We start from the raw sequence: 57,671 nt of genomic DNA, 5'->3' as shown, positions 1-57,671 counted from the left end.
TGCACGACTGGAACCTCGGTCGCACCACCAACGTCTGGACCAGCCGCGCTGGCGAAACCAAATACAACCCGATGAACAATCAGGGCTATAACCCGTCGATCACCGTGACCCCGTGGTCGGTGGTCAGCGGTCTGTTCCTACTGACTCCCGACCGCCGCACCACCACCGGCTACCATGTGCCGCGGGTGGACGACCTGTTCAACTACTTCAAGCAGCATGGCCTGAAGACGCCGATCGTGTTTGACATCAAGACCGCCGACTCGGTCCGCGCGGTGTCGCGCGCGGCCGACGCCGCGTTCTCTGCGGCCTCGCCCAGCTTCGTCGCCGCCAAGGTCAATGCCACCTTGTACCCAACCCGTGCGGCGTTCCGCGCAGACGGCAGCAGCATGGTGGGCATCCCGGTGTTCACCACCAACATGCTTACCCAGATCAACGTTAGTAACGCGGTCTCGGACTGGCTTGGGGACAACAACGAGGCGATGGAAGTCAACGTCAAGCAGCTCGGCGGCCTGCTGCAGGACGAGGCCGATCGGGTGCGCGAGCGCGGTGCACGCGTCGGCGTGTTCCAGGCGATCCCGGACAGCCCGCTGGCCGGGCAGTTCTACCAGAATAGCGGAGCCTGTTGCTATCGCCTGTCGGACTTGTACTTCTCCTACTCCGGTGGTCGCGACACCGCCGACAACCGTGGTGATCTCAACTTCGTCGTCGACCAGGAGAACTTCACCCTGATCACTACCGACGATCCGAAGGGAGCGATCGCCTATCTAAAGGCGCGTGGCAAGCACGACTGATTGCTTCGCATGACGAGCTGGGCGGTCGGCCATCCGGTCGACCGTCTCACCCCGACCGCGGCGCTCCGGCGCCGCGCGTGGACCATTTTCAGGAGAAGCGCATGTCCGTTTTTTTTGCCAAGTCCGCCGCGCTGACCATCTGTGCGCTGACCGCATTCGCCACCCTCGCCGCGCCTGTCGCCGAGCACGCAGCCGCTGATCCGGTGGTGCTGCGGGTGGGCGCACAGCAGTTCACCGCCAGTGAATACCGTGCCCTGGCAGGCCAAGGCGCGCGCAGCACCGCCGGTATCGACGATCCATCCGTCGTCCGCCGTTTCGCCGACCGCGCCATCCTGCTGGACCAGGCCAAGCAGCAGCATCTGCAGGATGATCCGGTTGTGGCCGCGCGCCTGCGCCAGGCTGCCGACGCGATCCTGGCTGAGGCCGCGCAGGCGCGGCTCGTCGCCAACGCGAAGATCGACGAAGCGATGTTGCGCAAGCAGTTCGCGGCGCATCCGGATGACTACACCGAATACCATCTGCGCCACCTGTTCGTCGCATTGCATCCACAGAATGGTGCGCGAGCCGGACATGCCTTGACCGACGCGCAGGCGCTGCAGCGTGCCGAAGCGCTTAAACGCCAGCTCGATGGCGGCGCCGATTTCGCCACCCTGGCGATGCGCGAGTCAGACGACGCTACCACCGCTGGCGATGGCGGGCAGTTGTCGCCGACCTTTGGTCGTTACCTGGCCGATGCGTTCGTCGCGCCGATCCACCAGCTTGCGGTGAATCAGGTATCCGCGCCGGTACGTGGACCCGATGGTTACCATCTGATCTACCTCGATATGAAGACCGCTGCGCGTTTCGAGGCGGTGCGCGGGCAGATCGAACTGCAGCTGCGCGAGCAGGCTGCCGCCGATGCCATGCAGCGGTTGCGCCAGGCGCAGCCGATGGCGTTTGACCGCGCCGCCTACACCGCCGCCACGCGCTGAGCAGAGCGATGTTGCCGCGTCCAGCGCTGTTATGGCTCGGTGTCGGTGTCGCGACGGTGATCTCCGCAGTGCTCGCGGCTGTCCTGTTGTTGCCGACGACTGCGGCGGTGGTGCGACCACCGTTGGAGCCTGCAGCCGGCTCTGTGCCCGCCGCTACGTCCACCACGCTGGGGTTATCGGCGGATGCGAGCCAAACGCAACGTCTGTACGTCACCGCGCTGCTGGCCCTGGACTGCCGGCAGCGCGCGCAAGAGCCTGCCCCCAGCGCGATGCTGCCGCCAGGGAGCGATGAGGCCACCAACGAGGACGCCAAGGCGGACCGTCTGGCGGAACAGCGGCGGCGCGTGGCCTGTCGCGGTGTCGCCCAGATCGATGACGCGCAGGCCGAGGCGATGCTGCGCACCGCCGCCGTGCACGGCGACGCCGATGCGCAGCGTTACCTGCTGAAGCGGCGGGTGGAGCAACTGGCCGCGCGGGCTGTCGCCGCGGACGGACAACTCAAGCCGCTGTCCGCCGCCGACCAGCACGATGCCGAGGATGTGGTCAGGCAGCTGGAAGACCGCGCATTGAACGGTGATCGCCAGTCGATCGATGCGTTGGCGCAGTTGCTGGCCTCGCCTTGGCTGACAGTGGCCGACCCACCGTATGCTGCGGCTTGGGAACTGGCCGCGCGGCAGGCGCCGGAGCGGCCATTCCCGCCGCCGGAGCAGTTGGTCGATGCCGAGGAACTGCTCGATGGGTTGAACGAGGCGCAGCGCCAGCAGGCGCTAAGCCTGGCGTCTGGGCTGTTCGCACAGTGCTGCGCGCGGCACTGAACGGCCCGGCGCTTGCGCGTTTGGCCGTTGCGGCGGCTGCGGTCAGAATAGTGGCCGGCTCCTCGTCTTGGATTTCCTTTGAAAATCGCCTCCTGGAATGTCAACTCGCTCAACGTGCGCCTGCCGCACTTGCAACAGTGGCTGGATGCGTTCGCGCCGGATGTGGTGGGGATCCAGGAGACCAAGTTGGAGGACCACAAGTTTCCCGATGCGGCGCTGGCTGAAGTCGGCTATCGCAGCGTATTTGCCGGGCAGAAGACCTACAACGGCGTGGCAATCTTGTCGCGCGCGCCGCTCAGCGATGTGCAGATCGGTGTGCCGGGTCTGGAAGACGAGCAGAAACGTGCCATCGCCGCGACCGTGGGTGATCTGCGCATCGTCAACCTGTACGTGGTCAATGGTCAGGACGTGGGGAGTGACAAGTACAGCTACAAGTTGCGCTGGCTGCAGGCCGTGCATGCCTGGCTCGCCGTCGAGCTGCAACGCTATCCGCGTTTGCTGGTGCTGGGCGATTTCAACATCGCGCCAGACTCGCGCGACGTACACGATCCGCTGGTGTGGAGCGATGACCACATTCTCACCTCCACCGCCGAACGTCGCGCGCTGCGCACGTTGTTCGAGCTGGGCTTGCATGATGGCTTTCGCCTGCACCATGACGATGGCGGCATTTTCAGTTGGTGGGATTATCGTCAGGCGGGCTTCCGCCGCGATCTCGGCCTACGTATCGATTTGACTCTGGTGTCCGATGCGCTGAAGGCATGCACATGTGCTGCTGGTATCGATCGCACACCACGGACCTGGGAGCGTCCCAGCGATCATGCGCCCGCCTGGATCGCGCTGGAGTCGACGCAGGCATGATCGCCTCCGGTCATGGCGACGACCGACACGCAGATTGGCAATCTCATCGGTTCGCTTGCCATGCGATGTGCATGTTGCCGCAAAACGTAAAACGCCCGGCGAACCGGGCGTTGGCGCGTAGTGTCGCGGCGATGCGTCAGCGTGCGCGGCCGCGGGTGACCAGGTTGACGACCGCAAGCAAAATGACCGCGCCGATCAACGAATACAGGAACGTCCACAGATTGATCGCTTGGTTGATCCCGCCTCCGAATAGCCAGCCGGCGATCAACGCGCCGACGATGCCGACCACGATGTTCATGATGATCCCCTGTTGTGCATCGCGACGCATGATGATGCTGGCCAGCCAGCCCACGATGCCGCCAACGATCAACCAGATGATGATGCCCATGCGTGACACTCCTCGGTTCTGCCCGCACCAGGAGCGGTGGAGCATGACGCATTTAAGGGGCCTCGCCGTGAAGCGACCGTATAACGTCAGGGCTGGCGCACAGGGGCGCTGGTGTCCTGTGGGTGCCAGGTGAGCGTACCGATTCCATTGCCGACCTCGGCAGCGTGGCAGGACTGCCGTATCGGTCCGGTGGCGCTATGGCTGCGGCCACACCCACCACGTACCTCTGGTGAGGCGACCGCGCGGTGCCTGCTGGCCGATGAATTGGGAGTGCCGGCGGCGCAGTTGCCGCTGCACCGCGATGCGCGCGGACGACCCGTCCTGCATGCGCCGCTGGCGCATGTGGATACCGGCTGGAGTCATAGCGGCGATTACCTGCTGGTGGCGGTCGCGGCAGATGTGCGGCTGGGCGTGGACATCGAGCGCCAGCGTCCGCGTCCGCGTCTGCTCGAAGTGGCGCAACGGTTCTTTCATCCGGACGAGACGGCGGCGCTGCTGGCGTTGGCGGCGCCAGCGCGCGAGGCGCTGTTCTTTCGTCTGTGGTGCGCCAAGGAAGCGCTGCTGAAGGCGCACGGCCATGGCCTGGCGTTCGGCCTGCATCGGTTGTGTTTTGCCGAAGATGCGACCGGCGGACTGTATTTGGCGTGGTGTGACCCTGCCCTGGGCAGTGCTGCTTGCTGGCAGTTACACGAATGGCAGGCGGCACCGGGCTACCGCGCCGCACTGGCCTGGCGCCGGCTCGATGCATCAAGCCGGTGATGTAGGATCGATCACTGGGTGAGGCGCGTCGGGATCACGCCTCCAGCGCACCGGCGCGGCCATCCTCGACCACGAAACGCTTGAGTGTGGAGACCGTGGCTTCGCGGTCGCTGCGGTCGGAGATCGTCTGCAGCCGCGTTTCCATCTGCGTCGCACTCAGCGAGACCGACACGTAGCCGCGGTAACGGCTCTCGGCATAGCGGACTTCCGGGTTGTCCTTCAGCATTTGCGCGATCGATGCGGGTGACGGGCCATCGGAGGTGATGGAGGTGCCGACGAATTCGGTCGCCAGCGTTGGCGAGTGCGGGTCGCTGGCGTCGGCTTTGAGGTCGGTGACCCAGTAGGAATGGATGTCCCCGCCCCAGAACACCGGATTGCGCATGCCGCTGCGCGCGACCGCCTGCAGCATGCGCGTGCGCGTGGCTGGGTAGCCATCCCAGCCATCGGTCCAGTAGCCGGGCTGGCTGTTGTCGCGGTCGCGTTGCAGGATCGGGGCGACCAGCAGGTCCTGCGCAATCACGTTCCAGCGTGCCTGCGAACGGGCGAAGCCGGCATACAGCCAGCGCTCCTGCGCCGCGCCGAGCATGCTGCGGGCCGGGTCGTCGATGTCCTTGCAGTCGCTTGCGGCGATGTGTCCGCCGCGCCAGCCGTTGGGCAGCGGGCAGGGTTGTTTGCTGCGGTATTGACGACCGTCGAGGACGAAGAAGCGCGCCAACGCGCCATAGTCCAACGCACGGTACAGCGGCATGTCCGGCCCATGTGGGCGATGCCGGGCGCGCAGCGGGAAGTGTTCGTACATGGCCTGGTAGGCGGCGGCGCGGCGGCGCAGGAAGCTGGCTGTGGAAATGGAGGGATCCTGCGACCAGCGGTTGGCGTAATCGTTCTGTACCTCGTGGTCGTCCCAGGTCGCCACGCAGGCGGAGCCAGCGTGCAGGGCTTGCAGGTCGGGGTCGGTGCGGTACAGCGCGTAGCGGTTGCGGTAACCGGCCAGATCCATGCAGTCGCCGCTGCCATGCGCGCGCACCACGTTGGCCGCTGCCGCACCCTTGTGGCTGTACTCGTAGATGTAATCGCCGAGGAAGAACACCAGATCCGGCTGCTCGGCGGCCAGATGGCGGTAGGCGCTGAAGTAGCCCTGTTCCCAGTGCGCGCAGGACACGAAGCCCAAGCGTGCGCTGTCCAGGCGGCCGGGTGCCGGTGCCGTGCGCGCGCAGCCGAGCGGGCTCTGCGCGCCCAGCGCTTGGAACCGATACCAATAGGGCCGCCCCGGTTGCAGCCCGTTCACTTCCACATGCACGGAGTGGCCCCAGCGCGGATGCGCCGTCGCCACGCCACGTTGGACCACCTGCGTCATGCCCGCATCGGTGGCGATGCTCCAGCGCACGGGTACCGGTGCGTGCAAGCCGCCTTGGCCGTCCGGGGCCAGCGGCTGCGGTGCCAGCCGCGTCCATAGCACCAGGCCATCGGGCAGCGGATCGCCGGCTGCCACGCCCAGGGTGAATGGATCCTCGCCGCCACTGGCACGGGCAAACGGGCTGAGCAGTGGCGTTGCCGCCAGCAGTCCCAGTCCCGTCAGCACACGGCGGCGGCCAGGATCGGTGGCCGTGTCGCTGGCGGGGGTGTTTCCGGAGTTCGACATGTCGATTGTCGCGATTACAGGAGCCAGCTTTGTATTGTCGCTCACGATGATGGTGGTTGCTTGCCAGCATGTCTGGCGGCAACTGCGATAATCCGGCGATGACCGACGCCCCCCTTCCCGAATCCGTTCGCGTTGCACTCGAACAGGGCCTGCGCGCGCAGGCCCTGGACGCCGCCGCGCTGGTGCCGCCATTGCTGGCCTACCTGACGCTGCTGGCGCGCTGGAACCGCACCTACAATCTCACCGCCATCCGCGATCCGCATGACATGGTGACCCGTCATCTGCTCGATTCCCTGGCGATGCTGCCCTTCGTTGGCGAGGGTGCGCTCGCCGACCTGGGCACCGGTCCGGGTCTACCGGGTCTGCCGCTGGCGATCGCCTTGCCACGTTTGCGCGTAACCCTGGTCGAGAGCAACGGCAAGAAGGCGCGCTTTCTGCGTGAAGCGGTGCGCCAGTTGCGTCTGGACAATGCACGGGTAGCCGAGTCGCGCGCCGAGGCGCTGGACGAGCCGGGTGGCTACGACCTGTTGACCGCGCGTGCGCTGGATACCCTGGCCGGCATCGTCGCCATTGGTGGACATCTGCTGCGCCCTGGCGGGCGCCTGCTGGCGATGAAGGGGGTGCGTCCGGACGCGGAAATCGCCGCCCTGCCGTCAGGCTGGACGGCGCCGACGGTGCACCGGCTACAGGTTCCGGGTCTGGGCGAGGACCGCCATCTGGTGGTGGTCGAGCGCGGCTGAGCGGTGTTGGTGTCCGGCCCGGATTTCCGCCCTGGGGGATGTGACCGCATAATGCCCGGTCATATCCCATCGCCGACGAGGCTCCCGCATGGCCCGCATCATCGCCATCGCCAACCAGAAGGGCGGCGTCGGCAAGACCACGACTGCGGTCAATCTGGCCGCCGCGCTCGCGCGCCAGACCCAACGCGTGCTGCTGGTGGACTTGGACGCGCAGGGCAACGCGACGATGGGCAGCGGCATCGATAAGCGCGAGCTGGAAGCCTCCACCTGCGACGTCCTGCTCGGCGAGCACACCGCTGCGCAGATCCGAGTGACCGCGCCAGAAGGCTTCGACCTGCTGCCGGGCAACATCGATCTCACCGCTGCCGAGATTCAACTGATGGACCAGACGGCGCGCGAGCAGCGGCTGAAGACGGCGCTGACCCCGCTGCGCGCGGAGTACGATTTCATCCTCATCGATTGCCCGCCGGCGTTGTCGCTACTGACCCTGAACGCGTTGACCGCAGCCGATTCGGTGATCGTGCCGATGCAATGCGAGTACTACGCGCTGGAGGGGCTGACCGCGTTGCTGGAAACCATCGAGGCGCTGCGCGCCGAACTCAATCCCGGGTTGGAGATCGAAGGCGTGTTGCGCACCATGTTCGACGTGCGCAACAACCTCGCCAACGCGGTGTCGGCGGAGCTGACCAATCACTTCGGCGACAAGGTGTTTCGCACCATCGTGCCGCGCAACGTCCGCCTGGCCGAGGCGCCCAGCCACGGCCAGAGCATCGTCGGCTACGACCGCACCTCGCGCGGCGGAGTTGCTTACCTGGGGCTGGCCGGTGAGGTCGTGCGCCGCCGCAATCAACGTAATCGGCCGGTGCCGGTGATGGAGACGTTTTGATGAGCGCCAAGACTCCTGCTCTCGGAGCCAAGAAGCGCGGTCTTGGCCGTGGCCTGGAGGCGCTGCTGGGGCCGACCGCCGCGTCGGCGCCCACGGCCGACACTCTGCAACCCGGCGATAGTCTGCGCCGGTTGCCGGTGGGGCAATTGCAGCCGGGTAAATACCAACCACGCCAAGAGATGGACCAGGCCAAGTTGCAGGAACTGGCCGAATCGATCAAGGCGCAGGGCGTGATCCAGCCGATCGTGGCGCGCGAGCTGGTGCCGGGAACCTTCGAGATCGTCGCCGGCGAACGCCGCTGGCGCGCCTCGCAGTTGGTCGGCCTGAGCGAAGTGCCGGTGGTGGTGCGCGAACTCGACGACCGCACCGTCATCGCCATGGCGCTGATCGAGAACATCCAGCGCGAGGACCTCAACCCGCTGGAAGAGGCGCAAGCGCTGCATCGATTGATCGACGAATTTTCCCTGACCCATGCCGAGGCTGCCGAAGCGGTGGGTCGCTCGCGTGCCTCGGTGTCCAATCTGCTGCGACTGTTGGAATTGCCGCCGGCCATTCGCGTGCTGCTGGAGGCGCGGCGGCTGGAAATGGGCCACGCACGCGCGCTGTTGACGCTGTCGCCGGAACTGGCCAGCCGTCTGGCGGCCGACGCCGCCGACCAAGGTTGGTCGGTGCGCGAGGTCGAGCATCGTGCGCAGCAGTTCGCCGCCGGCAAGGTGCCGAGCAACCGCAAGCCTAAACCGGGCCGCACCGCGCCGCAGGCCGACATCGCCTCGTTGGAGACCGAGTTGTCCGAATCACTCGGGACCAAGGTCGCCATTGCGCATGGCGCTGGCGGCAAGGGCAAGCTGGTCATTCACTACACCGATCTGGACACCCTCGATGGTGTGCTGGAACGGCTGCGCGGCAAAGTGTCCTGATTCCGGCGCCGATTCGGCCCATGCCTTGCGCCGCTGCCATCGCCACGGGTGATGCGCCGCCTTCATGCGGCTGCTTGGCCTGCGCGGATTGCTGGAGACCGCAATGACGGTCCTGGTGACAGGCGCGGCTGGCTTCGTCGGCGCATACACCTGCCGCGCGCTGGCGGAGCGTGGCGAGACGGTCATTGGTCTGGACAACTACAACGATTACTACGATCCGCAGCTCAAGCGCGATCGCGTCGCCGCGCTGTGCCCGCAGGTCGACATCCGCACGCTCGACCTGACCGATCGCGAGGGCTTATCGGCGCTGTTCGAGCAGACGCGGCCCGAGCGCGTGGTGCATTTGGCCGCGCAGGCCGGTGTGCGTTATTCGCTGCAAAACCCGCACGTTTACGTCGACAGTAATCTGGTCGGTTTCGTCAACATGCTGGAACTGTGTCGGCATCGCGGTGTACAGCACTTGGTCTATGCCTCCAGTAGTTCGGTGTACGGCGATTCGGCCACTGCGCCGTTCTCCGAGGACCAGCGCATCGATCGACCACGTTCGCTGTACGCGGCGACCAAGGCCGCCAACGAACTGATGGCGCACACCTACGCGCAGTTGTATGGGCTGCGCGCGACCGGATTGCGCTTCTTCACCGTCTATGGCCCGTGGGGGCGACCGGATATGGCGCCGCTGTTGTTCAGCCGCGCGGTACTGGCCGGGCGCCCGATCGAAGTGTTCAACCATGGCCGCATGCGTCGCGATTTCACTTTCATCGCTGACATTATCGCCGGCGTGCTCGGTGCGCTCGATCATCCTTGCGGCGAGGCGGTACCGCATCGCGTGTTCAACCTCGGCAACCATACGCCGGTCGAACTGGAGCACTTCATCGGCGTGATCGAAGCCGCCGCTGGCCGCCATGTCGAAAAACTGTATCGACCGATGCAGCCTGGCGACATGATCGAGACGATGGCCGATACTGCGCGTGCGCAGACGGCTTTCGGCTTCGATCCCACTACCCCGATCGAAACCGGTTTGCCGCAGGTGGTGCAGTGGTGCCGGGACTATTTCGGCGCATTCGCTTGAGCCGCGCCCACGGCCCGGCCCGCACGTCGGATCATGATGGGCGGCGTCTGCATTTCACGCTTCGCACTCCTTGCCGAACTCTGCCGTCCTCATGAATCAGCTTTCCCTTTCCGTTGTCGTCCCGGTGTTCAACGAGCGCGACAATGTGCCGCCGCTGGTCGCCGAGATCCTCGCCGCGCTGCGCGGCATGATCGATTTCGAGATCGTTTACGTGGATGATCATTCGCGCGACGACACCCTGGCGGTGCTGGAAGGGTTGAAGGCCACGACCCCGGAACTGCGCGTACTGCACCATGTCAGCCAGAGCGGGCAGAGCACCGCGGTCCGCAATGGGGCCAAGGCCGCACGCGGGCGGTGGATCGCCACCCTCGATGGCGACGGCCAGAACGACCCGGCCGATATTCCCAAGCTGCTGGGCGCACGCGCTGCGGCCTCGCCGCAGGTCAAGTTGTTCGCCGGCTGGCGCGTCTCGCGACAGGATTCGAGCAGCAAGCGCTGGGCATCGACGTGGGCCAATGCGATTCGCGCGCGCATGTTGCGCGACGACACCCCGGACACCGGCTGCGGCATCAAATTGTTCGAACGCGAAGCGTTCCTGGATCTGCCGTACTTCGATCACATGCACCGCTATTTGCCCGCGCTGATGCAGCGGGCTGGCTGGCAGACCCTGAGCGTGCCGGTGAACCACCGCCACCGTACCGCAGGCGTGTCCAAGTACAACAATCTCAACCGCGCCCTGGTCGGCATTCGCGATCTGCGCGGCGTGGCCTGGTTGATCGCGCGTAGCCGCCGCACCGTTGTGCAGGAGCGCTGAGATGCAACCGCACCTACTCGACCAGCCGATCCAGTCGCTGTATTGGACCGGCGTCCACGTCACCGGCTGGAAGTTGATCGGCTACATCGGCGCGCTGATGTTCGGCGGTCGCTGGCTGTTGCAATTCATCGCCTCCAAACGCGCCGGCAAGCCGGTGATCCCGCGCATGTTCTGGTACATGAGCGTGATCGGCAGCCTGATGACGCTGAGTTACTTCCTGTTCTCGGCCAAGCAGGATTCGGTCGGCGTCCTGCAGAATCTGTTTCCCGCCTTCACCGCCTTCTACAGCCTGTATCTGGATATCCGGCATCGGGGTTGGCGTCGCGACCGCGCGTCGCACTGAACGCTGGTGTCGCCTGCGTCGCGGTGGCTAGGGATGGCGCCCAGATCCCGCGTCGGGTCGGCTTGCCATCATCGACCCGCACAGCCGATCAAACCGGCCGGTGTGTGGGCAATTTGCGCAAGCCATTGATCCCCTGCATAATACGCGGCTCGCTGTGCCCGGTTCTGGTCGGGCTGGCGGCTGGAAGCGCGATCTCCGGCCGGCCTTTTCCAGCGTAACCGCTTGATTTCCCACGTCGCGTGGTGGCCGCAAGGCGACCGGGGCCGCCGTCTCCCAGGCTATGGGTGACCCAATCTGCGGATCCTTCCGCAAGAGCCCGGCGCTCCATGGCCGGACTTCCAACACGATCGAGGTGCGTAATGTCCCGCGTATGCCAAGTATCCGGCAAGCGTGTGCAGACGGGTAACAACGTCTCCCACGCCAACAACAAGACCCGTCGTCGCTTCCTGCCTAACCTGCATGAGCGTCGCTTCTGGGTTGCCAGCGAGAACCGCTGGGTCAAGCTGAAGGTTTCCGCGCACGCGCTGCGCACCATCGATAAGAACGGCATCGACACCGTTCTGGCTGAGCTGCGTGCGCGCGGCGAAAAGGTTTGAGGAGTAACCCATCATGGCAGGCAAGCGCGATAAGGTCCGTATGATTTCCTCGGCCGGTACCGGTCACTTCTACACCACGGACAAGAACAAGAAGAACACCCCGGGGAAGATGGAATTCCTCAAGTACGATCCGGTCGTGCGCAAGCACGTCCTGTACAAGGAAGGCAAGATCAAGTAATCGGCTGATCGCAGGATCGCCATTGCTGCTCGACACACAACCCGCCATCTGGCGGGTTGTGTGCTTTTGGGCCCGGCCCACGGCCCACAGGGTCTGGCGGGGAGGCTTGCGTTTGCCCGTATAGTCCGCAGAATCGGGCGACCTGGGTGACGAGCATTGCGATGCTGCCGGTCTGGTTGGAAGGCACATGGCTGTTGGCGCTGGACTGGCTGATCCGGCTGGTGGCGTTGCTGTGGATCCCCACCCGCACCACTCCAGGCGCCGCGCGCAGTTGGTTGTTGCTGGTGGGTTTTGTGCCGCTGTTGGGATTGCCGTTGTACCTGTTGTTCGGCCATCCCTGGTTGTCGCGCGAACGCATCCGCCGTCAGGCGCTGGCCTCGCATGTGATCCGCGAGCAGCAGGGGCCGCTGACCGCGCTGCGCTGGACACCGCCGGCCGATACCGTGGTGGCCGAAGTGGTGCCCTTGGTCGAGCGTCAGGGCGATTTCATGCCCACCCACGGCAACACCGTGGAGTTGCTCGACCGTTACGCGGCATCGTTGCAGGCGTTGATCGAGGACATCGATAAGGCGCTCGAGCGTGTGCATCTGCTGTACTACCTGATGTTCGACGATGCGGTCGGCGATGCGGTGGTCGCGGCCCTGCTGCGCGCCGCCGCGCGCGGCGTGCGTTGTCGTCTGTTGCTGGATGCGCGTGGCGGCCGTCGTGCGCTGCGCCGCTACCGCGCTGTGCTGCATGCCGGCGGGGTCGAGGTACAAGCGTTGTTGCCGGGCGGACTGCGTTGGCGCCGCAGCGGGCGCATGGACCTGCGCAACCACCGCAAGATCGCGGTGATCGACAACCGTGTCGGTTATATCGGTTCGCAGAATCTGGCCGCACCGGACTTCGTGCCCGGCCATCCCAACCGCGAACTGGTGGCGCGGGTGCAGGGGCCGGTGGTCGCGCATCTGGAAGCGGTGTTCGCCAGCGATTGGTTCATCGAAACCGGGCAACGTCTGAGTGTGGCGGCCGCCACCCCGGCGCGCGATACCGGTGTCCCGGCGCAACTGTTGCCGAGCGGTCCGGCTTATCCGTTCGAGAACGCGCGCGATGCGGTCAATGCGTTGATCCATCAGGCGCGGCGGCGGATCGTGATGGTGACGCCGTACTTCGTGCCGGACGAGGCCACGCTCAGCGCGTTGCGCATCGCCGCGCTGTCTGGCGTGGAGGTGCAACTGATCCTGTCCGAGAGCAACAATCAACCGCTCAGTGCCTGGGCGCAGGAGGCGTGCTACGACGAACTGCTGCGCAGCGGGGTCAAGATCGCGTTGTATCGGCCGCACTTCCTGCATGCCAAGCACCTGAGCGTGGACGAGGGCATCGTTCTGGTTGGCTCGATCAATCTGGACATCCGCTCGTTCGCACTCAACGCGGAGATCGGCATGCTCTGCTATAGCGCCGATGTGCTGCAGCGGCTGCGGGTGGTGGAGGCGGAGTATTTGGCCGATGCGCGGGTGCTGTCGCTGGAGACATGGCGCAAGCGGCCGGCGTGGCGGCGCAGTCGCGAGGGGATCGCGCGCCTGGCCGATGCGCTGATGTGAAATGCACGCGCGTGCGCGCATGATGTTGCGCGGATGCGCGAGCGGTCGTGATTGCCTGGGTTCTCATCGGCCTGGCATACCAGGCCTTCGCTTACAATTGTCAATATGAGCGAGTTTCTGCCCAGCAAACTGGTCGAGGACGATTGCGATGTCGCCATTATCGGCGGCGGCGCGGCCGGTGTCCTGGCTGCATTGCATCTGCTGCACCAGGCTGACGGGCCGTTGCGCTTGCAGTTGATCGAGTCGCAGCCAGCGCTGGCGCAGGGCGTGGCCTATGCGACACCCCGCGCGGAGCATCTACTGAACGTGCCGGTCGGGCGGATGAGTGCCTTCGCCAACGCGCCGGAGGATTTTCTCGATTGGTTGCAGCAGCAAGCGCTGTATCCGCAATTGACGCGTGATGCATTGGCGCAAGCCTATGTGCAGCGTCGCCATTACGCCGTCTACCTGCGCGCGCGTCTAGCGCAGGCGCAGGCGACGCGCCCGGCGCGCTTGCAGTGGCGTCAGGCGCGGGTGTTGGCGATGCAGCCGGATGCGGTCGACGGCCACGTGCTGCATTTGCACGATGGTCGTCGACTGCGCACCGCTGCCACGGTGCTGGCGCTGGGCAACAGCCTGCGTCCGTTGCCGGCACGCGGTGCCGCCAGTCTGCCCGAGTCGGTGCGTGTGGAAGCCTGGAATTACCCGCAGCTATGCGAGATCCCGCGCGAGGCGACGGTGTGCATCGTCGGTTCCGGCCTGAGTATGGCCGACAGCGTGCTGACCCTGCTGACCAACGCCCATTGCGGTCCGGTGCATGTGGTCTCGCGGCATGCGTTGTTGCCGTTGCCGCATGCCGCGCACGGCACCCCGGCCGACTTCGATCCGCAAGCGCTGTTGCCCCTCTCGCTGCGTCAGCGGCTGCGCGCGCTGCGTGGATACGCCGTTGCCGCGCAGGCGCACGGACACCCCTGGCAGAGCGTGATGGATCGGGTGCGACCATTCGGCCAGGCGCTGTGGCAATCGTTGTCGACGACCGAGCAACGCCGTTTTCTACGGCATACGGTACGTTACTGGGACGTGCACCGGCATCGCGTCGCCGCGCCGGTATACGCGCAGTTGCAGGCGATGTGCCGTAGCGGCCAGTTGCGCGTGCACCGCGCGCGGTTGGAGAGCGTGTCTGCGCTCGACACCTGCGTGCAGGTCAACGGAATGGGGGCCGATGGGGTTGCGTTGCAATTGCAGGCGGATTGCGTGATCAATGCGACCGGCGTGGAGTTGCGTGTGCAGACCATTCGCAATCCGCTGTTACACCAGTTACTGGCCAGTGGTCACGCGCAGCAGGGTCCGCATGGGATCGGCCTGGCGACCGGTGCCGATGGTGCGCTGCTCGATGCGCATGCTCGCGCCGATCCACGGATCCGCGTCCTCGGCAGCTTGCGCATTGGTGACCTGTGGGAAAGTTTGGCGATCCCCGAACTACGGATGCAGGCGCAGGCGACCGCGCAGGCGTTGCTGAGCCTGGAACCGCCGCTGGCGCTCGCGCGCTGAGGCAATCCTGCTTGCCGACGATGGCAGCGCTAGGGCTGTGACGCAAAGCTGTCGCCAATCGCGCGGCATCTATCGCCGCCCATGCACGGCGGCACCGGCTAAAATACCCCGGTGGATGTCTCTCATTTGCTCGATGATCTGAACCCCGCCCAGCGCGAGGCCGTCTCCGCACCGCCCGGCCATTATCTGGTCCTGGCCGGTGCCGGGTCCGGCAAGACGCGTGTGCTCATCCATCGCATCGCCTGGCTGCACGAGGTGCATGGGGTGCCGGTGCATGGCATGTTCGCGGTCACCTTCACCAACAAGGCCGCCGGCGAGATGCGCCATCGCGCCGACCTGCAGTTGCGCAACGGCAGCCGTGGCATGTGGATCGGTACGTTCCATGGCCTGGCTCACCGTCTGTTGCGCCTGCACTGGCAGGACGCGCGGTTGCCGGAGAGCTTCCAGGTGCTGGATGCGGACGACCAACTGCGGCTGGTCAAGCGCGTGGTGCAGCAATTGGAGTTGGACGAAGCCAAGTTCCCGCCCAAGCAGATCGTGTGGTGGATCAACCAGCAGAAGGACGAAGGCCGCCGCGCGCAGCACATCCAACCCGAGCCGCACGATGTCTGGATCAGCACCCTGCGCAACGCCTATGCGCTGTACCAGGAGCGCTGCGACCGTGCCGGACTGGTCGATTTCGCCGAGTTGCTGCTGCGTGCGCACGAACTGCTGCGCGACACGCCGGCGCTGCTGGCGCACTACCGCGCTCGCTTCGCTGAGATCCTGGTCGATGAGTTTCAGGACACCAACGCCATCCAGTACGCGTTCGTGCGCGTGCTCGCCGGCGACAGCGGCCGTGTGTTCGTGGTCGGCGACGACGACCAGGCCATTTACGGATGGCGCGGCGCCAAGGTCGAGAACGTGCAGCGTTTCCTCAAGGATTTCCCTGGCGCACAGACCATCCGCCTGGAGCAGAACTACCGTTCCAGTGCCAACATTCTCAACGCCGCCAACGCGGTGATCGCGCACAATCCCGACCGCATCGGCAAGCAATTGTGGACCGATTCGGGCGATGGCGAACCGATCGATCTGTATGCGGCGTACAACGAAGTGGACGAAGCGCGCTACGTGGTCGAGCGTGCGCGCCAATGGGTGCGCGATGGCGGCAGTTATAGCGAAGCCGCCGTGCTCTATCGCAGCAACGCGCAGTCGCGTGCGTTCGAAGAGGCGTTGCTCGCCGAGCAGGTGCCGTACCGCGTGTACGGCGGCATGCGCTTCTTCGAGCGGGCCGAAATCAAAGATACCCTGGCCTATCTGCGCCTGGTCGCCAACCGTGCCGACGATGCGGCGTTCGAGCGTGCGGTGAACACGCCACCGCGCGGCATCGGCGACCGGACCCTGGACGAAGTGCGACGGCTGGCGCGTGCGCAATCGCTGTCGCTATGGACCGCCGCGCAACACGCCGCGCAGCAGGGTGGCGAACTGGCCGCGCGCGCGCGCAATGCGCTGGGCCAGTTCCTCGGCTTGATCGAACAAGTGGCCGTGGAAGTGGCCGACTTATCGCTGCCCGAGCAGATCGATCATGTGCTGGCGCGCTCAGCGCTGCGCGAGCACTGGGGCAAGGAAAGCCGCAGCGGGCTGGATTCGGAGTCGCGCACCGACAACCTCGACGAACTGGTGTCAGTGGCCTCGCGCTTCGTCCGTGCCGACGCCGAGGGTGATGCTGACGAAGCGCGCCAGACGATGAGCGAATTGGTCGCGTTCCTGGCCTATGCCGCGCTGGAGGCTGGCGAGGGTCAGGCCCAGGCCGGCGAGGACGGCGTGCAATTGATGACGCTGCATTCGGCCAAAGGCCTGGAATTTCCGCTGGTGTTTCTGGCCGGCATGGAAGACGGCTTGTTTCCCAGCGCGCGTTCGCTGGAGGAAAGCGGACGCCTGGAGGAGGAGCGGCGTCTTGCCTATGTCGGTATCACCCGTGCTCGCCACACATTGGTGCTCAGCTATGCCGAGTCGCGGCGCATCCACGGGCAGGATAATTACAACGTCCCTTCGCGCTTCCTGCGCGAGATCCCACGCGAGCTATTGCACGAGGTGCGGCCAAAAGTGCAGGTCTCGCGCAGCGCTTCGTTGGGTGCGCCGCGCAACCCAGGGCATTCGCGGATCGAGGCGCCGGCGATCAAGCTCGGCGCCAATGTGCAGCATCCCAAGTTCGGTGGTGGCGTGGTCATCGACTACGAAGGCAGCGGCGCGCACGCGCGCGTACAAGTGCAGTTCGACGAGGCCGGCGCCAAGTGGCTGGTGATGGCCTACGCGAATCTGACGGTGCGTTGACGGAACCGGCAGCCGGTTTGCCCGTCGCGGTGCTTGGCGGGTGCGCTTGTGAGCGATGCATGACGCCTGGGCCGATTCATGCTCAGTGCCGCGCGGCGATGATCTGGCTCAGGTAATCCGGCGTGCCGTTCACTCGCACCAAGTGTGGGTACTGCAAGCCATCGTGGTAGTGCACCGCGACGTCGCGCACGCTGCCCTGGTATTTCAGTGTGAGCACGATCGGTGCGCTGCCGCCCTTGGCCTCGGCGATGGCGTGTTTGAGCGCATCGCGCGAGTAGTCCTGGCCGTTGACCGCCAGCAGCGTGGCGCCGGTGCTGATCCCGGCCTTGAACGCCGGACCATCCCACAGCACATCGTTGATGCTGGCGTCATCGTTCATCACCAGGCCGATCGACCAGGCGAAGTTGTAGCGGTGTCGCGCCGATGGGTGGCTGCCGTCGTATTGCTTCTCGAATTCGCTGGGTTGGTCGGTGTACACCAGTTTCCAGCCGCTGGCTTGTAAGCCTTCCAACAGCGGTGGATCGACCGCGTACACGCGGCGCTGGAGGTAAGGGGTCCAGTCGAAGCGGGCGACGCCATCGAGCGCGGCAACGACGTCGTCGAAGGTGTAGGTCTTGACCGCATGGCTGCCGTCGTCGACGCCGAAGAACGCTTTGGCCACATCGTCCAGCGACTTGCGTCCACCGCTGAGCGCATGCAGTTTGGCGTCCACCGCCAGCCAGACCATCTGCCCGCCGCTGTAGTAGTCCTCGCTCATCTGCCAGCTGCGATACGGCAGCGGCGCGCGATGCGCGGCGGTGGGATCGTTGGTGGTGTCCTGCAGGGAGCGCCAACGGAATCCGGAACGGTTGCGATCATAGTTGGCCGCGGTCATCGCGAGCGCGTCGCGGAACTGTTGCGGTGTCCACAGGCCGGCGCGCGCGGCCAGCACGTAGCCCCAGTATTGGGTCTGGCCTTCGTAGACCCACAGCAGCGAGTCGCCCATCGGCACGTTGAAGGTCGGCGTCCACAGGTCGGCCGGACGCCGGAACTTGCCGTTCCACGAGTGGGTGTATTCGTGTGGCAGCAGGTCGCGGTCCGACGGGTTGTCGGTCCAACCAGTGAAATAGTCGGCACTCAGTCCATTCTCGCTGGACTGGTGGTGTTCCAGTCCGTTGCCGCCGAGCACGTCCGACAGCGAGAACAGGAAGTCGTAGTGGTCGTAGTGGTGCGATCCGAACAGCTTGATCGCCTGCACCGGCAGGTTGCGGTGTGCCTGTCGTTGTTCTGGGCTGATTTCCAGGAATCTGGGTGCATCGGCGACCACGTCCAAGTGGACCGGCGCGCTACCGTGGGGCGTCAGGTCCACGCGCTTGAAGTAGCGTCCGGCGTAGATCGGCGAGTCGACCAATGTGGTGAAGTCCACCGGTTTGAAGATAGTCGTGGTGCCGCTGTGACTGGCGGTTTCCAGCGCCGTGCCGAATTCCCATCCGGCCGGCAGGATCACGCTTGGCGTCACCGTGATCTGACCCGTGTCGTGGCCGGCCGGATACAGCGCGACCTTGTTCCATTCCAACTGCAGCATCTTGTCGGTCATTTCGAAGCCGTCGTCGCGGGGCGACAGGTACTGGAAACTGGCTTCGATCGCGCGCACGCCCCCCGGTATCTCCACATGAAAGCTGTAGACGTCGAATGTGTCGCGACGCCATGGCAGCGGCACGCCGTTGGCGGTCAGGGTGAGGCCGGCGAGCATCGCCACCGGTCCGCTCGGCGAATGGTCGCCGGGGATCCATTGCGGATATTGCAGGGTCAGCCGCCCGGCGCTGACCGGGATGGTCTCGTGAACCCGGTAGATGCCCTGGCGCACGTCGCCGGCATCCACCTGCAACGCCAGGGTGCCGGGATAGGAGGTGTCCTGCGGTACGGGCACGTCGGCGCTGCGGGCGGCCTGCGCATGCGCGGCGCCGCTCAGCGCCAGGGCGATGCTCAGCGACAACGTCAGGCCGAGGCGAGGAAAGGCAGAACGGAAGGGGGCGGGCATGAACGGCTCCGGGATCGGGAAAATGCGCTGCAGGACGTTAGCATCTAGGCTCGGTGTCGGCGCGATTCATATGCACGGATGATGCGGCTGGGTCAGGCATGGGCGTCTCGGATGTATCGGTCCGGCCGCTCACGGTCTGCCTGGAGGATGTGCTTCTCAAAGGCGATGGTGTGACCGGTTCATCTGCCGTGAGTGGGCCGCGACGCGGATGTCGCGATCGGGTTGGCGGTGCAGGTGTGCGCGGCATGTCGCCCGGGATGCAAGGACTTGGCAAGCCGATGCGTCGGCTGAACCCGCATCGCGACTGAACTCGACTTGGTTCAAGGCGTGCAGTCCACAGCGGGTGTGCAATGCTGCTGTTGTCGCCGTTGATGGCGCCACCGGAGCACACCATGTACCAGCGCATCCTGATTGCCATCGATGGTTCCGAGTTGTCCAACAAAGGCTTGCAGCATGGGCTGGCGCTGGCCGCCAAGCTCGGTGCGCAGGTGGATATCCTCACGGTGTCCGAACCATGGGCCATGGGCATGTACGATGCCATGGGCTGGGGCGTGGGCTATGAGGCCAGCCCCGAATACCGTCGCGACCGCGAGGCCGGCGCGCAGGCGATTCTGGCACCAGCGCTGGCCGCGGCTGCGCTCGCCGGGGTGAGCGCACATGGCCGCCACCTGCTCGACCGTTATGCGGCCGAGGGGATCATCGACATGGCGATCACCTGTGCCAGCGACCTGATCGTGATGACCTCGCATGGCCGTCGCGGCATGAGTCGGATATTGCTTGGCAGCCAGACGGCGGAAGTGTTGGCCAACAGCAAGGTGCCGGTGCTGGTGATTCGCTGAGTCGCCGTGCGCTGCGCCAATCGGCGCAGCGGGGCGTCAACGCGTCACCAGCTGTACAGCTTCCAGTACACCGGCGAGACGTTCTCCTTGTTGCCGTCCATGTGGCCGTCGCCGTTGCGGTCGTACAGGTAGTAGGCCGGGCCGCGCGCCGGGGTCACCTTGACCATGCGCAACTGGCCGCCCATGCGGTACTCGTCCACGGTGTCGCCGTTTTCCATCTTGTGTTGGGTCACTTGCGCGCCGCGCATGTCCATCGGCGCGCCGTCCGGGCCAGTGCCGGTGGAGGCGCAGCCGGCCAGTAGCAACAGCGGGGTCAGGATCAGGGCTTTCATCGCAACGTTCTCCACGGGCAGGGGATGGTGGCCGATTATGCGCTGTGCGACCGTATTCGGTGCGCGCAGGGCGGCAGCGTAGAATTGGCCAATGAGCCGATTAGTCCTGATCGACGGGTCCAGCTACCTGTATCGCGCGTTCCACGCGCTCCCGCCCCTGACCAATGCCGCCGGTGAACCCACTGGCGCATTGTTCGGTGTGGTCAACATGCTGCGCGCCACGCTGAAGGAGCGTCCCGAGTACGTCGCCTTCGTGGTGGATGCGCCGGGCAAGACCTTCCGCGACGCGCTGTACCCGCAGTACAAGGCCAACCGCCCACCGATGCCCGAGGAGCTGCGTGCGCAGGTCGAGCCGATGTGCCAGATCGTGCACGCACTCGGCATCACCATGTTGCGCGAGAGCGGCGTGGAGGCTGACGATGTGATCGGCACCTTGGCCCTGCAAGGCGTGGGCGATGGCCTGGACGTGACCATCTCCACTGGCGACAAGGATTTCGCCCAGTTGGTGCGTCCCGGGGTGCAGTTGGTCAACACCATGAGCGGCAGCCGCATGGATTCGGATGCGGCGGTGATGGAAAAGTTCGGTGTGTTGCCCTGCCAGATCGTCGATCTGCTGGCGCTGATGGGCGACACCATCGACAACGTGCCCGGCGTGGAGAAGTGCGGACCCAAGACCGCCGCCAAGTGGCTGGCCGACTACGGCTCGCTGGACGCGGTGATCGCCAACGCCGATGCGATCAAGGGCAAGATCGGCGACAACCTGCGCGCGGCGCTGGGGCGGCTGCCGCTCAACCGCGATCTGGTTACGATCAAGACCGATGTGGTGCTGCCCGGCGGCCCGCGCACGCTGGGCCTGCGTGAGCCGGAGCCGGAGCAGTTGCGCGGCTTGTACCAGCGCTACGGCTTCACCCAGGCGCTGCGTGATCTGGACGGTGGCGTGGCGGCGCCGCACGTCGCCAGCGAGGCCAGTCCCAGTCTGCGCGGTACCGCGGCTGGCTATGCCCGTGCCGCCGCCGTGCCCGATGCGGCGCTGGACCCGGCGTTGGCCGCGCAGGGCCACTACGCCGCAATCACCACCACCGAGCAGTTCGACGCGTTGCTGGCACGCTTGCGCGCCGCCGACAGCTTCGCCTTCGACACCGAGACCGATGCGCTGGACGCGATGCGCGCCAACCTGGTCGGACTCAGTTTCTCCATCGAACCCGGCCATGCCGACTACCTGCCCTTGGGCCACGACTATCCAGGTGTGCCGGCGCAGTTGGACCGCGCGCAGGTGCTCGCGGCGCTCGCACCGCTGTTGGAAGATCCGGCCAAGCGCAAGGTCGGCCAGCACGGCAAGTACGACTTGCATGTGCTGCGTCGCCACGGCGTGCAGGTGCGCGGGTATGCCGACGACACCATGCTGGAGAGTTTCGTGCTCAACTCCACCGCCAGCCGCCACGACATGGACTCGTTGGCCAAGCGCTACCTGGGTTACGACACGATCAAGTACGAGGACGTGGCCGGCAAGGGCGCAAAGCAGATCGCGTTTTCGCAGGTGGCCATCGACGATGCCACGAGCTATGCCGCCGAAGACGCCGATATCACCTTGCGCCTGCACCGTGCGCTGTCTGCGCAATTGGAGGCCGAGCCGGCACTGGCGCGGGTGTACCGCGAGATCGAAATGCCACTGGTACCGGTGTTGGCCCGCATCGAGGCCAACGGCGTGTGCGTGGATGTCGCCGAGTTGCGCAAGCAGAGCCAGGTGTTGAGCCAGCGCATGCTGACCGCGCAACAGAAAGCCACCGGGTTGGCTGGGCGGAGTTTCAATCTGGATTCGCCCAAACAGTTACAGGCGGTGTTGTTCGACGAACTGAAGCTGCCCGCCCTGTTGAAAACCCCCAAGGGCCAGCCCAGCACCAACGAAGAAGCGCTGGAGGCCATTGCCGACCAGCACGAACTGCCGCGGGTGATCCTGGAATATCGCGGCCTGGCCAAGCTACGCAGCACTTACACCGACAAACTGCCGGAGATGGTCAACCCCGAGACCGGGCGCGTACACACCAGCTACCACCAAGCTGGTGCCGCGACCGGGCGGCTGTCCTCTTCCGATCCGAATCTACAGAACATCCCGATCCGCACCGAGGATGGCCGCCGCATCCGTCGCGCCTTCGTCGCTCCGCCTGGCCGCAAGCTGATTGCCTGCGATTACTCGCAGATCGAGTTGCGGATCATGGCGCATCTGTCCGAGGATCCGGGCCTGTTACGCGCTTTCAGTCAAGGTGTGGACGTGCATCGCGCCACCGCTGCCGAGGTATTCGGGCGCACGGTGGAGCAGGTCAGCGCCAACGAGCGCCGCGCCGCCAAGGCGATCAATTTCGGCCTGATGTACGGCATGAGCGCGTTCGGCCTGGCGCGCAACCTCGGCATCGGCCGTGGCGAGGCGCAAGACTACGTGGCGCTGTACTTCAGCCGCTACCCGGCGGTGCGCGACTTCATGGAGCGCATGCGCGAGCAGGCGCGCACGCAGGGCTACGTGGAGACCCTGTTCGGTCGCCGTCTGTACCTGAACGACATCAACGCCAAACAGCAAGGCTTGCGTGCCGGTGCCGAGCGCGCCGCGATCAACGCGCCGATGCAGGGCACCGCTGCGGACATCATCAAGCGCGCCATGGTCAGTGTGGACACGTGGTTGCAGGATCACCGCGCGCGCGCGCTGATGATTCTGCAGGTGCACGACGAACTGGTATTCGAAGTCGACGCTGACTTTATCGAGATAATGTTGCCCGAGGTGACTCGGCGCATGACCGCAGCGGCAGAGTTGAAAGTGCCGCTGATCGTGGACAGCGGTGTGGGCGATAACTGGGACGAGGCGCATTAAGCTACGGAACCCGCAATGCGGTGGCCTGCGACGACGTCCTGCAGTCAGCTGCTGTGTGCAGAGAATGCGGAATTTATGCTGTTTTCCGCGTGAATATTTTGGAATGAATCCATCCTAAACATGACGAAATTTTAACCAGAATTTTCACGAATGAGAAAGGTGGAAAGTGGTTTCATAACCCTCGACAAGCGCAACGCTTGTCGCGGATCTTCTCCCATCCCCTGGAGCAGATCTAGGAACGGAGACTCCTCCCCAAGTCTCCTTTCCCTGGCCCCGCCGACCTCCCCCCTTGGTCTGCGGGGCCTTTCTATTTAGGCCTTGATGTCCTCCATGCTCCCGCGACCGCCAGCAAGTGAGGGGATAGGGACTACCGTGTCGCTGTGTTCGAGTTGATAGATCCATCGTTCAGCGCGACGATGCCTGCGCGCTGCCACGATGCGCGCTCCCTGCAGGCCGCACCTGTGGTCATGCGCAGCGATGCCTCCGGCGATGAAAGCGCGCAGCCATTGGGCCTGAAATGCGTTGAGTTGCGGCCGCAACTTTTCGCATCGCTATGCGGTCGATGGTCGGCGACAAACGCCTAGATGCGCGTGTGTCACACCGCCGAGAGCGCCATGCGCGCTTTGGCGCGCCGTGGCGTGCTCAGGCCAGCCAGTCCCGTGGCACCAGATACTCGGCCAGACGCGCTTCGGGACTGCCTGGTTCCGGCTGGAAGCCGTATTCCCAGCGCACTCGTGGCGGCAGGCTCATCAAGATGCTCTCGCTGCGGCCGCCACTTTGCAGGCCGAATAGGGTGCCGCGGTCGTAGACCAGATTGAATTCCACGTAGCGCCCGCGCCGATAGAGCTGAAACTCGCGCTCGCGCTCGCCCCAGGGCAGGGCGCGGCGGCGCGCCACAATCGGCAGATAGGCATCCAGAAAACCATCGCCCACCGCGCGTTGGTAGGCGAAATCGCGTTCGAAATCGGCATGCAGATCGTCGAAGAACAGACCGCCGACGCCGCGCGTTTCGTTGCGGTGTTTGAGATAAAAATACTCGTCGCACCAGCGCTTATGCGCGGGGTACCGCTCGGCGCCGAATGGCGCACATAAATCGTGCGCGGTCTGGTGCCAGTGGCGCGCGTCTTCGTCGAACGGGTAGTAAGGCGTCAGGTCGAAACCGCCACCGAACCACCAGGCGACGGTCGTCCCCTCGCGCTCGGCCTCGAAGTAACGCACGTTGGTGTGGGTGGTGGGGATATATGGACTGAGTGGATGGAACACCAGCGACACCCCGACCGCGCGCCAGGAAGCGCCGGCCAGTTCCGGGCGGTTGGCGCTGGCCGAGGGGGGCAGGCGCGTGCCGGACACGTCGGAGAAGCCGACCCCGGCCTGCTCGAATACCGCGCCATCGCGCAGAATGCGGGTGCGGCCGCCACCGCCCTCGGTGCGTTGCCACACGTCTTCGGCGAAACGGGCCTGGCCGTCGGCAGCCTCGACGGCGGCACAGATACGGTCTTGCAGACCAGTGAGATAGTCGCGGACACGGTCGAAGGTTTGCATGTCCCTATTCTAGAAGTTTGCCGCCTGGGCGTGTGCGTGATGATGCGCGGTCCGTTGCCGAGTACGCATTGGATTCAGCCGGCGCTGCGTCGCGCCAATCCGGGTGAACGCTGTCCGTGTGTGCGTGGTGCTGCTCAGCGGCGGAAGCTGCTGCGCAGCGCTGGGCGCGAGAGCTGGTACGCCAGCCAGCCATGCAGAACGGCGAAAACCAGCGCGGTGAGCAGTGCGCCGAAGATGATGGTGATGCCGCCGGAGTGCAACTGCTGCTGCATTTGCGCATCCAAGCCGTGTTGCGGCGCCCATGCTTGCAGCATGTCGAACAACTGCCACAGCAGCGGCAATACCGCGAAATTAGCCACGGCGGTGACGACCAGGAATGCCACGAATACGCGCCGGGCCCATTCGCGCCGTTGTAACAAGGCCCATGAGGTCGCACATAACCCCAGCGCTAGCGCTGCCGTTAGCCAGGACAGTGCGCTCGCATGGGCCATGCACCAGTGCAGCCACGGCGGCAACGGTAGTCTAAACGGCTGCAGTATTGTTTCGATGTTGCCCTCGGGTAGCACCATCAGCGTCAGTGCCGGTACCAGTGCCAACAGCAGCGACAGCACGCCAAGCAAGAGTGCGAACTTGCCCATCGCATCGATCATCTGGTGTTCTGCGGCGGGCAGCGGTGGTGGTGACATGGGCGATCCCTCGGTTGGGTGCAGGTCTGGCGTGCTGCCACGCATCGGCAAAGATAGAGCCTGCTTGCACAGGTGCAAGTGGCGTGCGCGTGTGCGTCATGCGCAAACACGGCACATGCTCCGATGGTCGTCATCGCTTGCCATCGCAGACGGGGCGGCGCGGTCATCGGCGTCACCACGCCGCGACCGCGACAGACGCATCGCCTACTTCAGTTCCTGCTCGAACAATTTCAGGATCCGCTTGTATTCGTCCAGCCAGGAATCGGCGCGGGTAAAGCCATGTCGCTCCAGCGGATACGGTGCGATCTCCCAATTGTCCTTGTGCAGTTCGATCAGCTTCTGGGTCATGTCGATCGAGTCCTTGAAAAACACGTTGTCATCGACCATGCCGTGGGCGATCAACAGGTGATCGCGCAGTCCACTTGCGTACTCGATCGCCGAAGAGGTGCGGTAGGCCTGTGGATCCAGATCGGGCGTGTTGAGGATGTCGGCGCTGTATTCGTGGTTGTACTGGCTCCAGTCGGCCACCGGGCGCAGCGCGGCGCCGGCCTTGAACGTGCCGGGGCGACGGAACAGCGCCATGTAAGTCATGAAGCCGCCGTAGGAGCCGCCGTAAATGCCGGCGCGGTGACGGTCGCCTTGCTTGGTGGCGACCAGCCAATCCAGGCCGTCCAGATAGTCCTCTAGTTCCGGATGCCCCATGTTGCGGTAGATCGCGGTGCGCCAGTCGCGGCCGTAGCCGGCGCTGGCGCGGTAATCCAGGTCGAGCACGATGTAGCCCTTGTGCACCAGCAGGTTGTGGAACATCTGCTCGCGAAAATACGAGGTGTAGTGTGCCGAGACATTCTGCAGGTAGCCGGCGCCGTGCACGAACATCACTACCGGATAATGCTTGCCGGGCTCGGGATGCGGCGGGCCGTAGTACTTGCCCCAGATCGTGCCGGCGCCATGCGTGGACGGTATCTGCACGAATTGCGGCTGGATCCATGCACGTGCCTTGAATGCGGCGCTGCGGGTATCGGTCAGCACGCGCGCGCTGCCGCCGCTGACCGGCAGCACCGCCAGTTGCGGCGGCAGGTAGGGGCCGGAGTAGTGCACCAGTAGCTGGTGGCCGTCTGGCGATAGTGCGAAGTCCTCGACACCTTCCAGTGAGGTCAGCTCGACAACGCTATCGTCGCGCAGATCCAGCTTGCACACCTCGTAGTCGCCTGGCCACTTGCGGTTGCACAGGAACAAGAAGCCCTGGCCATCGGCGCTGACCACCGGCGCGGACACTTCCCATTTGCCGGAGGTGCGTTGGCGCGGTTTATCGGCGCCACGCTGGGTGTACAGGTGCGCATGACCGGATTGTTCCGATAGCAGCCACAGCGTTTGGTTGTCTGGCATCCAGCCGAAATCGTTGAAGTTCCAGTTGATCCAGGCCGGGTCGGTGAGCCGGTGGCGTGGCTGCAGCACGGCCTTGTCCAGGTCGACGCTGGCGATCCAACGGTCCTTGTTGTCCACCGCGCGCAACATCACCGCGACGTTGCGGCCATCCTCGCTCCAGTGCATCGCCGCGCCGCTGCCATCGCCGTCGGTCTCCACCCGGACCGCGCGCGGCCCATGCAGCGGTTCCTGCTTGGCCGCCTTGCGTAGTGCGGCCAGTGGATCGTTGTGGATGCCGGGCAGGATGGCGAAGTCGAGTTTGCGTGCGCTGCCCGCAGCGATATCGACCAGCCACAGGCTCTGCGCCAGCGGTGGGTTGCGACCGACGCGCGTGCGCACTTCCTGGAATTCTTCGTAACCCGACTCGGTCACATACCTGGGCATCTTGCCTTCGCGACCTTCGTCGGCACCCCTGGCGTGGGTCACCGCCAGTAGATGGCGAGCGTCCGGCGATAGCGCGCTGTCGTCGATGACGACGTCCTCGCCCAGATACACCGGTGCCGGCGCGCGGCTGCCATCGGCACGCCGCCAAGCCTGCTCTTGTTGACGCAGCAACTCGCGCTGCGCGCGATCACGAGCCAGTGTCTCCAATGTACGCAGTTGCTGCGCACGCAGCGTGTCTAATTTGGGTGCGGTATCGGGATCGCGCTCGGCCTTGAGTAGCGCCGCCTGCGCGATGCCGCTGCCGGGATTCCAGCGGTACCAGTCGTTGCCGACCCGCCACAGTGCGCCGCCGTCGCTGGTGAACTGCGGCCGTGCGGCCGCTTGATTGCTGCGGGTCAGCTGGGTCAGCGCGCCGCTGCGCAGATCGCGCAGGAAGACATCGCCATTGCGCACGAACAGCATGCGTTGGTGGGCTGCGTCGTAGACTGGGTTGGCCGCATCCAGTGTGCTGCGTTGCGTATCCTCGATCCGCTGCGCGGGACTGCCGTCGATCCCCTGGCGGTAGGTGTCGCGCACCGGGCTGCCGTTGCGCTTGAGTTTGTATTGCACTTGGCGCCCGTCCCAGGCCCACCAGGCGTCCTCGACAGATGGCCCGATCCAGTCCGGATCCGCCATCGTTTGTTCGATGGTCAGCGTGGTCACATCCTGAGCCGCAACCAATGACGGTGAGCAGGACAGGGATAGCAATACAACAGCACTCAGGGCCAGATGGCGCATCGGGGTTCCGAACAAACAGCAAACGGTAAGCGTAGCAGTCGCTGAATGACACTGGGGTGGGCGCCGCTCGCTGCCGCGCCGACTGGCTTGCCAGGTCCAGCGTCGCCGGCCAAGCTAGGAGTCCCCCGCGTGCGTTGCGGGAGATTGTCCCGTCCGAGCCGCCACCACGCATGTCTGCTGTTTCCTGCATCCACCCCGTTTCCGTCCCGCTGCATCCCCTCGCCGTCGGCGATGCGCAGCGCCCGCTGGCCTATACCCATGGCGAACAGATCGATCTAGCGACCTTTCTCGGTCATGTGCGCGGTCTGGCCGCACTGTTGCCGGACGGTCGCTATGCGCTGAATCTGTGCGAGGACCGTTACCAGTTCATGGTGGCGTTCTGTGCCGTGGCGTTACGTGGACAGATCTCGCTGCTACCGTCCTCGCGGGCTCCGGCGGTGGTCGCCGAAGTACATCGTAGTCATCCCGATTGTTATTGCCTGGGCGATCTGTCCATGGTCGACGCGCCGCCGGGCTATTGGCAGTTGCCGGTGCCGCTGCCAACGCTGGATGGACCGATGCCGCAATTGGCCGAGGATGCGCTGGTGGCGATCGGCTTCACTTCCGGCAGCACCGGCGCGCCTCAACCCAATCCCAAGACCTGGGGTAGCTTTCTGACCAGCACCCGCCAGGATCTACTGGCGTTGGCGGGCTTGTGGCCCGCCGACGCGGTGCCGCAGGTGGTGGCGACGGTGCCGCCGCAGCACATGTATGGCATGGAGTTGTCGGTGCTGCTGCCGCTGGTGACGCCGCTGGCGGTGCATGCCGCCCGGCCGTTCTTTCCCGAGGACGTGGCCCGTGCCTTGGCCCAGTTGCCGGTGCCGCGTTTGCTGGTGACCACGCCGGTGCATCTGCGCGCCCTGGTCGAATCCGGTGTCGCGCTGCCGCCGTTGGCCGGCATCGTCTCGGCGACCGCGCCGCTGGCGCAGGAATTGGCGGAGGCGGCGCAGGCGCGTTTCGGTGGCGAAGTGCGCGAGATGTTCGGCTCCACCGAAACCTGCATCTTCGCCAGCCGGCGTACCGTGCAAGAGGTGTCATGGACGCCGTTACCGGGCGTGCGGGTGGTGCCACAGCCGGACGGCACCCTGGTTCATGCGCCGCATCTGGCCCAGCCAGTGTTGCTGGCCGACTTGATGGAGGTCGATGCCGACGGGCGTTTCCAAGTGCGCGGACGCCAGGCCGATCTGCTGGAGATCGGGGGCAAGCGCGCGTCCTTGGCCGACCTGACCCGCCGCCTGCTCGCGCTGCCTGGCGTGCTGGACGGTGCGATGCTGCAACTGGACCCGGAGCCGGGACAGGCGGTGGGCCGCATCGCGGCGGTGGTGGTCGCACCCACATTGAATGAAGACGCGATCCTGGACGCATTGCGCCGCGAACTGGATCCGCTGTTCCTGCCGCGCCGCCTGCGCCTGCTCGACGCGTTGCCGCGCAACGAAACCGGCAAGCTGCCGCGCGAGCGCATGCTGGCATTGCTGGCGGGCGTGCGCGAGGGTTGAGCGGATCAGGTCAGCAGCGCTTCGACGCGCTGCTGGCGGGGCGTGCAGTGAGATAGCGATGTCGCACTTCAGTCAATGGACATCCGGCGCGTTGCCGCGCCAGGATCAGCCATGCACGCCGTCGATCTCCACCGCCAGTTCGTCGCGGCAGATCACCGCATGGAGCAACAGGCGCGGGATCCGCTCGCCGAAACGGGCATCGAGCGCCGCGGCGACCAACGGCAGGTCGGTTTTTTCGCGGACGTAGACCTTCAACCGGGTACCGTCGCCGAACTGCGCCGGCAGCTCCGGCACGTGGGTGCGTGCGGCGCCCAGCAAGGCGTCGAAATTGGCGAAGGTTTCTTCCAATTGCGCCAGCAATTGTCCGCGGTGCATCGACGCGTGGCCGACCACGCTGGCGGTGCCTGACAGCAACAGCGGCATATCGCTCCCGGCCGGTGGCAGCATCGCGCGGGCGAAGCTCGGTGACTGTGGGCCGTATTGTCGCGGGTAATGGTAGGCACTGACCTGGCGCGGATTTTCCAGCGGCGTGCCCGCCCGTGCCGCCGCCAGCCAATAGATCTGCATCACGGGAGCGTCGTCGCAGCGACCGACGGCGGTCGCTGCTGGCAGTCGGCTGGCATCGAAGTCGCCTAGACCACGGGCACGGCCGACGCAGAAACGGCGGTAACGCTCACGATCGCCGCTCCCCAGGGTGATCGCGTCCAGATGGTTCCAGATGCGCAGCAGACAGGGCGTGGCGCTTTTGGCAACGAAGGCGCTGATCTGTGCATAGGCCTGGGCTGCTGCTTCTTCGATCTCCAGATCCAGTGTGCGCTCGTCGATCTCGATGGCGGCGAACTGCAGCCGGCCATCGCTGGCCCAGGCAATGGCACCATCGCGGCCGCTGCGCACCGGTGCGTCCGTGCGCCAGATTTCGAGCATGCGCGGGCCGTACGGCTGCAACGGCACCCGTAGGTAGCGCGGATCGTCGTGATGCGGCGCCGTCTCGCCGAAGCCGAACACGGCCAACACGTTGTCCTCGCCCAGCACTTGGCTCGGATCGGTTTCAGCGACGTATTCCACCTGCAGTTGCGGGTGGTGTTGTGCGTGCTCTTGGAATTGCGGATATCGCGGGTTCATGATGGTTCTCGATGTAGCGTGTCGCCATGAAACTCTTCGCGCGCCTGACGGCGGCGATGCCGCCAGGCGCTCCAGGCCCGTGGCAACATCGCCAGGGCGGAGATGGTGTAGATGATGCGGAACACGCGCAGGCGACGCAGCGCCGCGCGGTTGTCGAACACGTCGCCGGCCAGCATCGCCAAGACCGCCTGCTCGACTTGCAGCACGTTGCGTGGCTGTGCGAATAGCTCGCGCATGGTGGGCGAGGTGAAGCGGTAGATGAACCATTTGAACTGATCCAGGCCGCCGCGCAGGTGTTTTTCCAGGCCTCGCTGCAACCGTGCCTCGCTGGCTGGGTCGCGCAGCGCTGCATCGACCATTGCAGCGCCGCGTTCGGCGCTGTGCATCGCCAGGTAGACGCCGGAGGAAAACATCGGGTCCACGAACGTATAGGCGTCGCCCAGCATCAGCCAGCGTGGCCCGCTCATCCGCGTGCATTCGTAGGCGTAGTTGCCGGTGGCATGCACCGGCGCGATGCGCTGCGCGTCGATCATGCGGGCGGCGACGTCCGGGTTCAATGCCAGGGTTCGCATCAACAAACCCTCGCTGTCGCCCTGGCGGGTCTTCATGTACGACGGATCGCAGACTGCGCCGACGCTCATCACGCCGTCGGGCAGTGGGATCAGCCACATCCAACCGTGGGCGTGGCGGTAGATGCTGATGTTGCCGGCATCCTCGCCCGGACGCCGCGTTACCCCGCGGAAATGGCTGAACAGCGCCGCCGAGGCGTGCCGCGCATTGGCGCGTTTGAGTTTGAGCTTGTTGCCCAGGAAGGTATCGCGACCGCTGGCGTCGATCAGGTAGCGTGGGCGGTAGTGGCGCAGGCCCTCCTCGGCGCTGCGCGCCTGTACCACCGGCCTGTCGCCGTCCAGTTGCACCGTCTCGACCCCGGTACCCTCGTGCAGGGTCGCGCCGACGGCGCGGACCCGCTCGGCCAGGATCCGGTCGAAATCGGCGCGCGGCACCTGGAAGGCATAGTCGGATTGAGCGTTGAGCGCATGGGCAAAGCGAAAGGTGTTGTAGCCGCCCGCATCGTTCGGAAAATCCGCGCCGAGTTTGAGCACACCGATGGCGCGGACCTGCTCCAGTACTCCCAGCCGCTGCAGGATCGGCATGTTCATTGGCAGTAGCGATTCGCCGATGTGGAAACGTGGATGACGGTCTTTTTCCAACACCGTCACCTGCCAACCCTGTTGTGCCAGCGCGATGGCCACGGCGCAGCCTGCCGGCCCGCCCCCGATGACCAACACGTCGGGCGTGTCGACGATGGTCGGTGGTGCTGCGGCGCTTGTGCGTGAATGAATGCGGGGTTCCATCCTGAAAGAATCTCCAGCGGAGCAGTGAAGCGACGTGCATAATAGCGCGTCGCTTGCGTTGGCATGGTTGCGTCATCGCGTCCGATGCACCATCTTGTGCCACCCTCTTTAAGTCCGGAAGCCTAGGATGTCTTCGCAAACCCCCGCCGAACGTGAACTGGCCGAGCTGCTGGTCGAGAGCCTGAACCTGGAGGACGTGCAGCCCGGCGATATCGATCCGGAGGCGGCACTGTTCAACACCGGTTTGGGGCTGGACTCGATCGACGCCCTGGAGTTGGCGTTGGCGATCAGCAAGCACTATGGCTTCCAGTTACGCTCGGATAACGACGAGAACCGCCGCATCTTTGCCTCGTTGCGCGCCCTGTCGGCGCATGTCCAAGCGAACAAGATCAACTGATCCAACCCGTTAGGTCCTGGGTGCTGCGTTAGGCGTGTTATCGGCGCGGCTGTACCCCGCGCTTGCCCATTCCAATGCGGTGCACCGCACGCATTTGGCGCTGCCTGCCGACGTGGTCCTGCTTTGATTGCTGCTGTTGGAGCGGATGCGGCGGTGTCGGTTTTGGCCGTGGTGGCTGGGGATGGTTCAATCGCGGTCTTGGTGCCGCTGTGGCGCTCGCCCAATGCGTTTTTGTTGCTCAGCATATCGCTGGTGTTGCCGGCCGCCTGGGTCGTCGGGTTCTTCGGTCGCAGCCGGCGGCGCGGGTGCACACCGGTGATTACCCGCATCGTCGAGGTGCTGTTAACGGCGCGACCATGCCAATCAGCCCCGAACAGCGGCGCTACACGCGCCGGCTGACCGTGCTCCGGGTCGAGGAGTCCCTGTTGCGTGGACGCTGGTTTCCGCAGCGTCCCTACCGTAACCTGTCCGCTCTCCTGCACCGGTTGGCGTGATTGGGGGCCGGTTTTTTGGCGCGACCTGTTGCGCCGAGGCACGCATCACCGTGGATGCCAGAGGGGTCGGATTATCAAGGAACAACGGAAGATGCCCCATACAAGGATGCCGTTGCGCATGGCCTGCGCGGTGTGGAACGCGCTGCAATTGCTATTCACCATGGTCTATACGGCGCTGGGAATCCTGCTTGCGTTGGCACTGCGAGCGCTCACCGGGCCACGCCTGCCGCTGCGCATGGCCGCGCGGATCTGGGCGCCCGGGCTGTTGTTCGGTGCCGGGGTGCGCCTGCAGGTGGAGGGCCGGGAGCGGGTGGACTGGTCGCGCAATCACCTGTTCGTCAGCAACCATCAGTCGATTATCGACATCTGCGCGTTGTTCATGGCCTTGCCTGTCCCGTTGCGATTCCTGCTCAAGGACGAGATGCTCAAGGTGCCGTTCGTGAATTGGTATGCGCGCTACACCGGCATGTTGTTCTTGGACCGTAACAGCCGCCACGCCGGGGCGATCGTGCGCCGCGAGGCTGCGGCATTGCTGCGTCGTGGCGAAGACTTGTGTTTGTTCCCGGAGGGTACACGTAGCCGCAGCGGAGAACTGGCCGAGTTCAAAGCCGGGTTGCTGCAGGCCGCCATCGACGCTGGCGTGGACGTGATCCCGGTGGCATTGGATGGAGCCGGCAAGGTGTTGCCGCCGGACAGCCTGTTTCGTGTCAGGCCCGGAATCATCCGGGTGCGGATCGGTGCGCCGATCCGGGTCCAGGGCGATAATGGCCCGCTGACCCGGCGGATGTTGACCCAGCGGGCGCACCAGTCCGTGCGCGCCATGCTCGAACCCAGAATATGAATCGCTCGTATGTATTTTGTCGTCCCGCATAATCATCCCAGTCTGCCGGGGCATTTCCCCGGTCGTCCGGTGGTGCCGGGCGTTGTGGTGCTGGATCACGTGCTGCAGGCCGTCGAGGCCGTGCACGGTGCCCGCGCGCCGCTGCGCTTGCCGCAAGTGAAGTTTCTGCAGCCGCTGCTGCCAGGTCAGACGGCGCGGGTGGAACTGGACGGCGTCGCGCCGCGTTGGCGTTTCCGCGTGCTGTGTGGCGATGAGGTGCTGGTCAGCGGCGAATTGAGCGCGGAGGCCGTGGCGTGAGCGTCGTCTGGAAACAGCGTCCGGAAGGCGGTGGTCACTTTGCATTGTGGTTGATCCGTAGCATCGCCCGTTATGGCGGTCGCAGCATCGGGCGTGCATTGCTGTATCCGATCACCCTGTATTTTCTGCTGGTGCGTGGCCACGAACGCCGCGATTCGCGAGGTTACCTGGGCCGCGTTTTCGGTCGTCCGGCCACCTTGTTGGAGGTGGCCCGGCACATTCATACCTTCGCCGCCACCATTCTCGATCGCGTGTTCATGCTGTGCGGGCAGATGCACCGCTTCCGGATCCAGATCCGTGGCCTGGAGCAACTGCGTGTGCAGATGGACCGCGGTCGCGGTGTACTGATCTTCGGCTCGCACCTGGGCAGCTTCGACGCGTTGCGGGTGTTGGCCACCCGAGCCCCGGACCTGCAGGTCAAGGTGGTGTTGGACAAGGCGCACAATCCGGCGCTGACGGGGTTGCTGGCCGCGCTGAATCCGTCACTGGCGGCCAACATCATCGATGCCGGCATGGACAGTACCGCGGTGGTCATGGCGATCAAGCAGGCGGCCGACGAGGGAGCGCTGATTGCATTGCTGGTGGATCGCCCGCAGCCGCAGGACCCCGCCCTGCCGGTTGCCTTCCTCGGCGAGCAGGCGCGGTTCCCAACCTCGCCGTGGCTGATCGCCGCCGCGCTGAAGGTGCCGGTGGTGTTGGCCTTCGGCTTGTACCGTGGCGGCAACCGCTACGAGTTGGTGTTCGAGACCTTCAGCGAGTGCCTGGACCTGCCGCGTCGTCAACGCGCGCCGGCGCTGGCCGGGCTCATCCGCGATTACGCCGTCAGGCTGGAACATTACACCCGCTCGGCGCCCTACAACTGGTTCAACTTCTACGATTTCTGGAACGACCCCCATGCCGATGCGTCGCACCTTGTTATCGATGCTGATACTGCTGTGCAGCGCCGCACCGCTATGCGCCGCGTCGCCTGAGCCGCTGGACCCGGATTGGATTCTGCAGCAACTGGTGCGGCCGGTACCGGTCAGCACCGCGTTCGTGGAATTGCGCGGTTCGACGCTGCTGAAGGCGCCGTTGCGGGTGCAGGGCGAATACCGCCGTCCCGACGCGCAGACGCTGGTGCGCGAGGTCACCGCGCCTTACCACGAGATCACCACCCTGCGCGGCGGTGAGGCCATCTTGGAGCGCGACGGCAAACCACCCAAGCGTTTTTCGCTGGCACGGGTTCCCGAACTGGCCGGATTGCAGAGCGGCTTCGGTGCGTTGCTGTCGGGTGAGCGCGCACAATTGCAGCAGCAGTACACCTTGAGCAGTGCCGGCACGCGCGAGCACTGGCAATTGCAGTTGCAACCCAGGCAAGCGGCGCTGGCCGCGCGCGTGCGCAGCCTGCGCTTGTACGGTCGCGGCGCGGAGTTGCGCTGCATCGAAACGACCCCGGCCAGGGGCGAGGTGCAGCGCACCCTGCTGGCCGGCGCGGCCCACGCCGCCACCGACATCGCCGAGACCGCCGCGCTGACCGCGCTGTGCCACGGCGAGGCGAGCTGATGCCACCTCTGCGCAGGGCGACGATGGGGGAGCGGCGATGACGCGCGCGCTGGGTTCGAAGATGCGGATCGCGCTGGCCCTGCTGTGGCTGGCGTTGCTGACCGTGGCGGGCATGTGGCTGGGCAATGCCTTGCAGCTGTCGGGAGATCTGCGCAAATTCATGCCGGAAGCCCGTACCCCCGCACAGAAACTGCTGCTGGACGAACTTGGCGAAGGTCCCGGTTCGCGACTATTGCTGATGTCGCTGTCGGGGGCCGAGCCGGCCACATTGGCGCGACAGTCGCAGGCGTTGCGTGCGCAATTGGCCGCGCAGCGCGACGTGTTCGAATTGGTCGCCAATGGTGCCGATGCTGGTTTGGACGCGATCCCAGAGCGCCTGCTGCCGTATCGTTATCTGCTCAGCGACAGCTTCGATGCCAAGCCCCTGGATGCGCAGACCCTGGCCGATGCGCTGCAGGCGCGGCTGCAAGACTTGGGCTCGCCAGCGGCGAGCATGGTCGAGCCGCTGCTGCCGCGTGACCCGACGATGGAAGTGCTGCATCTGGCCGAGTCGTTGCAGCCGGCCGGCGCTCCGCAGCCACGCGACGGCGTGTGGTTCGATCGCACCGGCAAGCAAGCGCTGCTAGTGGCGCAAACCCACGCCGCCGGTTTCGATCCCACCGGCCAGCAGCAGGCGGTGGATGCGATCCATCGCGCGTTCGCCAAGGTCGCCGCAGGCAGTACCAGTCGTTTGACCCTCACCGGCCCCGGTGCATTTTCGGTGGAGATCGGCGGGCGTACTCAGACCGAGGCACAGTGGATCGGTACCCTGGATACCGTGGGCCTGATCGTGTTGTTGCTGGTCGCCTACCGCAGTTGGAAGATTCCGGTGTTGGGCGTGCTGCCGTTGGCCAGTGCCGGGTTGGCCGGGTTGGCTGCGGTGGCGTTGCTGTTCGATGGCGTGCATGGCATCACCGTGGCGTTCGGCTTCACCTTGATCGGTGTGGTGCAGGACTATCCGATCCACTTGTTCAGCCATCAGCGTCCGGGCCTGGATCCGCGAGAAAATGCGCGCCATCTGTGGCCGACGCTGGCCACCGGCGTGGTTTCCACCTGTATCGCCTACGTCACCTTTTTGTTTTCCGGCGTGGATGGGCTGCGTCAACTGGCCGTGTTCACGATCGCCGGGTTGCTGGTGGCGGCATTGACCACGCGCCTGTTGTTGCCGGCGTTGATCGATCCATCGCCGCGCGACCACGCCGACTCGCCGGCGCTGGCACGGCTGTGGCGCGGCATTGCACGATTGCCGCGGCCGCGTTGGTCGTTGCTAGCGCTGGCGCTGGCCGCAGTGGCGATCATCGTCTTCGCGCCCGGGCCGTTCTGGCAGAACGATCTGTCCAAGCTGACCCCGGTGCCGCCCGCGGACCTGGCACGCGACGCGCATCTGCGTCAGGAGCTGGGGGCGCCGGACGTGCGCTACGTGCTGGCGTTGCCGGCGGTGTCCGTGGACGCGGCGTTGGCGGCATCCGAGCGACTGCGGCCACGCTTGGATGCGCTGGTTGCGCAGGGTGAACTCGCCGGCTACGACATGGCGGCCCGCTACCTGCCGAGCGTGGCGACGCAGCGCCGTCGCCAAGCAGCCTTGCCCGATCCGACACGGGCGCAGGCGCTTACCGCCACAGCGGTCGCCGCCACGCCATTCCGGGTCGATGCCTTCGCTCCATTTTTGGCTGACCTGCAGCACGCGCGCAGCGCAACGCCGCTCACCCCGCACGATTTGCGTGGTACCCCGCTGGCGACCAGTGTTGGCGGTCTGTTGCTGGAGCGTTCCGACCACGCGACCGCGCTGGTTTCGCTGACCGGGCTGCGCGATCCGGCGCGGCTGGCCAGTGTGGTGCAGGGCAGCGGCGCACAGTTGCTGGACCTCAAGGACGCTTCCGAATCGCTGGTGGCCGCTTACCGTGGGCGTGTGCTGGGGGCGTTGGGGGTGGCGGCGGTGTTGCTGGTACTGACCGTGGCGATCGCACTGCGCACGCCACGTCGCATCGCGCGGGTGCTGTTGCCGATGGCACTGACCACGTTGCTGATTCTGGCGATTTTGCGCGGCTGCGGGGTCGAATTGAATCTGTTCCATCTCATCGCGTTGATTCTGGCCGCTGGCTTGGGGCTGGATTACGCGCTGTTCTTCGATCACGCCGGCGATGACCGTGCCGATCAGTTGCGTACCCTGCATGCCTTGATCGTGTGCAGCTTGATGACGCTGCTGGTGTTCGCGTTGTTGGCTGCGTCCAGTATTCCGGTGTTGCGCGCGATCGGCAGTACCGTGGCGCTGGGCGTGTTGTTCAATTTTGTATTGGCCCTGCTGGTGTCGCGTGAGACCGCCAGCGAAGCGACGCAGGAGACGGGGCATGCACACGCACACTGACGGGTTGGACGGACGCGATACAATCGCGGCGTTGATTCCGCATCAGGGCCTGATGTGCCTGTGGGAGCAGGTAGTGACCTGGGATGCACAGCGGATCGTGCTACGCAGTCAGGCACATCGCAGTGTCGAGCATCCGTTGCGCTGCGGTCAGCGGTTGCGCGCGCTGCATCTGTGCGAATACGGTGCGCAGGCGATGGCGGTGCATGGTGGCCTGCTCGGTCGCGCCGCCGCAAGCATGCCGATATCGCCAGCTATTCCGGTGCGGCTAGGCATGTTGGTCGCGTTGCGGGGTGTGCAGTTGCATGTCACCGATCTGCACGATCTGCCGCAGGCCATCGAGTGCGAGGCCGAGGTGTTGCTGCAGATGGAGAATAGTCAGCAATACGCCTTCCGCATCGTCCACGCCGGGCAACCGCTGGCCGAAGGCCGCGCCACGGTCATGCTGGGCAGCGCATAGCGGATGTGGCGGCGCCGCGACTAGGCATGGTCGGTCGCGACCGATCCCTATGACGTGGACAAGCGCCATTCGGGCAACATCGGCACGCCTGTCAATCGCTAGGATGGCGGTCCTGTCCGCATTTCACAGAGGAGCTTCGATGTCCCCATCTGCTGTTTCGCGTCGCGCGCTGGTCACCGGCGGCAGCGGCGATCTCGGTGGTGCGATCTGCCGCACGCTTGCCGCGCAGGGTCTGCATGTCATCGTGCATGCCAACGCTGGTCTTGTGCGTGCTGCGGCAGTGGTGGAGGCGATCATTGCGGCCGGTGGCAGCGCCGAAGCGGTTGCGTTCGACGTGAGCGATGCTCATGCCAGTGCGGATGCGCTGGCGGCGTTGCTGGAGGCCGGACCGATCCAAGTGCTGGTCAATAACGCAGGCATTCACGATGACGCCCCACTGGCGGGGATGAGCGCGGAGCAATGGCATCGCGTCATCGATGTTTCGTTGCACGGGTTCTTTCACGTCACCCAGCCGCTGTTGCTGCCGATGGCGCGCACGCGCTGGGGACGCATCGTCAGTGTGTCCTCGGTGTCGGCGGTAATGGGCAATCGCGGTCAGGCCAACTATGCTGCTGCCAAGGGCGCGCTGCACAGCGCCAGTAAGTCGCTGGCGCTGGAAATGGCCAGCCGTGGTATCAGCGTCAACGTGGTTGCGCCTGGGATCCGGGCCTGGATCCGCGAGAAAATGCGCGCCATCTGTGGCCGACGCTGGCCACCGGCGTGGTTTCCACCTGTATCGCCTACGTCACCTTTTTGTTTTCCGGCGTGGATGGGCTGCGTCAACTGGCCGTGTTCACGATCGCCGGGTTGCTGGTGGCGGCATTGACCACGCGCCTGTTGTTGCCGGCGTTGATCGATCCATCGCCGCGCGACCACGCCGACTCGCCGGCGCTGGCACGGCTGTGGCGCGGCATTGCACGATTGCCGCGGCCGCGTTGGTCGTTGCTAGCGCTGGCGCTGGCCGCAGTGGCGATCATCGTCTTCGCGCCCGGGCCGTTCTGGCAGAACGATCTGTCCAAGCTGACCCCGGTGCCGCCCGCGGACCTGGCACGCGACGCGCATCTGCGTCAGGAGCTGGGGGCGCCGGACGTGCGCTACGTGCTGGCGTTGCCGGCGGTGTCCGTGGACGCGGCGTTGGCGGCATCCGAGCGACTGCGGCCACGCTTGGATGCGCTGGTTGCGCAGGGTGAACTCGCCGGCTACGACATGGCGGCCCGCTACCTGCCGAGCGTGGCGACGCAGCGCCGTCGCCAAGCAGCCTTGCCCGATCCGACACGGGCGCAGGCGCTTACCGCCACAGCGGTCGCCGCCACGCCATTCCGGGTCGATGCCTTCGCTCCATTTTTGGCTGACCTGCAGCACGCGCGCAGCGCAACGCCGCTCACCCCGCACGATTTGCGTGGTACCCCGCTGGCGACCAGTGTTGGCGGTCTGTTGCTGGAGCGTTCCGACCACGCGACCGCGCTGGTTTCGCTGACCGGGCTGCGCGATCCGGCGCGGCTGGCCAGTGTGGTGCAGGGCAGCGGCGCACAGTTGCTGGACCTCAAGGACGCTTCCGAATCGCTGGTGGCCGCTTACCGTGGGCGTGTGCTGGGGGCGTTGGGGGTGGCGGCGGTGTTGCTGGTACTGACCGTGGCGATCGCACTGCGCACGCCACGTCGCATCGCGCGGGTGCTGTTGCCGATGGCACTGACCACGTTGCTGATTCTGGCGATTTTGCGCGGCTGCGGGGTCGAATTGAATCTGTTCCATCTCATCGCGTTGATTCTGGCCGCTGGCTTGGGGCTGGATTACGCGCTGTTCTTCGATCACGCCGGCGATGACCGTGCCGATCAGTTGCGTACCCTGCATGCCTTGATCGTGTGCAGCTTGATGACGCTGCTGGTGTTCGCGTTGTTGGCTGCGTCCAGTATTCCGGTGTTGCGCGCGATCGGCAGTACCGTGGCGCTGGGCGTGTTGTTCAATTTTGTATTGGCCCTGCTGGTGTCGCGTGAGACCGCCAGCGAAGCGACGCAGGAGACGGGGCATGCACACGCACACTGACGGGTTGGACGGACGCGATACAATCGCGGCGTTGATTCCGCATCAGGGCCTGATGTGCCTGTGGGAGCAGGTAGTGACCTGGGATGCACAGCGGATCGTGCTACGCAGTCAGGCACATCGCAGTGTCGAGCATCCGTTGCGCTGCGGTCAGCGGTTGCGCGCGCTGCATCTGTGCGAATACGGTGCGCAGGCGATGGCGGTGCATGGTGGCCTGCTCGGTCGCGCCGCCGCAAGCATGCCGATATCGCCAGCTATTCCGGTGCGGCTAGGCATGTTGGTCGCGTTGCGGGGTGTGCAGTTGCATGTCACCGATCTGCACGATCTGCCGCAGGCCATCGAGTGCGAGGCCGAGGTGTTGCTGCAGATGGAGAATAGTCAGCAATACGCCTTCCGCATCGTCCACGCCGGGCAACCGCTGGCCGAAGGCCGCGCCACGGTCATGCTGGGCAGCGCATAGCGGATGTGGCGGCGCCGCGACTAGGCATGGTCGGTCGCGACCGATCCCTATGACGTGGACAAGCGCCATTCGGGCAACATCGGCACGCCTGTCAATCGCTAGGATGGCGGTCCTGTCCGCATTTCACAGAGGAGCTTCGATGTCCCCATCTGCTGTTTCGCGTCGCGCGCTGGTCACCGGCGGCAGCGGCGATCTCGGTGGTGCGATCTGCCGCACGCTTGCCGCGCAGGGTCTGCATGTCATCGTGCATGCCAACGCTGGTCTTGTGCGTGCTGCGGCAGTGGTGGAGGCGATCATTGCGGCCGGTGGCAGCGCCGAAGCGGTTGCGTTCGACGTGAGCGATGCTCATGCCAGTGCGGATGCGCTGGCGGCGTTGCTGGAGGCCGGACCGATCCAAGTGCTGGTCAATAACGCAGGCATTCACGATGACGCCCCACTGGCGGGGATGAGCGCGGAGCAATGGCATCGCGTCATCGATGTTTCGTTGCACGGGTTCTTTCACGTCACCCAGCCGCTGTTGCTGCCGATGGCGCGCACGCGCTGGGGACGCATCGTCAGTGTGTCCTCGGTGTCGGCGGTAATGGGCAATCGCGGTCAGGCCAACTATGCTGCTGCCAAGGGCGCGCTGCACAGCGCCAGTAAGTCGCTGGCGCTGGAAATGGCCAGCCGTGGTATCAGCGTCAACGTGGTTGCGCCTGGGATCATCGATCGACAGCGCGATGGCCGGCGCGGCGTTCGCGCCGGAAATGATCAAGCAAATGGTCCCTGCCCGCCGCGCTGGTCGGCCCGAGGAAGTGGCCGCGTTGGTGGGTTTTCTCTGCACGGATGCGGCGGGCTATATCAACGCGCAGGTCATCGGTATCAACGGCGGGATGGCCTGAGCCCGATTGCGGGCGCGACCCCGGATGCGGGTGATGGCATCCGGCAACACCGTGCAACGTCCGCTGGCTGCCGTGACGAGCGGCGAACGCTGCATAGGGCTGGCTGCGCAGCTCGCCGCGTGCCAATTTCCGCCCAGCGTGCGCTCACTGGCAGGTGAAGCTGCTGGCCGACTCCACATTGCCCGCGACGTACTGGGCCACTTGCGGATAGGGGCACAGCGGCCGGCTGCGTTGACTGCTCCAGTTGGCCGGTACCTCGCCGTTGGGGGAGGCGCTGCCGGGACCGCGTGCGGTCGCGGTAATCGCCGTCGGCGCCTGACCTTGTTCGACCCAGGCGATCAATGGCGTCAGTGCGTCGAATTGGTCGGTGGACGGGCCGCCGCCGCAATGCATCATGCCCGGCACCGGGAACAGGCGCGCGTAACTGGCGGCATTCGGGTCGGCAGTGGTCAGACGCTGGTACCAGTCGGCGGTATCGGCGAAGGAGAAGATGCTGTCGCCGGTACCATGATAGACCAGCAGCTTGCCACCGCCGGCCTTGAGTGTGGTCAAGTGGGTTTCGTCCGGTGGGCCCATGAAGGACCACGACGACTCGGCGTACGTACCGGACGTGGCGAAGATCTTCGGTGCGTCGCGATCCATATTGAAATGCAGCGCGTACTGGCCCAGATTCTGGCTTACCGATGTGTTTTCCGGCGAGCTAACGAACACGAAGGCTACCGAGTTCGGCACCAAGGTCATCGAGTTGTACTGCCGCCAGCCGGCCCAGTCGCCACTGCCGATACCAGGATCGTAGACAAAAGGGGCGTACAGCGCGGTGCCGGCGCTGTCATGGGGGCCGGCATGGATGGCGGTGAGCGCTTGCTTCTGCGCTTGAGTCAGGCACTGTCCGGTGCGCCCGGCGCTGCCGCAGGTGGGAACGTTGTTTGCCAGGCTGAACTGGGTTTGGCAGGCGCTGACGTTCTGCACCATGCCATCGCTGACGCCGTCCAGCGCATCGCAGGTGGCGACGATGCGACTGGCGACGAACGCACGTTCGGCACCGTTGAGCCCGCTCTGGACATCGTTGCCGTCGGTAAGCGCGGCCAGTTGTTGTGCGGCGGCCATTTCCGCGATCGCGGCCTTGGGCAGGTGGAATCCAGGGTCGCCGGCCAGGATGCCATCGTAGTCCTGCGCATCACGCGCGGCGGCCACCATCGCGTGGCGGCCCCCGTTGGAACAGCCGCCGAAATAGCTCACATCCGGTGGCTTGCCGTAGGCGGTCTGGATGGTGTGCTTGGCCATTGGGGTCAGTGCCTGCACCGCCTGATAGCCATAGTCCAGGCGTGCCTGGGGATCCATCCCGAAAAATCGGTTCCTGTCGCCGTTGTGCCCGGCATCGGAACTGATGACGGCAAAGCCCATGTGCAAGGGATTGTCCTGCTGTGCGCTGCCACCGATGTCACCGACCGCGGTGTTGACGTAGCCGTCCAATCCGCCGTTGGCCTGGTAGAAGAAACGGCCGTTCCATGCGGTGGGCAGCCGCATCTCGAAGCCGATCGCATACGTTTGACCATCGACCGGGCTGACCCGGCTGTGCATCGTGCCGGTGATTTGGCAATGCGCGTCGATGGGTTTGCCTGCCACGCTCAGAGCGCCGGCCGGAATGGTCCTGACGCCGGTGAAGGTTGTGCCCGGATAACTGAGATTGGGGTTGCTGGCCAACGCCTCGCAGGATTGTTGCAGTCGCGCCGGCACCGCCGGACCCTTCTGTGCTATCGCGGTGGACGACATGGCAAGACCTGTCAATGCAAGCGTTAACGTGGACAACGTGGGCGACATGAGATCTTCCTTTCGTGGGTTTGCGTCGGGAATGCGCAACTTGAGCTTGTCTGAATGCTTTTTGAAGATCGGGTCAAGATGGCGGTGCGTGTTGAGATAAATAATGTGATTTGATCTGCATTATCACAATGCCAAAGATTGCATTACTGATCGGCTACGATGCACGCCCTTGTTGCCCTGCAACAAGCCGCTGCGTCGACTCAGGCGGCGTCGGCGTACCAGTCGGCCGACAGTACCGGTGTCGCCGCCGACACGCTGTTGCACCCGGCCAGCCCATGGTCGGCAAGTGAGGGATGCCGCTCGTGTGCGCGCTCGAGAATCTCGCTTGCCAGCGTTGCCATGTGTGCGACATGACCGCGAAGGCGCGCGACGAAGGTCGCATCGTCCACCTGATCGTGCAGAGCGCGGTTGAGTTCATGGAACCAGTCGATCAGGTATTGGTCCAGCAAGCGTCCGTCGATCACCGTGGCGTCTTGCGCGCGGTTGGCCGCGCCCCAATCGCGCAGCAATGCCTGCATGCCAAGATTGAGCGCGCTGGCGTGCTCGAACGCCGGGCGCAGTTGGCTCAACACGGCCACGTTGGTGGTGCGACCGGAGCAGTACAACGGGGCCAGCAGCGACCAGTAGTAGGTGTAGTCCCAGATCACCTTGAGCGGCATGACCTGCGCGTCGCCGAACAGCGGGTACTGGTCTTGGTATAGGGTCAGTGTGTTCTCGTAAAACGAAAAATACAGTTGCTGATACAGCGCGGCGTAGGGCGCGATGTTGCCCCCGTCGCGTTCCAGCGCGATCAGTTCGCAGATGTAGGTGTTGGAGATGGCGATGAAGTCGTTGCCCGGCGAGTAGAACGGATCCAGGAACACACCGGCCTCGCCGGTCAGCGCCCAACGCTGGGCCGAAAATACCTGTTTGCAGCCGTAGGAAAAGTCGCGCAGGAACATGAAATCCTGCACCGCGTATGCGCTGTGTTCCAGTGTGCGCGCGATCTGCGGTTGGTGCGTGCGCAGCCAGGCCATGGCCTTGTCGTGAGTATTCATCGTTTCCAGCGGATGCAGGGTGGCGTCGCAGACGATACCCAGCGAATGCGCGCCGGAAGACAGCGGGATCAGCCACAGCCAGTAGCCTGGGCCGCACATGTGGTTGGTCGAGCGCCAGCGGTCCGGTGGTGTACAGCGTTGCAGCCAGGCGTTGTCCTGCGACCAGCCATTGGGGTCGATGTGTCCGTCCACCCGCCACCACACGGCATTGGCGCGGTGTGCGTTGTCCTGCGCCAGGCCAAGTTTGCGTTTGAGCAGGCCGGCACGGCCGCTGGCGTCCACCACCCAGCGTGTGTGCAGTGAGGTTTCGGCACCATCGCGCGTGTAGCGCACGCAGTGATTGCCGTCGTCGTCGGCCAGCGCGATCCCGCGCACGGTGCTGGCGTCGAGGAACTCCACGCCCAGCGCGCGCGTGCGCGTACCGAGGAAGTTTTCGAAGCGGCCGCGGTCGATCTGCCACGATGGCGTCGGCAGCAACTGGCTCACGCCCAGTTCGGTGCAGCGGTCCAGATCCTCGCGCCGGTCGGAGCGAAGCGGCCGCGGTCGATCTGCCACGATGGCGTCGGCAGCAACTGGCTCACGCCCAGTTCGGTGCAGCGGTCCAGATCCTCGCGCCGGTCGGAGAAAAAGAAACGGAAGCCGAACTTGCGGATCTGCTCGACATCAAGGTGTTCGCGCAGGCCAAGTACCTCGGCGAAGTAGTGCGCGCCGATCTCCACCGAGGACTCGCCGACCTTGAACGCGGCTTCGCGCACCGGATGCGCGCGCCGTTCCAGCACAGTGATGCGCAGCTCCGGTAAGCGCTGGCGTAGTTGCAAGGCCAGGGTCAGCCCGGCCAGTCCGCCACCGACGATCACCACGTCCGCGCGTCGTTCGTTCATGTCGTCGATTCCTTTGCGCAAGCCATGGATAGACCGGTACCGCTGCCATCCGCGTCGTCGATGACCACCGGGTTGGCGCGGACGCGCCGGTATTCGCGCACCACGTGGCCGTAGTTCCACACCTGCACGACCACGTGCGAGGTGATCTTCCACAGATCGCGCACCAGGCGGAAATGGCTCTTACGGAAGGTGCCTGGAGTTTGCTTGGCGTAGCGCGTTTCGATCGGCACCGCCACCACCCGCGCGCCGGTTTGGCGTGCGGCGGAGATCAACAGTTGCGCCTCGAACACGAAACCCTCGCCGGGCACATCGCGCAGGGTGTAGACCGACTGCGGGTAGAGACGCTGACCGCTCTGGCTGTCGACCAGGCGGAAGCCGCAGCCCCAGGCGATGCCCCAGTCGCCGAAATCGTTGCCGATACGCCGAATGGTTGGTTGGCTGGCGCGTTTGCGCAGACGTGCGCCGACGATCACGCAGCCGGGATGGCGGTTGGCCGCGGCCAATAGGCGAGGGAAGTCGCTGGCGCTGTGCTGACCATCGCCGTCCATGGTCATCACCGCGCGCACGCCCTGACGCTGCGCCTCGGCGAAACCGCTGCGCAGGGCCGCGCCCTTGCCGAGGCGCTGCGGATGGCGGATCAACGTCACCGGCAGGCCGGCGAGGCAGTCACTGGTGCCATCGTCGGAGCCGTCATCGACCACGATCACGCGCGGGCAATGCGCCAGTGCGTCACTGACCACCTCGCGGATGCGCAATGCTTCGTTCAGCGCCGGGATCAGGATGGCGGTATCGGTGGCGCTCAATGGCGTCCTGCTCATGTTGGTAACTCCACTTGCAGGCAGCGGCCGCCGCCCGCATCGAGCATGCAGCCGGTGGCGCCAATGGCCAACGCGTCGAACAGGGGCAGCATCGGTGCCATGGAGTTGCCCCCGGCATGTCGTGCCAGTGCGCCATCGTCAGGCACGGCGACGCCGTCGCGCAAGTGCACTTGCAGTTGCGGTAGATCGGAGCGGGTCGCGGTGCTGAGCACCAGCGCGCCGCCGAGCAGGCCCTCGCTGTTCCAGATGCGCCCGAGCGCGCCGACCGAACGGCCGTCGTAGCCGACCAGCAGGACGGCTTCATCTCCCGCCGCCAATTGCGACAATGCCTCCAGCAAGCCCTGGGCGAAGCTGCCGCAGTGTGCGCTGAGCGCGGTGGTCGCCGCGGTCGCGCCGGCGCCGATAGTCCAGTAGCCCGCGGTCGCGTTGTGCACCGAGTTATGGAATTTGGTCGGCGAGACCGACAGTGGGTCGCTGGCCAAGGTGGCGCACATGTAATCGGCGATGATCATGTCGCCATGCGTGGAGGCGAATATCGATGGCAAGGTGGCCGGGTCGCGACGGGCGTCCTGGCACGCGGCCAGGGCCACCTCCAGCGAGACCGCCACAGTGTCCGGCGCGCGCCGTCGCTCGTTCGGCGCCAGCAGTTGCGGCGATGGGCGCGCTGGCGTCTCCAGCAGCGCCCCGACGCCGCGCGCGAATGCCCGGGCCGCCGCCCACGAGGGCAGGCCGGGCGCCCAGAAGCCGATGCCTTCGATTGTCGCGGTCAACATGGGCGTTTTCATGCGCGACCAAACAGCAGTGAACAGTTGTTGCCGCCGAAGCCGAAGGAGTTGTTCATCGCGTAACGGACCTGTGCGTGGGCGGTATCGAAGCGAATCTGCGGGCCGCACACGGGATCGGGCATGGCGCTGTTGAGGGTGCCGGGAAGCAGGCCGTCGCGCAGCGCCAGTAGCGCGAAGACCGAGTCCACGATGCCGGCGGCGCCCAGCGTATGCCCGGTCCATCCCTTGGTGGAACTGGCGTGCAGGGTGGCGGGGAACACCGCTGCCACCGCTGCCGCCTCGACGCTATCGTTGGCCTGGGTCGCGGTGCCGTGCAGGTTGAGATAGCCGACCTCGTCCGCATCCACGCCAGCACGCTGGAGGGCGCCGCGCATCGCCAGACGCGCGCCCAGCCCCTGCGGATGCGGGGTGGACATGTGGTGCGCGTCGCTGGATTCGCCGTAGCCGCAGAACAACGCCAGGGCCGGTGGTGCGTCGAGGGCGTCGTTGCGTTCCAGCAATGCGTAGCCACCGGCCTCGCCCAGCGACAAACCGACCCGACGCACGTCGAATGGCCGACATGGTTCCGGCGACACCAATTGCAGTGCGTTGAAACCGAACAGCACGCTGCCGCACAGCGTGTCCACGCCGCCGACCAGGGCCGCATCGACCACGCCGTTGGCGATCAGCCGCGCGGCCTGGGCGAACACCTTGGCGCTGGAGGAGCAGGCCGTGGCCACGGTGACGCATGGGCCGCGCAGGCCGGTGGCGCGACGCACGAAATCGCCCAGCGAATGCGTGGTGTGCACGATCGGCCGATTCAGGTCGTCGGGAAAGCGTGGGCCTTGCGCGTCGTACTCCAGCCGGGTGTAGGCTTCTTCGCTGGCGGCGATGCTGGAGGTGGACGTGCCCATCACCACCGCAACGCGCTCGGTGCCGTGGCGCTGCGTGGCATCGGCCACCGCTGCGGCCATATCGTCTTGTTGGAGAGCCAACCAAGCCAGGCGGTTGTTGCGGCTTTCCGCGTCGGCGAGGGCCGACGGCAGCGCGGCGCGTTCCAGCGCATCCACCCGACCGATCCAGCATGGCAGTGGCTGCGTGCCGAAATCGTTGCGGCGCAGACCACTGTGGCCCTCGCGCAAGGCGCTGGCCTGTGCCTGAAGTCCGCTGCCGAGCGCGGTGGTCGCGGTGTACGCGCGGATGGCGACGGGAGCCATGCGGGGCCACTGGTGCGCTTCGGTCACGCGATCATCCGGAAATGAAGTTCAAGCGCCCAAGTATGGCCTATATCGGCGCTGCCGACGCCATCGTTGCGGTGCGCCGTCCAGGCGAAGGTGAATAGGCACCCGCATTGAATCTGTTCAGTGACGCGCCGGCGTGCGCTTTCGCCGCTGGCACATTTCCTCCACAATCACTCGCATTTCCACGCCGGGCGCACGCCACGGGCATGCAAGCCTACGTCTATAAAAGCCAACGTAAACCAGACACCTACCTTTATCTCGCCGCGCGCGACGACTTCGGTTGTCTGCCGCCCACACTGCTGGCCACGCTGCACCCACTGGCGTTCGTGCTCGAAGTGGCACTCACTGCCGAGCGCACGCTGGCCCGCGCCGATCCGGTCACGGTGCGCGCGAACCTCTCCGGTTGCGGCTTCCATCTGCAATTGCCGCCGCGTCCCGACGGCCTGATCGATCGACACGATGACTGAATCCTTTTTCCGCACGCGCGCGCCGATCCTTGCCGCCGCGCTGGGCGCCCTGCTGGCCCTGGCTGCCGGGGTTGGCGCGTTCGCCGCCTTGCTGAGCGTATGGCTGGCGCAACCGGCCTTCGCACTGGCGGTGTCCTGGCAGCGCGGCAGCCGTCCGCGCCCGACTGGCCTGAAGGCGCTGGCCGCGACCGTGAGGCCATTGCTGGTGCTATGGGCCGGCGGTCTGGCCGTGGTCGCGTTGTTGCTGGCCTGGCCACTGGCCGCATTGCGCGATAGCGGCAGTTTGACTGCGACCTTGGCGCTCAGCGTGGCTGCCAGTGCGGTCTTGCTCGGACTATGGCGCACCTGGCCGCTGTGGCACGGTAGCGAATGCGCTGACGGCCCTCTGCGGCCTCGCTGGCATGCCCTGGCGCAACAGGATGTGCAGGCTTGGCGCGGTCTGGAGGTGGCCGGGTTGGTGTTGGCATTGGCCGGCCTCGGCGTACTGCTGGCGTGGCCCGGCTTACTTGCCACCACCACGCGTTGGTCGCTGGCGCTGGCCTACGCGTTGTTGTCGCCACTGCTGCACGCTGCTCTGCAGCGGGTGGCGCCGCCACAGGCGCTGGTGTCAGTGCCGTCCTCGGCCGACCTGTTCGCCGAGTTCAGTGCCGCCGTGCCGCGCATGGACGAACCAGCGCCGCCGCAGGAGGAATTGCACATGGCGCTGTACGATGCGGCGCGCAGCGGTCGGGTGGACCGTGCGTTGCAGCTGTTGCAGGCCGGGGCCGATCCGCATGCGCTGCCGGCTTCGAACTGGCGCGATCAGCGTAGCCTGCCGGTGCTGGCCGCGGTGTTGCCGGACCTGCGCCTGCTGCGGGATCTGATCGTGCGCGGGGTAGACGTCAATCGTCCGCACCTGGGCATGACGCCGCTGTTGGCCGCCACCCGCGATAGCTGGCACGGTCGGCCCGAAGCGGTGATGACCCTGCTCGCCAATGGTGCCGACCCACGTGCCAGCGACAGCGATGGCAATACGCCGTTGCATCACGCCGCGCGTAGTTCCGACCCTGGCGTGGCCGCGTTGTTGCGCGATGCCGCCGCCGAACTGGATGTGCCCAATCGCGATGGCCTGACCCCGCTGGCGGTGGCCTGTCAGGTTGGCAATTGGCGGATGGGCAAATTCCTGCTCGAGCGTGGCGCCAAGCCCGAGCCGCCCGACGCCAGCCCGGTGTTGTTGGCCGCAGCCGGAACCGAGGAGGACGATCCGGCCGGCGTGCAACTGTTGCTCAAACACAAGGCGCGGGTGGACGCGCGTGATCACCAGCAGCGCCGCAGTGCACTGCACGAGGCGGCGCAGGCCGGGCATGTGGAAATCGTCCAGGCGCTGCTCGGCGCGGGGGCCAACCTGGAAGCGCGCGATGCGCTGGCCCGTACCCCGTGGCTGGAAGCCGCACGTCACGGCCGCGTGGCGGTGCTGGAGCGACTGCTGCCGCACAAGCCCGATGTGCACGCGATCGATGGTGACGGCCGCAACGCGCTGTTATTGGCTTGCAGCGCCGACCAGGTGTCGCCGGATTTGATCCGACGCCTGCGCGAGCTGGGCGTATCGGCTGCGCAGCCCGACCACGCCGGTCGTCGTGCGGTGGATGTGGCCGCCGAGGCCGGACGCTGGGCGATCGTCTCCGCGTTGGACCCGGATTATCCATTGCCGGCTGCGGTCAGCGATGGTCAGGGCGAGATCGGCAGCGCCGGTTTGCCCGACCGAGCGCCGCTGGAACTGCTGCGCGAAGGCCTGCAACTGGGCCAGCCACCCAGCGGGCTGGCTGCGCTGGCGCGGCTGTGTGCGGCGGCGGAGTTGGGCACCCTGCTGCACGATAAAGATGTGGCGCTGAAACCGCGCGCGGTGGATTGGCTGCTGACGCATGGCGCTGCGCCGGAGGTGCTCGATGCCGACGGTGATACGCCGATGTTCGCGTTGCTTACGCGTGGCGTGGAAGCCGTGCCCAGTCTGCAGGTGTTGCTGCGTCATGGCGTATCGCCGGCCGGTGCTGGTGGCTTGACCCGCCTTCTCGCTGCGTGCGCCCAGCATGATCACGCTTCGCGTGCGTTGGAGCAGTTTGCGTTGGAGTTGCTCGAACGCGGCGCCGATCCGTTCGCGCCGTCGCCGGCCGGTGATCCGCCGTTGTCCCTGGCCGTGCGTCTGGGTTGGTTGCGACTGCAGTTGCACTTGCTTGAGCGTGGTGCCGATCGTGAGGCGCGCGATAGTCATGGCATGACCGCGCTGCACTTGGCTGCCGCGCTGGGACGTGAGGCCTCGCTGAAATTGCTGATTCAACAGGGTGCTTGGCCGGAGGCGCGCGCCGCCGATGGCCAGACTCCCCTGGGCGTGGCCCTGGCCAGTGGCCGGCGCGATCTGGCCGATTGGCTGGACTGGCGGATCTGGCCGTTGCCACTGCGCCCGCTGCGCGAAGCCGATGTGCCCGCAGCGGCGATGGTCGGCGATGCCGACGCGATCCGGCGCTTGATCGACCTGGGTCTGCCGGTGGACGCAGTGGACGCACAGGGCTGTACCGCACTGCTGCGCGCTGCCGGCGGTGGCCATGCCGCAGCGGTGGATCTGCTGCTGGCGCGCGGTGCCAATCTGCACCATGCTGCGGCCAGTGGCGTTACCCCGTTGTCCGCGGCGGTGAGCATGCGTCAGGTCGGCATCGTCTCGGCATTGCTGCAAGCCGGCGCCCAGATCGAGCATCGTCTGCCTGGCGGCGTCACCGTGCTGATGCTGGCCTGCGCGCTGGGTCTGCCGGATATCGCCGCGCGCCTGCTAGCTGCTGGTGCCGATGTGCATGCCGGCGATGCACAGCAACGCACGCCATTGCACTGCGCGACGTTGTATGGCTTCAGCGCACGTGACAAGTCGCGCCTGCTGGCCCTGCTGGACACCCTGCTGCTAGCCGGCGCCGAAGCCGATCTTGGTTCCGCCGACGGGGTGACGCCGCTGTTGTCGCTGCTGGGTGCGCAGGCCGAACCTGGCACCGCTTGCGAAGAATTGGTGGTGTTAGCTGGTGTTGAGCGACTGCTCGATGAGGAGGTGAGCCTCGACGTGCAGGACGCGCACGGCTTCGGCCCGCTGCATTTGGCGGCGTTGCATGGTTTGCCGTTGTTGGTGCAGCGCCTGTTGCGCGCCGGCGCCGATCCGGATCTACGCGACACCTTGAATCGCACTCCGCGCGAAATCGCGGTGATGCGTGGCTTCGTCGATGTTGCCGGTCAATTCCAGCCCGCCTTACCGGGCGTGTCCTCGATGGCCCGGTTTCTGCGCGAAACGCGCTGAAGCGTTTCTTGCTGCGACGCGGTGCCAACTGATACGCCAGGGTTTCCTGGACATCTCAAGGCCATGGAAAATGCTAATTCAAAATAGCGCAGGTCGCTGAGCGGCTAGGCGTCACTACGCACAGTCTTTATGTCTGGCTGTGCAAGTTCGGCAAGCCTGGTGTGTTGCAGCGCGCTGAGCTGGACCAGAGCGACGAGCTTCGGCGCTTGAAGACCAAGTTTCGCTGAGTCACCGATGAGCGCGACATCCTAAAAAAGCCGCTGCGTATTTTGCCAAGAAGTAAAGGCAAAGTACCCTTTCATTCACGCCCATCGCGGGGAATTCAGGTTGTGCGCGATGTGCCGGGTGTTGCGGGTAAACCGGGGGATTACGACGCCTCGCTAAAATCGTCCAAGAGTGAGAGCGCCAAGGAAGACGAGCGCTGATCAACGAATAATGTCTGGCCAGTGACGGTGTCTATAAGATTACCCGGGGTCTGCGCGATATGACGGAGCGTTGCAGTCTTCATCGCGTGCATCGGCTGATGCGCTCGGAAGGATTGCGTTTGCATGTGGGGGGATGGTCGCAAACCCCGACTCAAGTGCTGTGCCGAATGCGCAGCAGTTGAACATGGTCATGCGCAAGCTTACCCGGTTGGTTTGACTGACGCTGAGTACGCTATGAAAAACCTAGTCAGACAGTTCGCTTGACAGACCCCTTGCAAGTTGAGGCTGCTTAGTGCGATTCTTTGCGTTTGCAATTGTTCATCGCGGATTTCTACACTGACGAAGACAGGGCTTATTTTCTTAAAATTTAGATTTTTACTTATTTTTCTTATTTTTATTTTTCTTAACTTCATATGCCTCAGTGGCACTTGCTTCTGATGCGGCGCGGTTCATTTTCCTGCGGAAAGGGATATTCTATTAAAGTCAATGATGATTTGTTTGGGGGGTTGAGAAAGTCAGGCCTTCTATATCTGTGGTATTTAAAACCTAATGAATTGCGTGCATAAAAAACCGGAATATGGGCTTGTTCAGTCCTTTCCTTGTATCGCGCAGATGATAAATTGGTCGTTTAGATCTCGGATACCACCTTACTTCTCGCCGATGTCAATTTTTGATTGATTGACTAGTTCACTTTTTCAATAGATACAAATCCGGATAATTTTCGATGCCCTCTCTTCTGACGGCGTCACACGCAGGCATAATGTTGACCAATGTTGCAGCACAAGTCTCCTGTCGCCACGGTTTCCCTGCTGATCTCCACCTACAACTGGAGAGAGGCGCTGGCGCTCGTCCTGCGGAGCGTGGCCAGGCAGAGTCGCCTGCCGGATGAGGTGGTGGTCGCGGACGATGGTTCGCGGGCGGATACTGCGGCGCTGCTGGAGGCTGTTGCCAGGGATTTCCCGGTGACGTTGCGGCACGTCTGGCAGCCGGATGAGGGTTTTCGCAAGGCGCGCATATTGAACTGCGGAATCGCTGTCATGCGAGCGGATTACGTCATCCAAGCGGACGGCGACATGCTCCTGCATCGTCATTTCGTGGCCGACCACCTGAGGTTGGCGCGACCGGGGCGATTTTTGCAGGGTACCCGCATCCGCACCACCGAGGCGGAAACCGCCAGACTGCTCGCCGGCGGCAAGCCCCGCTTCGGCTGGTTTACCGATGCCTATTTCCGGGACGACGCGGATCGCGCCACCTATCACTATGGCAGGCGCCAACACACCTTGCGGCTGCCATGGCTGGCGCAGCTCAAGTCGCGTGCCACTGGCCATCCCATGGGCTGCAACGTCAGTTTCTGGCGGAAAGATCTGCTGCGCGTCAACGGTTACGATGAGCGCATGCACGGCTACGGCAGCGAAGACCTAGAGCTGGACATCCGTCTACGCAACGCGGGCCTGCGACGCTGCCAGATCAAATTCGCAGCGTTGGCACTGCATCTGGAGCATCGCAGCGTGTCGTCGGCTGACCCCAGCGATCCCGAGCTTCCCAACAACAAACTGCTCTACGCCAGCGGCGAAGAACGCAGGATCCGCTCCCCGCAGGGGCTGGACGTTCACCTGGGCGACTTCGTCAGCCCTCCCCCCGACCTCCGTCAAGCCGTGAGCCGGCTGGCATGATCACGCGCCTGGCTGTCCACGCAATGGGCGCGCGAGCAGCCCTCGAACCTTGGTTGCGCCGTTTGTTGCGGGTGGGGCTGCTGTGGCTGTTCATCGGCATGGCTGTGCTGCCTGCGGGAGTCTCCTACAATCCGGGGCACCTGTATCAGTACGTACTCGGCCTGACCCTGTACTTGCCTGCGCTGCTGATGCTGGTGCTGCGGCCGGGCAGCTTCGCTCCCCTGTGGCGTCCAACACCGATGAAATGGGTGCTGCTGCTGCTGCTGTGGGGCGTGCTGTCGCTGGCCTGGAGTATGACGACCCACCCGTCCAACGAATTGGGACACAGCGCGAGCATTCTGCTGTTCCTGTACGGGTGGACGCAGGCCATCGAGGGCCGAGAAGAGCGCATCCGCAAGCTGCTCAGTTGTGCCGGTGTGGTTATGGCTCTGACGGCGCTGGCCGCGATGCTGCTGTGCCTCGTGCACGGATGGGGCGACGGACGCATCGTCGGCTTTGGCGTCATGGCCAACGCCAACCTTGCTGCCGCTGCGATGGCGGTGGCCGTCCTGTGGTTGTGTACCTGGCCGGCGGAGACGCAGCGCTACCGTATCGTGCAGGCGCTGATTGTGGCTGTGCTGCTGTTGTTCGTCTTCTTGACCTTCACGCGCAGCGCCTGGGTGGGCCTGTCTGCGGCGCTGTTGGTGCTCGTATTGTGCCAGCATCGGCGCAGAGCCCACTGGCACATGGCTGCGCTGCTCGCCCTTGGCGTTGCGATCGCGATGATCGAGTTGCCGAACCTGTTGCAGCGGGGCTGGTCGCTTCGACCGCAAATCATGAGACTTTCATGGCAGCTTTTCCAACAGCATCCATGGCTCGGCATGGGGCAAGGTGCCGCCTTCCACATCGTGGTGGGCGATGTGGTGCTTACCCACTCGCACAATTTGTTTAGCCAGTTGGCCATCGAGCTGGGCGCACCGGGTCTGCTGATGGGCCTGATTGCCTGGACATTGCTGGGCTGGCAGGGCTGGCGGCATCGTCGGGAAACTCTGGGGCGCCTGGTCCTCTCCATCTGGGTCTTGGCCACGGTCATTGTGCAGTTCGATCTGCCGCATCTGATCGATAGCCCGCGGCCGACCTGGCTTATCATCTGGTTGCCGTTGGCGCTGAGTTTATCGTTGCAGGGAGCTGACTCCAGGTGAAGATCAGCGTCGTAGTGCTGACCTACAACTGGCCCGCAGCGCTGGAACGCCTGTTGGCCAGCCTCGCGGCGCAGACGCGGTTGCCAGACGAGGTGATCGTGGCAGACGATGGTTCGGGTGAGACGACGCGCGCGCTGGTCGAGCGCATGGGGCGCGACTTCCCCGTGCCGCTGCGCCATGTCTGGCAGGAGGATCGCGGTTTCCGCGCCGCGCACGCGCGCAACCGCGGTATCGCCGCCAGCTGCGGCGAATACGTGATCCTGCTCGACGGCGACATGCTGCTCCACCCGCATTTCGTGGCTGATCATCTGATGCTAGCTGAGCCTGGCTTCTTCTTGCAGGGCGGCCGAATCAAGGCCAAGCGCGAGGAAACCGCAAGGCTCTTAGCGGGCGGTAAACCGGTGTTCGCGCCGTGGGCACGTGCGGACTTCCACGAATTCGACTGCAGTAAACGGCTCTATGCGTTTCGCCAGCCGGCGCTGGCGCGCTGGAAATCGCGCGCGCGCAACGGTGGACGGGTGATGAGCTGCAATATGAGCTTTTGGCGCGACGATTTGCTCCGAGTCAATGGCTTCGACGAACGCATGAAAGGTTATGGCGCTGAGGATCGCGAGCTGGTCGCGCGCCTGGAAAACGCTGCCCTACGCAGACGAGCGCTGAAATGGGCTGCGCTGGCCGTGCACCTGTGGCACTCCTCGCGCGCCCAGCCCGACGTTGACGACATGAGCCTGCCGAACAACCGCCTGTTCCACGTCACGCGCACGGAGCGCATCGTACGTTGCGAGCATGGCATCGACAGCCATATCGCCGAGTTCGCCATGGATGGACGTCTGGACGGCCATCCTTGAGCTTGCGTGTCAGTGTGGAGGCCGTGAGTGCCTGCGTGCCGTGCTCGACTAACGCTCTTGTCTGTTGAGTGCCTCGCGCAGCCGTGCCAGGAATGCAGCGTGTCCGTTCTCGAGCCAGGCTCGGGCAGTCGCGCCCAGCGTCGCTGCCTCGGTTGCACTGGTTGGGAAAGTGGCCACGCGCGTGCCGGCCAAGGCCGCAAAATGTCCATCGAGTAAGCCGTCCAAGCGCTGAGCAATTGCGTGCCTCTGCGCAGAGCATCCATCTGTAACGCGTACTCTGTCGATGAGCCGGTGTGGTGCGCCCTTTTTTGTCGGCAGACGCACCGCCGCGATGGGAGCGTAAGCATTGGGGGCGCAGCGCTTGAAGCCGTCCAAGCGCTGAGCAATTGCGTGCCTCTGCGCAGAGCATCCATCTGTAACGCGTACTCTGTCGATGAGCCGGTGTGGTGCGCCCTTTTTTGTCGGCAGACGCACCGCCGCGATGGGAGCGTAAGCATTGGGGGCGCAGCGCTTGCGCTGTGCTTAGAGCGTGTTATGAACTTTGGATTAGAGACGTGGCATTTCCAAGCATGAGGATGGAGAAGACGACGAAGTGGAGTCCAGCCAGGGTTTCCGGAAGACGTTCGTAATCACGGGCCAGGCGTCGGAACCGATTGACCCAACCGAAACTTAGAGACGTGGCATTTCCAAGCATGAGGATGGAGAAGACGACGAAGTGGAGTCCAGCCAGGGTTTCCGGAAGACGTTCGTAATCACGGGCCAGGCGTCGGAACCGATTGACCCAACCGAAACTGCGCGCGCTCCACGACCCAGCGGCGCGGCAGCAATACAAAACCTTTCTTGGCCTCCGGCAGTTTTACGACATGTAGTTCGATGCCTTCCTCCTGCGCGGCCTCAGCCGGCCCTTCGCCTGTGTAGCCTTGATCGACGAATGCCAGTTTCACCGTCTCGCCCGTGACATGCTGAACTTCCTGTGCTCCACGACCCAGCGGCGCGGCAGCAATACAAAACCTTTCTTGGCCTCCGGCAGTTTTACGACATGTAGTTCGATGCCTTCCTCCTGCGCGGCCTCAGCCGGCCCTTCGCCTGTGTAGCCTTGATCGACGAATGCCAGTTTCACCGTCTCGCCCGTGACATGCTGAACTTCCTGTGCCAGCGATCGCACCTGAGCTCGTTCCTGCTCGTCGGCTGGCGTGACCTGCACTGCTAGCAAGTGGCCGAGCGTGTCCACCGCCATGTGCACCTTGCTGCCCTTCTTGCGCTTGTAGCCGTCGTAGCCAGCACGCGGT

At 65.1% G+C, this 57,671-nt stretch carries 45 protein-coding genes and 9 pseudogenes (1 of these 54 running past the window's edge); 37 read left to right on the top strand and 17 right to left on the bottom strand.

Annotated features, from left to right (window positions below; translation table 11 throughout):
* From XANALMUS060_RS10930 to xth, 4 genes are all read left to right on the top strand, one after another.
* Positions 1-791 carry the 3' portion of a glycerophosphodiester phosphodiesterase family protein gene (locus XANALMUS060_RS10930; protein WP_045738425.1) on the top strand. The gene continues 316 nt to the left of window position 1, outside the view, so 791 of the gene's 1,107 nt are visible here — the last part of the coding sequence; its start codon lies beyond the left edge, outside the window; it ends in the stop codon at positions 789-791.
* A 101-nt stretch (positions 792-892) separates the two neighbouring features.
* The gene (locus XANALMUS060_RS10925) at positions 893-1,762 is read left to right on the top strand and encodes a peptidylprolyl isomerase (RefSeq protein WP_045738424.1); all 870 of its coding nucleotides are present in this window, start codon (positions 893-895) and stop codon (positions 1,760-1,762) included.
* Between the two features lie 8 nt (positions 1,763-1,770).
* Positions 1,771-2,577 (top strand): hypothetical protein, encoded by an 807-nt coding sequence (locus XANALMUS060_RS10920; RefSeq protein WP_052688144.1) that lies wholly within the window; start codon positions 1,771-1,773, stop codon positions 2,575-2,577.
* 78 nt (positions 2,578-2,655) lie between these two features.
* Positions 2,656-3,435, top strand: a complete 780-nt coding sequence (xth, locus tag XANALMUS060_RS10915) for an exodeoxyribonuclease III (RefSeq protein ID WP_045738423.1) — start codon at positions 2,656-2,658, stop codon at positions 3,433-3,435.
* Positions 3,436-3,571: 136 nt separating this feature from the next.
* On the opposite strand, the gene XANALMUS060_RS10910 is transcribed toward xth, so the two are convergent.
* Entirely contained in the window at positions 3,572-3,823 is a 252-nt protein-coding gene (locus XANALMUS060_RS10910; RefSeq protein ID WP_045738422.1) for a GlsB/YeaQ/YmgE family stress response membrane protein, read from the bottom strand.
* A 147-nt stretch (positions 3,824-3,970) separates the two neighbouring features.
* Here XANALMUS060_RS10910 and XANALMUS060_RS10905 point away from each other — a divergent pair, with 147 nt between their 5' ends.
* Positions 3,971-4,582 carry a 4'-phosphopantetheinyl transferase superfamily protein gene (locus tag XANALMUS060_RS10905; protein ID WP_045738421.1) on the top strand — a complete coding sequence of 204 codons (612 nt, stop codon included), beginning with the start codon at positions 3,971-3,973 and terminating at the stop codon, positions 4,580-4,582.
* Between the two features lie 34 nt (positions 4,583-4,616).
* On the opposite strand, the gene XANALMUS060_RS10900 is transcribed toward XANALMUS060_RS10905, so the two are convergent.
* Entirely contained in the window at positions 4,617-6,221 is a 1,605-nt protein-coding gene (locus tag XANALMUS060_RS10900; RefSeq protein ID WP_152640474.1) for an alkaline phosphatase D family protein, read from the bottom strand.
* A gap of 98 nt (positions 6,222-6,319) precedes the next feature.
* Here XANALMUS060_RS10900 and rsmG point away from each other — a divergent pair, with 98 nt between their 5' ends.
* The 11 genes from rsmG (at position 6,320) to uvrD (ending at position 17,187) form a co-directional block, all read left to right on the top strand.
* Entirely contained in the window at positions 6,320-6,961 is a 642-nt protein-coding gene (gene rsmG, locus XANALMUS060_RS10895; protein ID WP_045738458.1) for a 16S rRNA (guanine(527)-N(7))-methyltransferase RsmG, read from the top strand.
* An 88-nt stretch (positions 6,962-7,049) separates the two neighbouring features.
* Positions 7,050-7,847, top strand: a complete 798-nt coding sequence (locus XANALMUS060_RS10890) for an AAA family ATPase (protein WP_045738420.1) — start codon at positions 7,050-7,052, stop codon at positions 7,845-7,847.
* Positions 7,847-8,764, top strand: coding sequence for a ParB/RepB/Spo0J family partition protein (locus XANALMUS060_RS10885; RefSeq protein WP_045738419.1), 918 nt, complete (start codon positions 7,847-7,849; stop codon positions 8,762-8,764). Before XANALMUS060_RS10890 ends, XANALMUS060_RS10885 begins: the two co-directional genes overlap by 1 nt.
* A gap of 103 nt (positions 8,765-8,867) precedes the next feature.
* Positions 8,868-9,833, top strand: a complete 966-nt coding sequence (locus XANALMUS060_RS10880; RefSeq protein WP_045738457.1) for an SDR family NAD(P)-dependent oxidoreductase — start codon at positions 8,868-8,870, stop codon at positions 9,831-9,833.
* Positions 9,834-9,924: 91 nt separating this feature from the next.
* On the top strand, positions 9,925-10,647 hold the full coding sequence (locus XANALMUS060_RS10875; RefSeq protein ID WP_045726582.1) for a glycosyltransferase family 2 protein: 723 nt from the start codon (positions 9,925-9,927) through the stop codon (positions 10,645-10,647).
* A 1-nt stretch (position 10,648) separates the two neighbouring features.
* On the top strand, positions 10,649-10,990 hold the full coding sequence (locus tag XANALMUS060_RS10870; RefSeq protein ID WP_045726583.1) for a lipid-A-disaccharide synthase N-terminal domain-containing protein: 342 nt from the start codon (positions 10,649-10,651) through the stop codon (positions 10,988-10,990).
* A gap of 359 nt (positions 10,991-11,349) precedes the next feature.
* A complete protein-coding gene (gene rpmB / locus XANALMUS060_RS10865) occupies positions 11,350-11,586 on the top strand; it encodes a 50S ribosomal protein L28 (RefSeq protein ID WP_010342733.1) in 237 nt (78 codons plus the stop codon).
* 10 nt (positions 11,587-11,596) lie between these two features.
* Positions 11,597-11,764 (top strand): 50S ribosomal protein L33, encoded by a 168-nt coding sequence (gene rpmG / locus XANALMUS060_RS10860; RefSeq protein ID WP_169411268.1) that lies wholly within the window; start codon positions 11,597-11,599, stop codon positions 11,762-11,764.
* A gap of 161 nt (positions 11,765-11,925) precedes the next feature.
* Positions 11,926-13,344, top strand: a complete 1,419-nt coding sequence (gene cls / locus XANALMUS060_RS10855) for a cardiolipin synthase (protein WP_045738418.1) — start codon at positions 11,926-11,928, stop codon at positions 13,342-13,344.
* A 105-nt stretch (positions 13,345-13,449) separates the two neighbouring features.
* Entirely contained in the window at positions 13,450-14,874 is a 1,425-nt protein-coding gene (locus XANALMUS060_RS10850) for an FAD/NAD(P)-binding protein (RefSeq protein WP_045738417.1), read from the top strand.
* Between the two features lie 111 nt (positions 14,875-14,985).
* Positions 14,986-17,187, top strand: a complete 2,202-nt coding sequence (gene uvrD / locus XANALMUS060_RS10845; protein ID WP_045738416.1) for a DNA helicase II — start codon at positions 14,986-14,988, stop codon at positions 17,185-17,187.
* Between the two features lie 82 nt (positions 17,188-17,269).
* On the opposite strand, the gene XANALMUS060_RS10840 is transcribed toward uvrD, so the two are convergent.
* On the bottom strand, positions 17,270-19,207 hold the full coding sequence (locus tag XANALMUS060_RS10840) for a M61 family metallopeptidase (RefSeq protein ID WP_045738415.1): 1,938 nt from the start codon (positions 19,205-19,207) through the stop codon (positions 17,270-17,272).
* 392 nt (positions 19,208-19,599) lie between these two features.
* Between XANALMUS060_RS10840 and XANALMUS060_RS10835 the strand changes: the two genes are divergently transcribed.
* Positions 19,600-20,046 (top strand): universal stress protein, encoded by a 447-nt coding sequence (locus tag XANALMUS060_RS10835; protein ID WP_045738456.1) that lies wholly within the window; start codon positions 19,600-19,602, stop codon positions 20,044-20,046.
* A 44-nt stretch (positions 20,047-20,090) separates the two neighbouring features.
* Here XANALMUS060_RS10835 and XANALMUS060_RS10830 read toward each other — a convergent pair whose 3' ends face one another.
* Positions 20,091-20,378: a DUF2782 domain-containing protein gene (locus XANALMUS060_RS10830; protein ID WP_045738414.1), complete on the bottom strand. Its 288-nt coding sequence runs from the start codon at positions 20,376-20,378 to the stop codon at positions 20,091-20,093.
* A gap of 91 nt (positions 20,379-20,469) precedes the next feature.
* Here XANALMUS060_RS10830 and polA point away from each other — a divergent pair, with 91 nt between their 5' ends.
* Positions 20,470-23,238 (top strand): DNA polymerase I, encoded by a 2,769-nt coding sequence (polA, locus tag XANALMUS060_RS10825; protein ID WP_045738413.1) that lies wholly within the window; start codon positions 20,470-20,472, stop codon positions 23,236-23,238.
* 642 nt (positions 23,239-23,880) lie between these two features.
* On the opposite strand, the gene hemF is transcribed toward polA, so the two are convergent.
* The 3 genes from hemF to XANALMUS060_RS10810 form a co-directional block, all read right to left on the bottom strand.
* Complete coding sequence (hemF, locus tag XANALMUS060_RS10820; protein WP_045738412.1) at positions 23,881-24,780, bottom strand: oxygen-dependent coproporphyrinogen oxidase; 900 nt, start codon at positions 24,778-24,780, stop codon at positions 23,881-23,883.
* Between the two features lie 134 nt (positions 24,781-24,914).
* The gene (locus tag XANALMUS060_RS10815; RefSeq protein WP_045738455.1) at positions 24,915-25,466 is read right to left on the bottom strand and encodes a hypothetical protein; all 552 of its coding nucleotides are present in this window, start codon (positions 25,464-25,466) and stop codon (positions 24,915-24,917) included.
* 204 nt (positions 25,467-25,670) lie between these two features.
* Positions 25,671-28,052 carry a S9 family peptidase gene (locus XANALMUS060_RS10810; protein WP_045738411.1) on the bottom strand — a complete coding sequence of 794 codons (2,382 nt, stop codon included), beginning with the start codon at positions 28,050-28,052 and terminating at the stop codon, positions 25,671-25,673.
* A gap of 170 nt (positions 28,053-28,222) precedes the next feature.
* Between XANALMUS060_RS10810 and XANALMUS060_RS10805 the strand changes: the two genes are divergently transcribed.
* Positions 28,223-29,587, top strand: coding sequence for an AMP-binding protein (locus XANALMUS060_RS10805; RefSeq protein ID WP_045738410.1), 1,365 nt, complete (start codon positions 28,223-28,225; stop codon positions 29,585-29,587).
* Positions 29,588-29,692: 105 nt separating this feature from the next.
* Here XANALMUS060_RS10805 and XANALMUS060_RS10800 read toward each other — a convergent pair whose 3' ends face one another.
* Both XANALMUS060_RS10800 and XANALMUS060_RS10795 read right to left on the bottom strand, forming a co-directional pair.
* Positions 29,693-30,709 (bottom strand): pteridine-dependent deoxygenase, encoded by a 1,017-nt coding sequence (locus tag XANALMUS060_RS10800; protein ID WP_045738409.1) that lies wholly within the window; start codon positions 30,707-30,709, stop codon positions 29,693-29,695.
* Positions 30,706-32,064 carry an NAD(P)/FAD-dependent oxidoreductase gene (locus XANALMUS060_RS10795; protein WP_152640473.1) on the bottom strand — a complete coding sequence of 453 codons (1,359 nt, stop codon included), beginning with the start codon at positions 32,062-32,064 and terminating at the stop codon, positions 30,706-30,708. The genes XANALMUS060_RS10800 and XANALMUS060_RS10795 overlap by 4 nt, the downstream gene beginning before the upstream one ends.
* 127 nt (positions 32,065-32,191) lie before the next feature.
* Here XANALMUS060_RS10795 and xanC point away from each other — a divergent pair, with 127 nt between their 5' ends.
* The 12 genes and pseudogenes from xanC to fabG all read left to right on the top strand — a co-directional run bounded on the left by xanC (position 32,192) and on the right by fabG (position 41,916).
* A complete protein-coding gene (gene xanC / locus XANALMUS060_RS10790; protein WP_045738408.1) occupies positions 32,192-32,461 on the top strand; it encodes a xanthomonadin biosynthesis acyl carrier protein XanC in 270 nt (89 codons plus the stop codon).
* Between the two features lie 16 nt (positions 32,462-32,477).
* Positions 32,478-32,955: pseudogene (locus XANALMUS060_RS23035) on the top strand (hypothetical protein).
* 91 nt (positions 32,956-33,046) lie between these two features.
* Positions 33,047-33,796: a lysophospholipid acyltransferase family protein gene (locus XANALMUS060_RS10780; protein ID WP_045738407.1), complete on the top strand. Its 750-nt coding sequence runs from the start codon at positions 33,047-33,049 to the stop codon at positions 33,794-33,796.
* A gap of 9 nt (positions 33,797-33,805) precedes the next feature.
* On the top strand, positions 33,806-34,093 hold the full coding sequence (locus XANALMUS060_RS10775; RefSeq protein ID WP_045738406.1) for a dehydratase: 288 nt from the start codon (positions 33,806-33,808) through the stop codon (positions 34,091-34,093).
* The gene (locus XANALMUS060_RS10770) at positions 34,090-35,064 is read left to right on the top strand and encodes an acyltransferase (RefSeq protein WP_045738405.1); all 975 of its coding nucleotides are present in this window, start codon (positions 34,090-34,092) and stop codon (positions 35,062-35,064) included. The genes XANALMUS060_RS10775 and XANALMUS060_RS10770 overlap by 4 nt, the downstream gene beginning before the upstream one ends.
* Positions 34,988-35,635: a LolA-related protein gene (locus tag XANALMUS060_RS10765; protein ID WP_045738404.1), complete on the top strand. Its 648-nt coding sequence runs from the start codon at positions 34,988-34,990 to the stop codon at positions 35,633-35,635. Before XANALMUS060_RS10770 ends, XANALMUS060_RS10765 begins: the two co-directional genes overlap by 77 nt.
* 37 nt (positions 35,636-35,672) lie before the next feature.
* Positions 35,673-38,039, top strand: coding sequence for an MMPL family transporter (locus XANALMUS060_RS10760; RefSeq protein ID WP_045738403.1), 2,367 nt, complete (start codon positions 35,673-35,675; stop codon positions 38,037-38,039).
* Between the two features lie 4 nt (positions 38,040-38,043).
* On the top strand, positions 38,044-38,496 hold the full coding sequence (locus XANALMUS060_RS10755) for a phosphotransferase (protein ID WP_045738402.1): 453 nt from the start codon (positions 38,044-38,046) through the stop codon (positions 38,494-38,496).
* Positions 38,497-38,635: 139 nt separating this feature from the next.
* Positions 38,636-39,199, top strand: a pseudogene (locus tag XANALMUS060_RS10750) (SDR family NAD(P)-dependent oxidoreductase); the annotation flags it as partial.
* A pseudogene (locus XANALMUS060_RS10745) lies at positions 39,199-40,578 on the top strand (hypothetical protein); the annotation flags it as partial. The pseudogenes XANALMUS060_RS10750 and XANALMUS060_RS10745, both read left to right, overlap by 1 nt.
* A 4-nt stretch (positions 40,579-40,582) precedes the next feature.
* Positions 40,583-41,035 (top strand): phosphotransferase, encoded by a 453-nt coding sequence (locus XANALMUS060_RS10740; protein WP_045738402.1) that lies wholly within the window; start codon positions 40,583-40,585, stop codon positions 41,033-41,035.
* 139 nt (positions 41,036-41,174) lie between these two features.
* A pseudogene (gene fabG, locus XANALMUS060_RS10735) lies at positions 41,175-41,916 on the top strand (3-oxoacyl-ACP reductase FabG).
* Positions 41,917-42,060: 144 nt separating this feature from the next.
* Here fabG and XANALMUS060_RS10730 read toward each other — a convergent pair.
* The 5 genes and pseudogenes from XANALMUS060_RS10730 to XANALMUS060_RS10710 all read right to left on the bottom strand — a co-directional run bounded on the left by XANALMUS060_RS10730 (position 42,061) and on the right by XANALMUS060_RS10710 (position 48,454).
* Positions 42,061-43,689: a tannase/feruloyl esterase family alpha/beta hydrolase gene (locus XANALMUS060_RS10730; protein WP_235430449.1), complete on the bottom strand. Its 1,629-nt coding sequence runs from the start codon at positions 43,687-43,689 to the stop codon at positions 42,061-42,063.
* A gap of 248 nt (positions 43,690-43,937) precedes the next feature.
* A pseudogene (locus XANALMUS060_RS10725) lies at positions 43,938-45,655 on the bottom strand (FAD-dependent oxidoreductase).
* Positions 45,652-46,473, bottom strand: a complete 822-nt coding sequence (locus tag XANALMUS060_RS10720; protein WP_045738400.1) for a glycosyltransferase family 2 protein — start codon at positions 46,471-46,473, stop codon at positions 45,652-45,654. Before XANALMUS060_RS10720 ends, XANALMUS060_RS10725 begins: the two are co-directional and overlap by 4 nt.
* The gene (locus tag XANALMUS060_RS10715; RefSeq protein ID WP_045738399.1) at positions 46,470-47,246 is read right to left on the bottom strand and encodes a beta-ketoacyl synthase chain length factor; all 777 of its coding nucleotides are present in this window, start codon (positions 47,244-47,246) and stop codon (positions 46,470-46,472) included. The genes XANALMUS060_RS10720 and XANALMUS060_RS10715 overlap by 4 nt, the downstream gene beginning before the upstream one ends.
* Positions 47,247-47,254: 8 nt before the next feature.
* On the bottom strand, positions 47,255-48,454 hold the full coding sequence (locus tag XANALMUS060_RS10710; protein ID WP_045738451.1) for a beta-ketoacyl-[acyl-carrier-protein] synthase family protein: 1,200 nt from the start codon (positions 48,452-48,454) through the stop codon (positions 47,255-47,257).
* Positions 48,455-48,684: 230 nt separating this feature from the next.
* Between XANALMUS060_RS10710 and XANALMUS060_RS10705 the strand changes: the two genes are divergently transcribed.
* From XANALMUS060_RS10705 to XANALMUS060_RS10680, 6 genes and pseudogenes are all read left to right on the top strand, one after another.
* Positions 48,685-48,945 carry a YcgL domain-containing protein gene (locus tag XANALMUS060_RS10705; RefSeq protein WP_045738398.1) on the top strand — a complete coding sequence of 87 codons (261 nt, stop codon included), beginning with the start codon at positions 48,685-48,687 and terminating at the stop codon, positions 48,943-48,945.
* Positions 48,938-52,255, top strand: a complete 3,318-nt coding sequence (locus tag XANALMUS060_RS10700) for an ankyrin repeat domain-containing protein (protein ID WP_045738397.1) — start codon at positions 48,938-48,940, stop codon at positions 52,253-52,255. The genes XANALMUS060_RS10705 and XANALMUS060_RS10700 overlap by 8 nt, the downstream gene beginning before the upstream one ends.
* Before the next feature lie 77 nt (positions 52,256-52,332).
* A pseudogene (locus XANALMUS060_RS18600) lies at positions 52,333-52,830 on the top strand (IS3 family transposase); the annotation flags it as partial.
* A 620-nt stretch (positions 52,831-53,450) separates the two neighbouring features.
* The gene (locus tag XANALMUS060_RS10690; RefSeq protein ID WP_045738395.1) at positions 53,451-54,353 is read left to right on the top strand and encodes a glycosyltransferase family 2 protein; all 903 of its coding nucleotides are present in this window, start codon (positions 53,451-53,453) and stop codon (positions 54,351-54,353) included.
* Complete coding sequence (locus tag XANALMUS060_RS10685; RefSeq protein WP_045738394.1) at positions 54,350-55,534, top strand: O-antigen ligase family protein; 1,185 nt, start codon at positions 54,350-54,352, stop codon at positions 55,532-55,534. The genes XANALMUS060_RS10690 and XANALMUS060_RS10685 overlap by 4 nt, the downstream gene beginning before the upstream one ends.
* Entirely contained in the window at positions 55,531-56,382 is an 852-nt protein-coding gene (locus XANALMUS060_RS10680; RefSeq protein WP_045738393.1) for a glycosyltransferase family 2 protein, read from the top strand. Before XANALMUS060_RS10685 ends, XANALMUS060_RS10680 begins: the two co-directional genes overlap by 4 nt.
* A 532-nt stretch (positions 56,383-56,914) precedes the next feature.
* Here XANALMUS060_RS10680 and XANALMUS060_RS21270 read toward each other — a convergent pair.
* The 3 pseudogenes from XANALMUS060_RS21270 to XANALMUS060_RS21260 form a co-directional block, all read right to left on the bottom strand.
* Positions 56,915-57,052, bottom strand: a pseudogene (locus XANALMUS060_RS21270) (IS5/IS1182 family transposase); the annotation flags it as partial.
* A gap of 33 nt (positions 57,053-57,085) precedes the next feature.
* Positions 57,086-57,251: pseudogene (locus tag XANALMUS060_RS21265) on the bottom strand (transposase); the annotation flags it as partial.
* Positions 57,252-57,358: 107 nt separating this feature from the next.
* Positions 57,359-57,671, bottom strand: a pseudogene (locus XANALMUS060_RS21260) (transposase); the annotation flags it as partial.

The sequence above is a fragment of the Xanthomonas sp. MUS 060 genome, assembly GCF_000963215.1.
Lineage (GTDB): Bacteria > Pseudomonadota > Gammaproteobacteria > Xanthomonadales > Xanthomonadaceae > Xanthomonas_A.
This window is presented reverse-complemented; position numbering and strand designations above follow the sequence as displayed.

Coding starts and splice junctions, on each gene's coding strand:
- XANALMUS060_RS10925 (WP_045738424.1), top strand. CDS start 893: ATGTCCGTTTTTTTTGCCAAGTCCGCCGCGCTGACCATCTGTGCGCTG.
- XANALMUS060_RS10920 (WP_052688144.1), top strand. CDS start 1,771: ATGTTGCCGCGTCCAGCGCTGTTATGGCTCGGTGTCGGTGTCGCGACG.
- XANALMUS060_RS10910 (WP_045738422.1), bottom strand. CDS start 3,823: ATGGGCATCATCATCTGGTTGATCGTTGGCGGCATCGTGGGCTGGCTG.
- XANALMUS060_RS10900 (WP_152640474.1), bottom strand. CDS start 6,221: ATGTCGAACTCCGGAAACACCCCCGCCAGCGACACGGCCACCGATCCT.
- rsmG (WP_045738458.1), top strand. CDS start 6,320: ATGACCGACGCCCCCCTTCCCGAATCCGTTCGCGTTGCACTCGAACAG.
- XANALMUS060_RS10890 (WP_045738420.1), top strand. CDS start 7,050: ATGGCCCGCATCATCGCCATCGCCAACCAGAAGGGCGGCGTCGGCAAG.
- XANALMUS060_RS10885 (WP_045738419.1), top strand. CDS start 7,847: ATGAGCGCCAAGACTCCTGCTCTCGGAGCCAAGAAGCGCGGTCTTGGC.
- XANALMUS060_RS10880 (WP_045738457.1), top strand. CDS start 8,868: ATGACGGTCCTGGTGACAGGCGCGGCTGGCTTCGTCGGCGCATACACC.
- XANALMUS060_RS10875 (WP_045726582.1), top strand. CDS start 9,925: ATGAATCAGCTTTCCCTTTCCGTTGTCGTCCCGGTGTTCAACGAGCGC.
- XANALMUS060_RS10870 (WP_045726583.1), top strand. CDS start 10,649: ATGCAACCGCACCTACTCGACCAGCCGATCCAGTCGCTGTATTGGACC.
- rpmB (WP_010342733.1), top strand. CDS start 11,350: ATGTCCCGCGTATGCCAAGTATCCGGCAAGCGTGTGCAGACGGGTAAC.
- cls (WP_045738418.1), top strand. CDS start 11,926: ATGCTGCCGGTCTGGTTGGAAGGCACATGGCTGTTGGCGCTGGACTGG.
- XANALMUS060_RS10850 (WP_045738417.1), top strand. CDS start 13,450: ATGAGCGAGTTTCTGCCCAGCAAACTGGTCGAGGACGATTGCGATGTC.
- XANALMUS060_RS10840 (WP_045738415.1), bottom strand. CDS start 19,207: ATGCCCGCCCCCTTCCGTTCTGCCTTTCCTCGCCTCGGCCTGACGTTG.
- XANALMUS060_RS10835 (WP_045738456.1), top strand. CDS start 19,600: ATGTACCAGCGCATCCTGATTGCCATCGATGGTTCCGAGTTGTCCAAC.
- XANALMUS060_RS10830 (WP_045738414.1), bottom strand. CDS start 20,378: ATGAAAGCCCTGATCCTGACCCCGCTGTTGCTACTGGCCGGCTGCGCC.
- polA (WP_045738413.1), top strand. CDS start 20,470: ATGAGCCGATTAGTCCTGATCGACGGGTCCAGCTACCTGTATCGCGCG.
- hemF (WP_045738412.1), bottom strand. CDS start 24,780: ATGCAAACCTTCGACCGTGTCCGCGACTATCTCACTGGTCTGCAAGAC.
- XANALMUS060_RS10815 (WP_045738455.1), bottom strand. CDS start 25,466: ATGTCACCACCACCGCTGCCCGCCGCAGAACACCAGATGATCGATGCG.
- XANALMUS060_RS10810 (WP_045738411.1), bottom strand. CDS start 28,052: ATGCGCCATCTGGCCCTGAGTGCTGTTGTATTGCTATCCCTGTCCTGC.
- XANALMUS060_RS10805 (WP_045738410.1), top strand. CDS start 28,223: ATGTCTGCTGTTTCCTGCATCCACCCCGTTTCCGTCCCGCTGCATCCC.
- XANALMUS060_RS10800 (WP_045738409.1), bottom strand. CDS start 30,709: ATGAACCCGCGATATCCGCAATTCCAAGAGCACGCACAACACCACCCG.
- XANALMUS060_RS10795 (WP_152640473.1), bottom strand. CDS start 32,064: ATGGAACCCCGCATTCATTCACGCACAAGCGCCGCAGCACCACCGACC.
- xanC (WP_045738408.1), top strand. CDS start 32,192: ATGTCTTCGCAAACCCCCGCCGAACGTGAACTGGCCGAGCTGCTGGTC.
- XANALMUS060_RS10780 (WP_045738407.1), top strand. CDS start 33,047: ATGCCCCATACAAGGATGCCGTTGCGCATGGCCTGCGCGGTGTGGAAC.
- XANALMUS060_RS10775 (WP_045738406.1), top strand. CDS start 33,806: ATGTATTTTGTCGTCCCGCATAATCATCCCAGTCTGCCGGGGCATTTC.
- XANALMUS060_RS10765 (WP_045738404.1), top strand. CDS start 34,988: ATGCCGATGCGTCGCACCTTGTTATCGATGCTGATACTGCTGTGCAGC.
- XANALMUS060_RS10760 (WP_045738403.1), top strand. CDS start 35,673: ATGACGCGCGCGCTGGGTTCGAAGATGCGGATCGCGCTGGCCCTGCTG.
- XANALMUS060_RS10730 (WP_235430449.1), bottom strand. CDS start 43,689: ATGTCGTCCACCGCGATAGCACAGAAGGGTCCGGCGGTGCCGGCGCGA.
- XANALMUS060_RS10720 (WP_045738400.1), bottom strand. CDS start 46,473: ATGAGCAGGACGCCATTGAGCGCCACCGATACCGCCATCCTGATCCCG.
- XANALMUS060_RS10715 (WP_045738399.1), bottom strand. CDS start 47,246: ATGTTGACCGCGACAATCGAAGGCATCGGCTTCTGGGCGCCCGGCCTG.
- XANALMUS060_RS10710 (WP_045738451.1), bottom strand. CDS start 48,454: ATGGCTCCCGTCGCCATCCGCGCGTACACCGCGACCACCGCGCTCGGC.
- XANALMUS060_RS10705 (WP_045738398.1), top strand. CDS start 48,685: ATGCAAGCCTACGTCTATAAAAGCCAACGTAAACCAGACACCTACCTT.
- XANALMUS060_RS10700 (WP_045738397.1), top strand. CDS start 48,938: ATGACTGAATCCTTTTTCCGCACGCGCGCGCCGATCCTTGCCGCCGCG.
- XANALMUS060_RS10690 (WP_045738395.1), top strand. CDS start 53,451: ATGTTGCAGCACAAGTCTCCTGTCGCCACGGTTTCCCTGCTGATCTCC.
- XANALMUS060_RS10685 (WP_045738394.1), top strand. CDS start 54,350: ATGATCACGCGCCTGGCTGTCCACGCAATGGGCGCGCGAGCAGCCCTC.